General features: G+C 61.8%; 50 protein-coding genes and 5 pseudogenes (1 of these 55 running past the window's edge). 32 read left to right on the top strand and 23 right to left on the bottom strand.

Annotated elements, in window-relative coordinates; all coding sequences use genetic code 11:
• A protein-coding gene (locus IVA95_RS32080; RefSeq protein WP_247514132.1) for a hypothetical protein crosses the window boundary here: on the top strand, window positions 1-485 show its 3' portion. It extends 688 nt beyond the left edge of the window; 485 of the gene's 1,173 nt are visible here — the last part of the coding sequence; the start codon falls outside the window, past its left edge; the stop codon is at window positions 483-485.
• Window positions 486-529: 44 nt separating this feature from the next.
• Here IVA95_RS32080 and IVA95_RS32075 read toward each other — a convergent pair whose 3' ends face one another.
• The 6 genes from IVA95_RS32075 to IVA95_RS32050 form a co-directional block, all read right to left on the bottom strand.
• Complete coding sequence (locus IVA95_RS32075; RefSeq protein ID WP_247514131.1) at window positions 530-1,549, bottom strand: N-acetylmuramoyl-L-alanine amidase; 1,020 nt, start codon at window positions 1,547-1,549, stop codon at window positions 530-532.
• 288 nt (window positions 1,550-1,837) lie between these two features.
• Window positions 1,838-3,349: a DUF459 domain-containing protein gene (locus IVA95_RS32070; RefSeq protein WP_247514130.1), complete on the bottom strand. Its 1,512-nt coding sequence runs from the start codon at window positions 3,347-3,349 to the stop codon at window positions 1,838-1,840.
• 176 nt (window positions 3,350-3,525) lie between these two features.
• Window positions 3,526-4,332, bottom strand: a complete 807-nt coding sequence (locus IVA95_RS32065; protein ID WP_247514129.1) for a transporter substrate-binding domain-containing protein — start codon at window positions 4,330-4,332, stop codon at window positions 3,526-3,528.
• Window positions 4,325-4,534: a cytochrome c gene (locus IVA95_RS32060; RefSeq protein ID WP_247514128.1), complete on the bottom strand. Its 210-nt coding sequence runs from the start codon at window positions 4,532-4,534 to the stop codon at window positions 4,325-4,327. Before IVA95_RS32060 ends, IVA95_RS32065 begins: the two co-directional genes overlap by 8 nt.
• A 219-nt stretch (window positions 4,535-4,753) precedes the next feature.
• Window positions 4,754-6,493, bottom strand: a complete 1,740-nt coding sequence (locus IVA95_RS32055; RefSeq protein ID WP_247514127.1) for a PQQ-dependent dehydrogenase, methanol/ethanol family — start codon at window positions 6,491-6,493, stop codon at window positions 4,754-4,756.
• A gap of 408 nt (window positions 6,494-6,901) precedes the next feature.
• Window positions 6,902-8,335: an extracellular solute-binding protein gene (locus tag IVA95_RS32050; RefSeq protein ID WP_247514126.1), complete on the bottom strand. Its 1,434-nt coding sequence runs from the start codon at window positions 8,333-8,335 to the stop codon at window positions 6,902-6,904.
• Between the two features lie 243 nt (window positions 8,336-8,578).
• On the opposite strand from IVA95_RS32050, the gene IVA95_RS32045 reads away from it, so the two are divergent.
• Both IVA95_RS32045 and IVA95_RS32040 read left to right on the top strand, forming a co-directional pair.
• Window positions 8,579-10,774, top strand: coding sequence for a PAS domain S-box protein (locus IVA95_RS32045; RefSeq protein WP_247514125.1), 2,196 nt, complete (start codon window positions 8,579-8,581; stop codon window positions 10,772-10,774).
• A gap of 135 nt (window positions 10,775-10,909) precedes the next feature.
• Window positions 10,910-12,199, top strand: a complete 1,290-nt coding sequence (locus IVA95_RS32040; protein ID WP_247514124.1) for a serine hydrolase domain-containing protein — start codon at window positions 10,910-10,912, stop codon at window positions 12,197-12,199.
• Between the two features lie 142 nt (window positions 12,200-12,341).
• Here IVA95_RS32040 and IVA95_RS32035 read toward each other — a convergent pair whose 3' ends face one another.
• Complete coding sequence (locus IVA95_RS32035) at window positions 12,342-12,866, bottom strand: universal stress protein (protein WP_247514123.1); 525 nt, start codon at window positions 12,864-12,866, stop codon at window positions 12,342-12,344.
• A gap of 18 nt (window positions 12,867-12,884) precedes the next feature.
• Window positions 12,885-14,147: a putative Na+/H+ antiporter gene (locus IVA95_RS32030; protein ID WP_247514122.1), complete on the bottom strand. Its 1,263-nt coding sequence runs from the start codon at window positions 14,145-14,147 to the stop codon at window positions 12,885-12,887.
• Between the two features lie 158 nt (window positions 14,148-14,305).
• On the opposite strand from IVA95_RS32030, the gene IVA95_RS32025 reads away from it, so the two are divergent.
• The 3 genes from IVA95_RS32025 to IVA95_RS32015 all read left to right on the top strand — a co-directional run bounded on the left by IVA95_RS32025 (window position 14,306) and on the right by IVA95_RS32015 (window position 17,168).
• Window positions 14,306-15,949 (top strand): MASE1 domain-containing protein, encoded by a 1,644-nt coding sequence (locus IVA95_RS32025; protein ID WP_247514121.1) that lies wholly within the window; start codon window positions 14,306-14,308, stop codon window positions 15,947-15,949.
• Entirely contained in the window at window positions 15,946-16,548 is a 603-nt protein-coding gene (locus IVA95_RS32020; protein ID WP_213252924.1) for a response regulator, read from the top strand. The genes IVA95_RS32025 and IVA95_RS32020 overlap by 4 nt, the downstream gene beginning before the upstream one ends.
• Window positions 16,549-16,688: 140 nt before the next feature.
• Window positions 16,689-17,168 (top strand): cyclic nucleotide-binding domain-containing protein, encoded by a 480-nt coding sequence (locus IVA95_RS32015; RefSeq protein ID WP_247514241.1) that lies wholly within the window; start codon window positions 16,689-16,691, stop codon window positions 17,166-17,168.
• Between the two features lie 40 nt (window positions 17,169-17,208).
• Here IVA95_RS32015 and IVA95_RS32010 read toward each other — a convergent pair whose 3' ends face one another.
• Together IVA95_RS32010 and IVA95_RS39195 are read right to left on the bottom strand one after the other, a co-directional pair.
• The gene (locus IVA95_RS32010; RefSeq protein WP_247514240.1) at window positions 17,209-17,826 is read right to left on the bottom strand and encodes a L,D-transpeptidase; all 618 of its coding nucleotides are present in this window, start codon (window positions 17,824-17,826) and stop codon (window positions 17,209-17,211) included.
• Window positions 17,827-17,979: 153 nt separating this feature from the next.
• On the bottom strand, window positions 17,980-19,278 hold the full coding sequence (locus IVA95_RS39195) for a vanadium-dependent haloperoxidase (RefSeq protein WP_247514120.1): 1,299 nt from the start codon (window positions 19,276-19,278) through the stop codon (window positions 17,980-17,982).
• A 210-nt stretch (window positions 19,279-19,488) separates the two neighbouring features.
• Between IVA95_RS39195 and IVA95_RS32000 the strand changes: the two genes are divergently transcribed.
• Complete coding sequence (locus IVA95_RS32000; protein ID WP_247514119.1) at window positions 19,489-20,535, top strand: cyclase family protein; 1,047 nt, start codon at window positions 19,489-19,491, stop codon at window positions 20,533-20,535.
• A gap of 265 nt (window positions 20,536-20,800) precedes the next feature.
• On the opposite strand, the gene IVA95_RS31995 is transcribed toward IVA95_RS32000, so the two are convergent.
• Complete coding sequence (locus IVA95_RS31995; RefSeq protein ID WP_247514118.1) at window positions 20,801-21,337, bottom strand: hypothetical protein; 537 nt, start codon at window positions 21,335-21,337, stop codon at window positions 20,801-20,803.
• Between the two features lie 55 nt (window positions 21,338-21,392).
• A complete protein-coding gene (locus IVA95_RS31990; protein WP_247514117.1) occupies window positions 21,393-22,160 on the bottom strand; it encodes a phosphatase PAP2 family protein in 768 nt (255 codons plus the stop codon).
• Window positions 22,161-22,306: 146 nt separating this feature from the next.
• On the opposite strand from IVA95_RS31990, the gene IVA95_RS31985 reads away from it, so the two are divergent.
• The 5 genes from IVA95_RS31985 to IVA95_RS31965 all read left to right on the top strand — a co-directional run bounded on the left by IVA95_RS31985 (window position 22,307) and on the right by IVA95_RS31965 (window position 26,840).
• Window positions 22,307-23,497, top strand: a complete 1,191-nt coding sequence (locus tag IVA95_RS31985) for an AraC family transcriptional regulator (RefSeq protein WP_247514116.1) — start codon at window positions 22,307-22,309, stop codon at window positions 23,495-23,497.
• Window positions 23,498-23,626: 129 nt separating this feature from the next.
• Window positions 23,627-24,073, top strand: a complete 447-nt coding sequence (locus tag IVA95_RS31980; protein WP_247514115.1) for a GNAT family N-acetyltransferase — start codon at window positions 23,627-23,629, stop codon at window positions 24,071-24,073.
• A gap of 198 nt (window positions 24,074-24,271) precedes the next feature.
• Window positions 24,272-24,550, top strand: coding sequence for a rhodanese-like domain-containing protein (locus IVA95_RS31975; protein WP_051379298.1), 279 nt, complete (start codon window positions 24,272-24,274; stop codon window positions 24,548-24,550).
• Window positions 24,551-24,557: 7 nt separating this feature from the next.
• A complete protein-coding gene (locus IVA95_RS31970; protein WP_247514114.1) occupies window positions 24,558-25,730 on the top strand; it encodes an aminotransferase in 1,173 nt (390 codons plus the stop codon).
• 3 nt (window positions 25,731-25,733) lie between these two features.
• Window positions 25,734-26,840, top strand: coding sequence for a polyamine ABC transporter substrate-binding protein (locus IVA95_RS31965; protein WP_247514113.1), 1,107 nt, complete (start codon window positions 25,734-25,736; stop codon window positions 26,838-26,840).
• Window positions 26,841-27,348: 508 nt separating this feature from the next.
• On the opposite strand, the gene IVA95_RS31960 is transcribed toward IVA95_RS31965, so the two are convergent.
• The 6 genes from IVA95_RS31960 to IVA95_RS31935 form a co-directional block, all read right to left on the bottom strand.
• Complete coding sequence (locus IVA95_RS31960; RefSeq protein WP_247514112.1) at window positions 27,349-28,284, bottom strand: lipid A biosynthesis lauroyl acyltransferase; 936 nt, start codon at window positions 28,282-28,284, stop codon at window positions 27,349-27,351.
• Window positions 28,285-28,304: 20 nt separating this feature from the next.
• Entirely contained in the window at window positions 28,305-29,582 is a 1,278-nt protein-coding gene (locus IVA95_RS31955) for a beta-ketoacyl-ACP synthase (protein ID WP_247514111.1), read from the bottom strand.
• Window positions 29,583-29,662: 80 nt separating this feature from the next.
• Window positions 29,663-30,862 carry a beta-ketoacyl-ACP synthase gene (locus tag IVA95_RS31950; protein WP_247514110.1) on the bottom strand — a complete coding sequence of 400 codons (1,200 nt, stop codon included), beginning with the start codon at window positions 30,860-30,862 and terminating at the stop codon, window positions 29,663-29,665.
• On the bottom strand, window positions 30,859-31,329 hold the full coding sequence (locus tag IVA95_RS31945) for a 3-hydroxyacyl-ACP dehydratase FabZ family protein (protein WP_213252913.1): 471 nt from the start codon (window positions 31,327-31,329) through the stop codon (window positions 30,859-30,861). Before IVA95_RS31945 ends, IVA95_RS31950 begins: the two co-directional genes overlap by 4 nt.
• Before the next feature lie 9 nt (window positions 31,330-31,338).
• Window positions 31,339-31,632, bottom strand: coding sequence for an acyl carrier protein (locus tag IVA95_RS31940; RefSeq protein WP_247514109.1), 294 nt, complete (start codon window positions 31,630-31,632; stop codon window positions 31,339-31,341).
• Window positions 31,633-31,852: 220 nt separating this feature from the next.
• A complete protein-coding gene (locus tag IVA95_RS31935) occupies window positions 31,853-33,775 on the bottom strand; it encodes an FAD-binding monooxygenase (RefSeq protein WP_247514108.1) in 1,923 nt (640 codons plus the stop codon).
• Between the two features lie 183 nt (window positions 33,776-33,958).
• Here IVA95_RS31935 and IVA95_RS31930 point away from each other — a divergent pair, with 183 nt between their 5' ends.
• The 5 genes and pseudogenes from IVA95_RS31930 to IVA95_RS31910 all read left to right on the top strand — a co-directional run bounded on the left by IVA95_RS31930 (window position 33,959) and on the right by IVA95_RS31910 (window position 36,958).
• Entirely contained in the window at window positions 33,959-34,426 is a 468-nt protein-coding gene (locus IVA95_RS31930) for a MarR family transcriptional regulator (RefSeq protein WP_247514239.1), read from the top strand.
• A 211-nt stretch (window positions 34,427-34,637) separates the two neighbouring features.
• Window positions 34,638-35,207 (top strand): septation protein IspZ, encoded by a 570-nt coding sequence (locus tag IVA95_RS31925; RefSeq protein ID WP_247514107.1) that lies wholly within the window; start codon window positions 34,638-34,640, stop codon window positions 35,205-35,207.
• Window positions 35,208-35,315: 108 nt separating this feature from the next.
• A pseudogene (locus IVA95_RS39190) lies at window positions 35,316-35,567 on the top strand (glyoxalase superfamily protein); the annotation flags it as partial.
• Window positions 35,559-35,747, top strand: a pseudogene (locus tag IVA95_RS38615) (ClpX C4-type zinc finger protein); the annotation flags it as partial. The pseudogenes IVA95_RS39190 and IVA95_RS38615, both read left to right, overlap by 9 nt.
• A gap of 573 nt (window positions 35,748-36,320) precedes the next feature.
• Window positions 36,321-36,958 (top strand): annotated as a pseudogene (locus tag IVA95_RS31910) (glutathione S-transferase family protein).
• Window positions 36,959-37,012: 54 nt separating this feature from the next.
• Here IVA95_RS31910 and IVA95_RS31905 read toward each other — a convergent pair.
• The 4 genes from IVA95_RS31905 to IVA95_RS31890 all read right to left on the bottom strand — a co-directional run bounded on the left by IVA95_RS31905 (window position 37,013) and on the right by IVA95_RS31890 (window position 41,246).
• Window positions 37,013-38,053: an alpha/beta fold hydrolase gene (locus IVA95_RS31905; protein WP_247514106.1), complete on the bottom strand. Its 1,041-nt coding sequence runs from the start codon at window positions 38,051-38,053 to the stop codon at window positions 37,013-37,015.
• A 242-nt stretch (window positions 38,054-38,295) separates the two neighbouring features.
• Complete coding sequence (locus tag IVA95_RS31900) at window positions 38,296-38,658, bottom strand: hypothetical protein (RefSeq protein WP_247514105.1); 363 nt, start codon at window positions 38,656-38,658, stop codon at window positions 38,296-38,298.
• A 128-nt stretch (window positions 38,659-38,786) separates the two neighbouring features.
• The gene (locus IVA95_RS31895) at window positions 38,787-39,371 is read right to left on the bottom strand and encodes a peroxidase-related enzyme (RefSeq protein WP_213256181.1); all 585 of its coding nucleotides are present in this window, start codon (window positions 39,369-39,371) and stop codon (window positions 38,787-38,789) included.
• 111 nt (window positions 39,372-39,482) lie between these two features.
• Window positions 39,483-41,246 carry a DUF87 domain-containing protein gene (locus IVA95_RS31890; protein ID WP_213256183.1) on the bottom strand — a complete coding sequence of 588 codons (1,764 nt, stop codon included), beginning with the start codon at window positions 41,244-41,246 and terminating at the stop codon, window positions 39,483-39,485.
• 657 nt (window positions 41,247-41,903) lie between these two features.
• Here IVA95_RS31890 and IVA95_RS31885 point away from each other — a divergent pair.
• A pseudogene (locus tag IVA95_RS31885) lies at window positions 41,904-43,616 on the top strand (EAL domain-containing protein); the annotation flags it as partial.
• A gap of 98 nt (window positions 43,617-43,714) precedes the next feature.
• The gene (locus IVA95_RS31880; RefSeq protein WP_247514238.1) at window positions 43,715-44,974 is read left to right on the top strand and encodes an MFS transporter; all 1,260 of its coding nucleotides are present in this window, start codon (window positions 43,715-43,717) and stop codon (window positions 44,972-44,974) included.
• Window positions 44,975-45,002: 28 nt separating this feature from the next.
• Here IVA95_RS31880 and IVA95_RS31875 read toward each other — a convergent pair whose 3' ends face one another.
• Window positions 45,003-45,980, bottom strand: coding sequence for a tripartite tricarboxylate transporter substrate binding protein (locus IVA95_RS31875; protein WP_247514104.1), 978 nt, complete (start codon window positions 45,978-45,980; stop codon window positions 45,003-45,005).
• 94 nt (window positions 45,981-46,074) lie between these two features.
• On the opposite strand from IVA95_RS31875, the gene IVA95_RS31870 reads away from it, so the two are divergent.
• The 13 genes and pseudogenes from IVA95_RS31870 to fusA form a co-directional block, all read left to right on the top strand.
• Window positions 46,075-46,800 (top strand): TetR/AcrR family transcriptional regulator, encoded by a 726-nt coding sequence (locus tag IVA95_RS31870; protein WP_247514103.1) that lies wholly within the window; start codon window positions 46,075-46,077, stop codon window positions 46,798-46,800.
• Window positions 46,801-46,834: 34 nt separating this feature from the next.
• Window positions 46,835-47,704 carry an amidohydrolase family protein gene (locus IVA95_RS31865; protein WP_247514102.1) on the top strand — a complete coding sequence of 290 codons (870 nt, stop codon included), beginning with the start codon at window positions 46,835-46,837 and terminating at the stop codon, window positions 47,702-47,704.
• A 13-nt stretch (window positions 47,705-47,717) separates the two neighbouring features.
• Window positions 47,718-48,722, top strand: coding sequence for a tripartite tricarboxylate transporter substrate binding protein (locus tag IVA95_RS31860; RefSeq protein WP_247514101.1), 1,005 nt, complete (start codon window positions 47,718-47,720; stop codon window positions 48,720-48,722).
• A 55-nt stretch (window positions 48,723-48,777) separates the two neighbouring features.
• On the top strand, window positions 48,778-49,503 hold the full coding sequence (locus IVA95_RS31855) for a PIG-L deacetylase family protein (protein ID WP_247514100.1): 726 nt from the start codon (window positions 48,778-48,780) through the stop codon (window positions 49,501-49,503).
• Complete coding sequence (locus tag IVA95_RS31850) at window positions 49,500-50,192, top strand: 4-carboxy-4-hydroxy-2-oxoadipate aldolase/oxaloacetate decarboxylase (protein ID WP_247514099.1); 693 nt, start codon at window positions 49,500-49,502, stop codon at window positions 50,190-50,192. The genes IVA95_RS31855 and IVA95_RS31850 overlap by 4 nt, the downstream gene beginning before the upstream one ends.
• A 7-nt stretch (window positions 50,193-50,199) precedes the next feature.
• Complete coding sequence (locus tag IVA95_RS31845) at window positions 50,200-51,045, top strand: hypothetical protein (protein WP_247514237.1); 846 nt, start codon at window positions 50,200-50,202, stop codon at window positions 51,043-51,045.
• Between the two features lie 142 nt (window positions 51,046-51,187).
• Window positions 51,188-52,138 (top strand): catechol 2,3-dioxygenase, encoded by a 951-nt coding sequence (locus IVA95_RS31840; protein WP_247514098.1) that lies wholly within the window; start codon window positions 51,188-51,190, stop codon window positions 52,136-52,138.
• A gap of 121 nt (window positions 52,139-52,259) precedes the next feature.
• A complete protein-coding gene (locus IVA95_RS31835; protein ID WP_247514097.1) occupies window positions 52,260-53,468 on the top strand; it encodes a cytochrome P450 in 1,209 nt (402 codons plus the stop codon).
• Window positions 53,469-53,628: 160 nt separating this feature from the next.
• A complete protein-coding gene (locus tag IVA95_RS31830) occupies window positions 53,629-54,873 on the top strand; it encodes a site-specific integrase (protein WP_247514096.1) in 1,245 nt (414 codons plus the stop codon).
• Window positions 54,874-55,084: 211 nt separating this feature from the next.
• Entirely contained in the window at window positions 55,085-55,297 is a 213-nt protein-coding gene (locus IVA95_RS31825; protein WP_247514095.1) for a DNA-binding protein, read from the top strand.
• 28 nt (window positions 55,298-55,325) lie between these two features.
• Complete coding sequence (locus IVA95_RS31820) at window positions 55,326-55,979, top strand: hypothetical protein (protein ID WP_247514094.1); 654 nt, start codon at window positions 55,326-55,328, stop codon at window positions 55,977-55,979.
• 1 nt (window position 55,980) lies between these two features.
• The gene (locus IVA95_RS31815; protein ID WP_247514093.1) at window positions 55,981-56,220 is read left to right on the top strand and encodes a hypothetical protein; all 240 of its coding nucleotides are present in this window, start codon (window positions 55,981-55,983) and stop codon (window positions 56,218-56,220) included.
• Between the two features lie 418 nt (window positions 56,221-56,638).
• Window positions 56,639-57,505, top strand: a pseudogene (gene fusA / locus IVA95_RS31810) (elongation factor G); the annotation flags it as partial.
• Window positions 57,506-57,671 lie beyond the last annotated feature (166 nt).

Raw genomic sequence — 57,671 nt, 5'->3', positions numbered from 1 at the left:
ACCAAAATGGGCGAAAGAAATGGGCGACGATAAAAAAATCGATAGCAGCGTTTGATCCCGCGCTGAGCATTCGCGACGACAAGGAAGAGGCTCGCGTTGGCAATCTGGATCGTCGGTTCAACCACTGGACCGCCGTGCGGGATGCCCTGATGAACGCGCATGCGGATATTTTCCCGCAAGTTCCGGCGATCGTGAAAACACTGCCGGATCCGATTGATCAAATGAAGCTCTTTGAACTCATCCAGATTATTCCCAGCCCGACCAGGTCCGCACTCGGGTCACGCAACCTGGTCGACTATAGAATTTCCGACCCGAAGATCATGGCATACCTGCGAAACAACAGCATTTTCACGTTTGGACGAGCCGACAGAGCCAAAACATCTGCAACCTTCCGCGAAATTCTTGATGCAATGTGGCTCTTCAACGACAAGTTTGAACGAGCGCTTTCCAAATTCGAAGAGATCAAGATACGATCAAAGGGTTGAAGTCGGCAGGGTCGGAACCGGATGCGAGGGGCCGCACCCCGCCATCAGAGCGGGCCGAGGATGCCCCATCGAGGCTCACAGAATTCCTTCACCGCAGCCGTGACACTGCTGCTGATGATGTCCCGGCGCTCAGGCGAACTCATCATGAGTTCTTCGTCCCGGTTGATGATCGAACCCGCCTCCAGCAGGGCGGCGGCCATCCGGGTCTTTCTCAGCACAATGAGCTTATCGTAGCTATAGACGCCGGTTTCCTTGTTCAGCAGCGGACGCTGGTGCCGACCCATAATCGCCTGGGTATATTGCTTGGCATACTCAAGGCCGTGGGCCTTCATTTCCTTGCCGATCAGTTCGGCGAACGAAAGGCTCGTCTTGAAGTCCGGATTGTTGCGGGAGACGAAAACGGAATAACCGCTGAAGCGGTCGCTGAAATGGCTTTTCTTTCCCTCGAACTCCCAGTCCTCGAGGAATTTGTTGGGCACGGAGTCATGGTGGATCGACAGGAAGAGATCCGCCCGCAGATTGTTGGCGGCGGCCACGCGTTTGAGCAGGCTGTGCTTAGCCTTGCCCTCAGTCAGCAGCAACTTTGTCTCGGCAAAGCCTTCGGCCTTCAACTTCTCCTCGATCCGCTTCGCAAGGTGCAGATTGAAGACGAACTCGGGAACGTTGCGGGCGCTGATCGCGCCTTCTGATTCGACGGTGTGTCCCACATCCAGAACGATCCGGAACGTGGAGGGATCGCACAGGCGTGCGGCCGGCTTGAAAGCGGCAGAGGGCAAGGTGACCGGCCCCAGGGCGGCAAGCCTTACAGTGCGGCGCTTTGGCGAGGCGGCTCGCTTCGCCAAGGTGGCTGGCTTGCGCGAAGCGACGTGCTTTGACGGCTTGCCTTGTTTTGGCGCTCTGGCTTGTTTTGACGAGCCTTTGAAGACGTCCGACAGCCAGCCCGCGTCGCTGACCTCGATCGGCAGAAGAACCATTGCGGCCATCGCGGCAATGATGATGCGGCCGCGGCGCCAAAATCGCGAAGCGATACCGCCGAGAACAGAAATGAACGCGCGGCGCTTCATGCTCGCCCAGAGATCGAACCCGAAGGCGCGCTAACGCGAATGAGGCTTGCTTTGATGTCGACGAACGAAGTCCTGGCACAGCCGATGGAAAACATATCGTACCCCACCTACCGAATTCGACACGCAAGGGTCGCAATCCAATGAGGGCGGATACAAGTCGGATGAGAGCGATTACTGCATCCAATCGCGCGATTTCACGTCAGTGTTGTCATTGAGCCACATAGCTATGCACTGAAACAGGCTTGCGGCCGTTTCCTGGAAACCGTCAAAAACGATTGTTGGTCTCACTTAGCGGCGTTGCTTTTTCGGCTTTAGCGATGCCGCCGGCGCCCGTGCGTTGGCATCGAGCGATGTTGATGCCACTGGCGTCTCACCCTTGGCCCCTTCGATTTCACGTCGTGGCCAGGCAAAATCGTCGGCGCGACCGGCTGGCGCCGACAAAGGCTCCCCTGTGATCAAGACCCGCGCCGCCTGCGCATCCATCGTCACCGCCCCCGCCCCCGGACCGCCGAGCAATTGATTCGTGGCGACGGAGGACGCCGTCAAGGGCACGATCGGCCCGGCCAGCGGACGCGGCGACGGCTTATCCGGCTGCGCACTGGCATCGGGCGTTGCCGGTTCGGTCGGCAGCACAATCGGCGCGGAACGCGCAGCCAACAGCCGATTGATTTCGCGCTCGGCATAATGCGCAAGCTTGAGCGCGCCGGCCTTGGTGAAGTACACGCCATCGGAGGAGCGCAGCCGGCGGATCTGCCCCTCGAAATCGGGGCCTTGCTGCAGAAAGCGGCCGGCCTCATCGACAAATCCGTCCCAGACATCGACATAGGTGATGCCGGCCTTGCCGGCCGCATCGCGATAAAGCGTATTCAGAAACGCCGTGTCGGCGGTCGATTTGGGGCCACGTACCACCGGCAGACCGACCCACAGCACAGGCACACCCTTGGACTTGAGTACGCCGATCATCTCCTCGATCTTTTCCATGTAGAGTTCGACCCAGCGTTTCTCGCGAAACTCATGGATGCCGTTCGGCGAGCGCGCGCTCTTCTCCGGTTCAATGACCGCCCGCGCGCCACTGCTTTCGGCGGCATCGTCCGGCGGCAATTCGGGATCCGGCACTGCGCCATCGGGCTTCGCCCCGGGTTTTACGCTCGAAGCCTTGCCATCAGGTTTGGCCTTGGCGTCCTTCTTGTCCCCGGTTTTACTGTCGGATTTATCGACCGCCGGCTCGCGGATTGCGACGCGATCATCGAGCCCGAGCATGACGACGATGGCGTCCGCTTTTTCGGTGGCGAGAATGCCTTTGGCGGCGGCGGCCCAGTCGGCTGGATCGCCTTTGGGCTGGTACTTGATCAGGCCGGAGACTGTCTTGTGTTTGCGGATCACACCCATCTCAGGCTGATCGGCATAGATGTTCTCAAGCCCATAGGCGAGCCAGTCCGCCATGGCGTCACCGAGCACAAGAATGTGGCGCTCCGGTACACCATTGCGTTTTTCAGGCGGCGGCGCCTTTGAAAAATCCTCGCGCACCGGCGGAGGCGCTTGCCGCCCACTCCAACGGGGCTGCGGCGCGTGCTCCTGGTAGGGCGCAAACGTATCGTTACCATACCAGCCGCCACCGCGTTCGTTACCAAACCAACCGCCGCCGCGTTGCGGTTGTGGCCGCTGCTGATATCCGCCGAAATTAAAGAACTGTGCAGAGGTGGGGCCGGCCAGGCCGAGCAATGTTCCCACCACGACGGCCAGCGCAATCAGCCAACCACGCTCGGTAAGGATGCATTGCCTTTTTGGTTCCCTTGGCATGCTTCTGGACCGCACACACGCAGAACCTGCGTTGCCAGACTAGCACAAAGGCCCTGTGGCGGGTCTCAGTTTACCGTGAAGCGCGTCATCTCGGTGCGGAGTATGCAAGCAACGGCCCCTGTGCGTGGTGCGCACGCTGAGCGTCCCATAACAATACACCAGTCTGATACCCCGCCTCACTGCGGAGGCCGCAGCTCGATGCCATAGCGAGCGTAGATCCGCGCGATGGTGCCGTCGGCCAGTAGGGCCTCGATCGCCGCATCGACACGCTGTTGCAGCTTGTCGTCGGGGCGGAGCAGCCCCGCCGCAATGTTCCAGTTCAAATCCTGATCGTTGTCGAAGGCTGGAATCAGGCGCAACGGCTTGTCGGCATGCTGCAGGTTGAACCAGCCAACCGTCATCGGTGTGACGGCGGCCGCCTCGATCTCGCGATTGGCCAACGCCGCAACAATATCGTCCTCGTACACGAACGGGGAGGTAGCGGTGCCGCCCTTGGCGAGCGTCATCGAGACCAGCGAGCCGACCGGTACGCCGACCCGCTGATCGGAACCGAGACTTGCCAGCGACGACGCCTTCGAATCGCTGCGCACCGCGAGCACGACGCCGCTGCGATGATAAGGACGCGAAACCCGCACGCCGCCCGGAGGCTGCGCATCCTTGCGGGCGATGACGTCGAGCACGAGGTCGCAATCGGCGCGGCGATACTGGATCGCACTGACTACCCACTCCCGCGTCAGCTTGACGCCGAGTTTCTGGGCAATTTTCTCGCCGAGTTCGATCTGAAAGCCCGGGACCGGTCCGGACTTGCTTGCAAACGGCAGCGCGTTGGGGCTGGCGCAGAGCGTCAACGTGCCGCGCTCGATCACGGTTTCCAGCGAGCGGGCATCCGCCGACACATTCCCGAGCATCAACAGCGCGAGGCTGGCCGCGTATCGGGCGAGGCGATATCGCGGTTTCCACGCCGCAGAAGACGCCCTAATCATCCAGCCCTCGAATATAGGCCAGCAGCGCGCCGATCTGGGCGTCATTGAACACTTCACCATACGCGGGCATGGAGCCCGTCTTGCCCTTCTTGATGCGCTCGATGATGTATTCATCGCTGCGCTCGGACTTCGACAGTTTTGGACCCCGGCCGGGATGGCGGCCGCCATCCTGGTGACAAAAGCCGCAATTGCTTGTGAACATTGTCCGGGCATCGCTGTCGTTCGGGGAGGATTCAGCTTGCGCCGGCGGACTCGCAGAGTCCGCTGGGGTAGACTGTTGGGCAAACGAGGCGGTCGACAGCCATGGCCAGACAATGGCCAAGGAAGTAACGACTACAAACGGTATTCGCATTCCAGCATCCGTATTCACCGCAAGGGCAGGGCGGCAGGGAGAGATCGATCCCTGCCGCCCAAGCCATTCTCATTGTCTGAGCGCGAAGACCACCAAGGCACCGGTGTTCTTCGACATGCTCTTGAAGGGCTCGCCATAGAGCGCGACAAACTCGTCGCCCACCAGGCTGCCCCAGCCCGCCGGTACGGCGATGTACTGCTTGCCACCGGCCATGTAGCTGATGATGCCGCCATTATGCCCGATGCCGTTGTTGCGCGACCAGAGCTCTTCGCCGGTGTCCGCATTGTAGGCGTGCACGACGCCTTCGGAGTCCGGCACGAATACCAGATTGCCCGCAGTGGCGAGAACGCTGGCGAGCGGCGGGTACTTGTAGTTGACCTCCCACTTCTTCTCGCCGGTGACCGGATCGCGGGCGCTCAGATGACCACGGGCCGGTCCGTCCGGCGGCGGCACAAACTTGAACGTGGCGCCCAGGTTGAGCTGGGCCATCGGCTCCAGTACCGGCGTGGTCTTCTCGACGGTCAGCTCCATGCACCACTCTTGCCCGATCCGGTAGAAGAGCCCGTTCTTGGGGCTGTAGGCGCCAGAGTTCCAGCTAATGCCGCCAGCGATGGCCGGGCACAATGGCGGGTCCGCCTTGCCTTCCGAGAGGTCGCGGCGACCGACCAATGCGCCGGTCTTCGGGTCAATGCTCTTGACGAAATTGATGTTCTTCACCAGCGGCCAGACGTTCTCGACCTTGGCGTTGGAACGATCATAGACGAAGACGTATCCGCTCTTGTTGGCGTGCACCACGAGCTTCTTGCCGCCACGCTCGATCATGACGAACTCGCCCACGGAAGAGTCGAAATCCCAGGCATCGTGCGGCAGCTCCTGATGGTAGAATTTGAGCTTGCCGGTATCGGGATCGAGCGCGATGACCGATGTCGTATAGAGATTGTCGCCCGGCCGCGGTCCGCTCTTCTTCCAGTCCGCGCCCGCCCAGTCGTAGAGCGGCGCCGGGTTGGCGGTGCCCCACCACACCGTATTGGTTTCCGGGTCATAGGTTCCGGGCATCCAGCCGCCGCCGCCGCCGGTCCGCCAGGAATCGCCACCCCATGTCGCCTTGGCCTCTTCGGTACCGGCGACCGTGAAGAACTCCCATTTCTTTTGTCCGCTCTTGCCGTCCACGGCGAAGATCGGTCCGCGGCCGGGCCATTCGCCGCCCTGGGCGCCAATGATCACCATGTCCTTCACCACCAGCGGCGCGCCGGTGAAGCCGACGGTCACCTTCTTGGAATCCAGCAGCTTCGTGTCCCACACCGGCTTGCCGTCCTTCAGACTGAGCGCGATCAGGCGCCCGTCGACCGTGCCGACATAGAGATTGCCGTGTCCGATGGCGATGCCGCGGTTGTAGGGCGAGTGCGTCTGCTTGGAGACCAGGTCCTCGTCGAGCTCCGGCGCATAGGCCCAGATTGTCTTGCCGGTCGCGCCGTCCAGCGCGTAAACACGGCTGTAGGAGCCCGAATAGTACAGCACGCCGTCGATCGCGAGCGGCGTCGACTGAACGCCACGGGTGGCGCGCTCGGGGAAATGCATCCACGCGACTTCGAGATTCTTGACGTTGCCGGTATTGATCTGGTCGAGGCCGCTATAATGGTAGGACTTGTAGGTGCCGTGATACGTTAACCAGTTGTTCTGGGCCGCCTCGGCATTCAGGGCCGCCTCTTGCGGCTGCGTCGGCGCTTGAGCGTGCGTCGGCGAGACAGCGACCAGGGCAGCCACCGCCAGCGCGGCGCAGCCGACCGCATATCGTTCATGGAAAGTCATCTGTATCCTCCCTCTGTACTTTATTTGTTGGGCCGAATTTTCTCGCGACCCTTGCAAGGGAAATTCTGGTGTCAGAGCCTCATAGGGTCAGGAGTTCGAGATAGATGGCATGGGCCGGCGGAACTGCCGTCGAGAGGCGACGGCAGCATTTCTTGTCGCCTGCGTGAGAAGCTATTTTCGAGAAGGGCACCATTCAGTGCAGGGCGGCATAGACCGTCATCGTCAGGATTTGCCTGCTCCGTATTGCGCCCGGCGATGTCGGTGCGGTGCACCATGACATGTTCCTCAATGCACGCCCATTAGTTGACCGGATTGTTGTTTTTTTGTGGAGCGCCCGTCGGCAGTGGCAAGCTTGAGCTGATGTCCCAGTTCACGCGGTCACGACGTGCGGGATTGCCGGCGGCTCCGCTATCCGCGGATTGTCGCATTGGCCTTCTCGGCGGCATTTGTCATCGCAATCTTTGCCGGTCGTGCACCCGTGACCACTTCATTCACGCCGATCATGAAGGCGTCCAGTATCGGTCGGGATTGCGGATGGAAAAGGATCGCCTTGGCGCGATCGACATCGGCATTTTGCAAGTTGGTCAACGCCGCCTCCGCGGCTTGGACGCCGAACGCCTTCTTGAAAGCCTCGCTAGACCAGGCCGATGTACGGGTTGTTGCCAGCCCCGCTGCGGCTGTCCGCAGCGAGGTCGGCTTGCTTGTCGCCCATAACAGAAACAAAAAAGCCGCCCGCTTGTTTCGTGACCTGGAATTGATGCACGCCTGCCAGTGCGACATGAAGGGTACGGACATGCGACCGGCGACGTGTGGAAAGGCGGCAAACACGGCCTGGCCGGCGACGTGGCTTCTTGCCGGATTGGAGATGTCGGTCGCGAAATTGCTGCTGTCGATCGCTATCGCCGTTCTGCGCTGAAGGAAGTCGTCCAGCACATGGTACCATTCGTAGCCGCTCACGCCGCCAGGGCCGGCTTGACTGAGCAACTGACCGTAAATCTCGATGGCCGCGATTGCCTCGGGACTCCCGAAAGCGGCCTTGTTGTCCTCGACCATCGCCCCGCCATAGGAGAACACGAAGCTCATGGCTGGCGGGGACGAATTGCCGCCGGCCTGGGCCCGCATGGCGATCCCGGACATCTCATCGGTCTTCACCGCGTTCGCGGTCAGCAGCAGCTCGTCGAAAGTTCGGGGAACCGGCAGGTTCTTGGCTGCCAGCACATCGCCGTTGATGAACAGGGTCACCGCCTCGGAAGTGATTGGCACGGCGTAGCGTTCACCGCCCCGCCACAACGGAAAGGCGCGGGCGGTCTTGAGAAGATCGTTCTCATCATACCAGCCGGGATCGGTCAGCGACCTGTCGGAATAATAGGCGTTCAGCGGCTCGAGCCATCCTGCCGAGATGCCCTGGCCATAGGTCGTGAACATGAATACGTCCGGTGTGCTGTTGCCACGGTTGAGCTGGACCGGCAGTGCGCCCAGGTAGGTGGTCTCCAGCCGGAAGTCAGGAACGACGTTGATACCGGTGAGCTTGGTGAAGTCGGGCAACAGCGGAGTGATCGCGTTTGACCAGGGGTGGATCGCACCCGCGAGTGTGATCGTTTGCCCCGCAAATTGTTTCCAGCCTATCGCAGCGTTGGCATAGAGCGCGGTGACGTCCTCTGCGAAACCCCACCGCGGCAGCATGAGGAGGGCCGGCAAGGCCGTCCCGGCTGCGCCCAATCCTTTGACGAAGCTGCGCCGGCTGGCCGATCTGGAACTGCTCGGCAATTTTTCAGGCAACTTTTCACTTGGAGCTAAGTTTTTTGGAGCCAAGTCTTTTGGAGCCGAGTCTTTTGGAGCCATGTCGTCGCTCCTGTGGTCCCTCCGGCCGAGGGATCGGACTTTACAGCACGCGCGGGACATTCCCGTGACGTTCTGGCCCCTTGCGAGGGGGCTGACGGGCTTCTAAGCCGGTATAATCTGCGCGGTTGAGCGTGCCGGTTCCCGCTCATCTACGCGGACCATGGCTGTATTTACATTATACTAGCAATACTCTGCGTCGGCATCAGAAAACAGCCGCGCACGCAGCATCGAAGACTAAGGCCAATGTCAGTCTCTCTGAGCCAGTCCTTTCGGTGGTTTGCTCGTCCGCTGGCGCTGGTGGTCGCGGCGCTTCTGGCTGTGGTTGTCGCGACCGGGCTTCTCGGCTTCCGATATTGGCAGGAACGAAAGGCGGTCGATCTCTTGCTCGAGCGCGGCCGTCAGGTGCTTGAGACGCTGGATCGGCTGCGGGCGATCATCGGCGACGTGGAGGCCCAAAGGCGCGGCTATCTGCTGACTCTCGATCCGCAATATCTCAAGGCCTACGGCGTCTCCGACGACAGCGTACGACGGGACGCGCAGGCGCTCCAGGCGCTGGTTGCCGGCGATCCATTGCAGAGCCACCGTGCCGAACACCTGGCGCTGACCGTTGCAGCAAAGCTGCGCGAGATCGATGAAATCGTCAAAACGGTCCGCACCTACTCCGGGCCGGCCGCGCTGGCGATGATCCGCAGCCTGGACGAGATAAGGGCGCAGATCGACCAAATGGTGGACCACGAGCGCTTCCTGCGCGTGGATCAGGAGAAGCGCGCCGAGGCACTCGAACGACGTAAAGCCTGGCTGATCACAACCGCCGTCGTCATTGTCGCAGTCCTGGCAGGGGTGGCGCTGGCGCTTGCACGGCTCGAAGCGATCCGGCGGCGTAAGGCGATCGCAGAGAACATCGTGCTCCACGGCGATCTCCTGGCGCGTGACAAAAAGATCCGGCGACTGTTCGACGCCAACATCGTCGGCATCATCATTTGGGAGCTCGACGGTCGCATTATCGAGGCCAATGATGCATTTCTCCACATGTTGGGTTACGACCGCGATGATCTTGCCTCGGGACGAGTGAACCGGACGGACCTGACGCCGCCGGAATGGCGCCATCGCGACGCACGCACCGTGGAAGAGCTGAAGCGGATAGGGACCGTCCAACCATTCGAGAAAGAGTATTTTCGGAAAGACGGCAGCCGCGTGCCTGTGTTACTAGGCGGGACCATGCTCGAACAAAATCCAAATCAAGGTGTCAGCTTTGTTCTCGATCTGACCGAGCGCAAGCGGGCAGAAGAGGCGCTGCGGCAGAGCGAGGAGCGCTTTCGCACACTCGTGCAGTTCTCCTTCGACGTGTACTGGGAAACCGATGCGCAGCATCGCTTTATTCACCAGGAGTTCGCGGAGGACCTTTCCGAAGCGCCGGCGCCCGGCTCCGAAATCGGCAAGACACGTTGGGAAGTGCCTTATCTGGAGCCGGATGAAGAGGGTTGGCGCAAGCACCGGGAGACGCTCGATGCTCACCTGCCATTTCGAGATTTTGAGCTCGCGCGGCCTGGCCCCGACGGCAGCAAGCGTTACGTGTCTGTCTCCGGGCTGCCCGTGTTCGACGAGACGGGACGCTTCGTCGGCTACCGCGGCGTCGGGCGGCATATCACCGAACGCAGGCGGGCCGAAGAAGCCTTGCGCACCATGCAGGCGGAGCTGGCGCACGCCAATCGCGTCACCACGATGGGACAACTGACGGCCTCGATCGCCCACGAGGTCAACCAGCCGATTGCTGCGACGGTTACCAACGCCCAGGCAGCCTTGCGCTGGCTCGGCGCTCAACCGCCCGATCTCGGCGAGGTTCGCGATTCCCTTCGCCGAATTGTTGAGGACGGCATGCGCGCCGGCAACGTCATCAACGGCATCCGGGCCCTCATCAACAAGGTGCCGCCGCGAAAGGATCGGTTCGACCTCAATGAAGCCATTCTCGAAATGGTCGCGCTAACTCGGAGCGAAATGCTCAAACATGACATCTTGCTGCAGACTGAGCTCGCGCCGGGCTTGCAATTGGTGAAAGGCGATCGCACTCAGCTGCAGCAGGTAGTTCTTAACCTGATCCTCAATGCCATTGAAGCCATGGGCGGCATCGACGAGGGGACCCGCGAGCTCCGGATCAACACCGACACGGATCCCGCGGGCCGGGTGCTCGTTACGGTTCGCGACTCCGGTCCGGGCCTGGGCCTGGGAGATGTGGAGCGCGTCTTCAAGGCGTTCTACACCACCAAGGACAAGGGCATGGGCATGGGCCTCGCTATCTGCCGGTCGATGGTCGAGGCTCACGGCGGACGGATGTGGGCGAGCGCGAACGAACCTCAGGGCGCGGTGTTTCAATTTTCCCTGCCGCTGGAACAAGACGAGAGCGTTCAAGCCCGGCAGATCCGGTCCAATCCAGCCGCATGAGACGGCAGATGGTGAGAAGCAACTGAGATCCGTTCGCGGCTGGAGCAGGTGTTCCTAGGCGATGTCCGAGGCATTGCCTCCGATCTCAACTAGCTGCAGAATGGTGCGTCAGAACAGGTCTGCGGGAGGGATATCATGATCTCACGTCGTCTTGTCATCCGACTGCTTGGGGCCGCAGTAATAGCTTTCGCGCTCAGCCCCATTCCGGTGGCCCTGGCTTTTTCGCCCGAGGCGCGCAACGCCAAGCTCGATGAAGTCCTTCGGGGACTGGTTGAAGGCCGCAGCACTCCGGGTATCGTGGTGCTGATCCTCCAAGACGGCCGCCCGATCTACAGCCGCAGTGTCGGTGTTCGCGAGGTCGGGAGTACGGCGCCGATCGGCGCAAACGACATGTTCCGAGTTGCCTCAATGACCAAGGCTGTCACCTCGGTGGCGGCGATGATCCTTGTCGAGCAGGGCAAGATTGGCCTGGATGATCCGGTCAGCCGCTTCCTTCCCGAGTTCAGCAAGCTGAGGGTGCGGGGACCCGACGGCGCCGAGGGGCCGGCGAACAGGCCCCCGACAATCCGCGAACTACTGACCCATACGGCCGGGCTCTCTTATAACTTCATCAATAATGCTCGGCTCGTGGATGCATATCGCGACGCGCGCGTCACCGACGGGCTAGATCAGCCCGAAGTAACCACGGCTGAAGCAATGCGGCGTCTCGCCTCCGTTCCGCTTGGCTATCAGCCTGGTACTGGCTGGGAATACTCGCTTGCGACGGACGTGCTCGGGGCCGTCATCGAGAAGGTGACGGGAAACAGCCTGGAATCTTTTGTCAACGAGCGCATTGCAAAGCCGTTGCGCATCGAGAGCTTTGTGTTCAACGCACCTGAGACCGTTCGCTCACGCTTCGTGCAGGTGACTAGACCCGCACAGGTCACGGGCGCACTCGGCACAGGCTACGTTCCCGTGATGGGACCTGAGGCAGTGCCGTTCCCACCCACCAAGGGCACTGCCAGCCTCGATCCGAACCGCGCCTTCTCTCCGACTGCCTATAATTCCGGCGGCGCGGGCATGAGTGCCACTATCGGTGACTATGCGCGCTTCTTGCAGATGCTGCTGAACGAGGGCGAGCTTGACGGCGTGCGGGTGCTCCGCGCTGAGACGGTCCGGCAGATGACGCAGAACGCGACCGGCGATATGCGGACGATTCGCGGGCCGGGCTGGGGCTTCACGCTGGGCTTTGGGATCCTGACTGATCCCGCCGCAGCTAAGAGCCGTCTTCCGGCCGGTAGCTATGGATGGGGCGGCATCTATGGCACGCAGTTTTGGATCGATCCGACAAACCGCGTCATCGGCGTAGTCATGACCCAGACGGCGATTATTGGCTCCGGTCCCATTTCGAATCCCGTCCGGGAGGCGTTCTATGCGGCCGACTGAAGGTTCGATACCAAGTTAGGGTTCGGTCTGTTCCCGCGAACTGGTGACGTCCGATTTGGGTCCGAGGGCACGGCCCTGATGCCGATCGAGTTCCGCTAGGAGACGTCGCGGTGGGCCCTGTTAACGCGGCAAGTGTGGACTTCTATTTCACAATCACGACCGGAACCAAGGCGGCCGTGATGACGCGCGATATCATAGAAGATACCAGCGGCAAGCCCATGGCGCGTACCCAGCGCCGCACGTATTGCGGCTGCGGATCTGCCAGTACGATAACGTCGCATTTGTCTTCGGCCGCACACCGGAGAATTATCGGCAGCGGATCGCCAATTTTGACCTTCGACAGGCAAACGACGCCCACCTTGCCCAATCGCTTGCTCACAGCATTGACGATAGGCAATCCGACATCGTTGATCAGACGGTCCTCGATTTCGTCCTTCTTGAAACTCTGATAGCCGCGCAGGCGAGCCTCATAATGTCGATCCTGCACGTTCAGAATGATGGCCTCTACACTGTCCTTGCCTTGGGCTATGGAGGCCACGAAATCGACAATGCGATTGGTGCGTTCGCTGCCATCGACGACGGCGAGAAAGCGCATGCCTCTTGTTGCCGAACTGGCGACATCATGCCCGATGCCGCCGGGTGCAGTTGTTGTCGCCTGGTTTGTCATGCACATCTCCGTCTGGATTCACGGGAGCAACTGAAACGCCGCAGCGGCGACGAGGGTTGGAACGAGCGCTGCCAAGGCAAGACCGCCTGCGCTGATCGTCCCGTCTTCGAAACTGTTCTTCAGGATTGCGAATCCCGCCGGATTCGGTGCGTTTGCAATTACCGTGAGCCCACCGCCCGTCACCGCTCCCGCGACCAGGGAGTATTTGAACTCGTCGGAGACGCCGTCCACGAGCGAGCCAAGATATGTCAGGGCTGCGTTGTCAGTTACTGCAGTCAGCAGGGTGGCGCCCGTGAACAGCATGGTGGGCCCCATGTCGCTGAGAAGCGGTTGCAGCCACCATTTCTGCTGACCGCCGATCACCACCAAGCCGGCCAGGAAAAACGCAACCAGCAGGCCTTCCCGCAGGATGAGCGGCGACTGATAGCGCTTGTACGCCTCGGCGAAGCCGAGAAAGAACATGAAGAGCGCGAGAAACACGATCGGGTGATGATTGAAGGCGACCACCGCGCCGAGAAAGGCGAGATGAACTGCGGAACTCCAGGGCGGGACATCCAGCTTTGCTGGCGACACTGCGAGCTTCCGCAGATGTTCTCGAAACAGAAACGTCACTCCTGCAGCATTGACCGCCACTGCGAGTGCCGCCTTCCATCCGAACGCCCGCAACATGAATGGAAGGTCAAAGCCCCACTGCTCTGCAACCATGAGCACGGGAGGCGCGGCGTAGGGCGTCAGCGTGCCGCCGATGGACACATTGACAAACAGGACTCCGACCGTGGCGTACATGAACTTTCTCGGCGCTCCGCCAGCAAAATACTGATCGCGGAGCAGTAGCGCCGTGAGTGTCATTGCGGCAGGTTCCGTGATGAAGGAGCCGAGCAATGGGCCCACCGAGAGCAGCGAAAGGTAGTACGCGGTGGGTTGCGACAGGGGAATCAGGTGCGAGACGAGGCGAAGCAGCGCCGCCGCCATCTGGATGATCGGTCGGCTCGCGGCAATGACCATAACCACGAAGACGAACGCCGGCTCTGTAAAATTGCGACTTTCAAGATAGGCGAGCGCGCCGGTGCTGCCCACCTTCACCACCATGAAGGCAATCAGAATCGCCGCCCAGAACCCGAATACCACCTCGACTTCTGCGAGCAGATGCCAAAGCCCGGCATGGCGCGGTTGAATATGCGCCATGCGTTCGAACGACCGCGTCGAGAACGTGTGCAGCACAGCTATGGCAAAGATTGCCGCCGCCACCACCGCGACTTCGAAGGGCGTTTCATCCGGCACCGAGTCTCGCCTTTTGTGCGCATTCCGATCGGGCTAGACTGACGACCAAGCCGCCTCCGAACAATTCGGTGCGAAACCGTCGGGGCTTTTGCGGTGTGGTTGTTCCCAGAGTAAAATTACCTAATCGCGCACATCATGCGCCGCGGAGTAATGTGATCATGCGGCAACTGGGGTTCGAAAACACGGACTCAGGCGGGCCGCTGGTGCTTCGGATGTCGCGCTGGTATCCTGCGATCGGCTTGGGCTATCTAGTCAGTTACGTGCTGCTCGACTGGATCAGCTACGTCCATCCGTTCGCCACGTTCGGCATCACACCCTGGAATCCACAAACCGGCCTCAGCTTCGCATTGGTCCTGCTGTTCGGCGGCGCGTACATGCCTTGGCTGTTTGCGGCGCCGCTGATTGCCGATCTGATCGTTCGCGACATGCCTCTTCCGCCCGGGGTCGAGCTGCTTGTCGTGGCGATTACCGGCCTCGGATATGGTTCGGCTGCGCTTCTGCTGCTGCAGCGTCGCTTCGGCTTTGATCGTTCATTGTCGTCCCGCAGCTCCCTACTATGGCTGGTGACGATAGCTGCCGCGAGCATTGCGCTCGTGTCGATTGGACACGCATTTGTTCTTGTACTGCATGGGATCATTGCATCACATGATTTCGCACAGGTGTCGCTACGAGCTTTCATCGGCGACTTGATCGGGGTGATCGTCTTCACGCCGTTTGTTCTCATCGTATTCACGCGGCGGAGCTTTCCCGTGGTCTCGTGGGAAGCCGCGGCCATTCTTCTCCTGGTTCTTGTCGGGCTCTGGGGCCTATTCGGCTTCACTGAGGCGCTCCGATTCCAGCTTTTCTATATGTTTTTCGTTCCGGTCGTCTGGATCGCAGTGCGGTTCGGTCTGGAAGGCGTGACGCTCGGCCTCGCCGTCATTCAGATTGGATTGATCGCTGCGATCGAGCTGTCACATGAAAGCGCAGCTGATGTCGTTGCCTATCAGGCGCTTATGACTGTTCTATCGGCGACCGGCCTTGCCATCGGAGTACTGGTTTCGGAGCAGCGGCGCACACAACATCAGCTCCGAATACACCAGGACGCCCTTCATCGAGCATGGCGGCTCGCAACCATGGGGGAATTTGCTGCCGCAGTCGCGCACGAGATCAATCAACCGCTCACCGCGATCGGCAACTATGCCCGGCTTGCCAAGCGGGCCGTCGAGAAAACGCCTCCTGATACTGCAGCCGCCGCAACAGCATCAGCGGAGGCGATCGTGCAAGTTGATCGAGCGGGAGCCGTCGTGAATCGCTTGCGCGATTTTATCCGGCTTGGAAGAATCGAGACGAGCGCCGTCAGTGTCACAACGCTCGTAGCAGAGGCAGTCGCGGTGTTCGGGCCTGAGCTGGAGCGGAGGGGCATCGGGTGTCAAACGTCGGTTGGACGCGATGTTCCGCCGGTGCTCGCGGATGGCTTGCAGATTGAGCAGGTCATTCTAAATCTTGTCCGCAATGCCGCCGAAGCGTTGGCCGGCGCGGGCCGGTATGATGGCAAGATCGTTATCGAGGGTCTGACAGGCCCGAATGGAAAGGTCACGATCCGCGTGAGTGACAATGGTCCGGGGATTGATCCCGATCTCGGTGACGACGCAATCGCTGCATTTGCCACGACGAAGCCGGATGGATTGGGACTAGGTCTCTCGCTTTCACGATCGGTCATCGAAGCTCATGGCGGGGAGCTTCGGATTGAAAGCACAAAGCACGGCACGACAGCATTGTTTACGCTGCCAGCCGTGCCCAGTTCGGGCTCGGGTGCATGACAATAGCTCTGATCGACGATGACGACGCAATTCTGCACTCTTTGAGCATGCTCCTTGAAGGGCGGGGAATCCCGGTGCGAGCATATTCGTCAGCGGAGAGCTTTTTGAACGCGCTGGTCACCGAGCCGCCCCAATGCGTCGTTTCGGACATTCGCATGCCGGGCATGTCAGGTATCGAGCTGCAACAGAAGCTGAAAGAGCACGAGGGAGCGATACCGCTCATTTTCATTACCGGGCACGGTGATGTCACGATGGCTGTGCAGGCGATCAAGCAAGGCGCTTTCGATTTCATCGAGAAGCCGTTGGACGATGAACGGCTGATCGCCAGCATCTCGCAGGCGATCGAAAGCGGAAACCGCCTTAGAAGCGAGCACAGAGAACGCGCGGCCCTTCAGGCGCGTGTGGCCGAGCTTTCACCGCGCCAGGTCGAAGTCATGCAACTTGTGGCGGAGGGTTTGTCAAATAAGGAGATCGCGCACAAGCTGGGGATCAGCACTCGGACGGTGGAGAATTATCGTGCCTGGGTGATGGAAAGGATGGGCGCGAACAGCCTCGCCGATCTTGTTCGAAAGGTAATTGCCCTGACATCCCGGGCCTGAATGAAACGCGCCGCTTTGGATGCCGGAAGGCCGGTCTGGCTGCTCGATCGGCAGCCCGACACTCCCGCGAGCATTTGTCGCAGATCATGCCGTCGGGTTGGCAGACTTGCCGCCGCTTGGAGCGGGAGTATATTTTGTCGATGGCTGTCAGCTCCCCCGATCTGAAAGCGTTCTTGCTCACCACACCTTTCTTCGGTGGCCTTTCAGATGCAAGCCTCGATCTCTTGATCTCGATGCTGGTCGAGCGCCGCTTCAACGCCGGTGCCACTGTCGTAGCGGAAGGAGAACCGGGGCGCTCCATGTTCATTGTTCACTCTGGCCAGCTCGTGGTGAGCAAGCTGGCGGATGCCGGACGCGTCATTCGCATGGCGGATCTCGAGCCCGGTGATTTCTTCGGCGAAATGACGCTTATCGAAATGCAGAACCGATCAGCAACCGTCATCGCGGAGAGCCCAACGGTGCTGTATGAGCTCACGGCACAAAAACTCTACGCGTGCTACAAGAGCGACATCCATGCGTATGTGATCGTAATGCAGAATATCAACCGCGAGCTGTGCCGGCGGCTCCGACGCGCCGACAATCGCATTGCCGAGCTGCAGATGCTTAACGCGAGACCATGACGCAGATTTCACGCACCGGCTTGTGGGATTACGCAACTCGCTACGCTCTCCGGCCCGGCGGGAGGACGACGACGATCGCGCCCAGCTTCACCCGGTTCACGAGATCGATGATGTCTTCGTTGGTCATGCGAATGCAGCCGGAGGAGATGGCCTGACCGATATATTCCGGCTGGTTGGTGCCATGGATGCGGTACAGCGTGTCCTTATTGCCCTCGTAAAGATAGATCGCCCGCGCGCCTAGCGGATTGGCCGGACCTCCGGCAACGCGCTTCGGGTAGGGGCCGAGCCGGGCTTGGATTTCCGGCGTCGGAATCCAGTCCGGCCATTCGGCCATGCGACCAACGGTTGCAATACCGGACCAGGCCAGCGCTTCCTCGCCCACCGTCACGCCGTATCGGATCGCCTTGCCTCCCGGCAGGACGTAATAGAGATAGCGCGCGTTGGTATCGACCAGGATCGTGCCCGGTTGCTCCTTGCGCGTGTAATCGACAATATGTCGGCGGTAGGTCTCCGGAATGCTCGCTTGCGCATAAGGCGCGTGGGCGAGTAACTGCCGGTCCCTAGGGGTCAAACTGGCGTTCGATGACGGCGCAAGCGTCGTTTGCACGCAGCCGCCGAGCAGCCCCACCAGTAACAACGCGAGCCCACGCCCCATCATCGCGTGTCCTCCAAGAGTCACATGGACGCAATTTGTTTGCTCAAAAAGTGCAGAAATCAAGGCGGAGGTCCCAGACAGGTGGGAACGCAAGTCAAATCCGGGACGAGACCCCGGATTTGCATCCGGGGCTTCGCACGCGGCCGGCTCAAGAGCTCAACGCGTGGGCTTGAGCGTATTCTCGATCATGTAAGCCGCGACCTTTCGGCCCACTTCCTCACTGGTGCGGATCGCGAATCTGTAGTGCACGCCGCCCCAGACGCGGACATTCTTCTGCTCCTCGGCCATATCAGCCAAGCTGGCGAACTGCCGCGTCCGCTTCGCATCCCGCACATCGGTTGCCGTGAAAGGAACGGCGTTCACGGGACCGAACACCGATTCCAGAACTGCCGACGCGATCGTTGCGTTGATCGTCGCCTGCGAGGGATATTCGGGATGCATCGGGGTCGGGTTGAATGAGGTCCAGCCGGCATCTCGCTCAGTGGCATCGTTGCCATCCTGGTCGCCATTACGGATCGCCGTGACCGGGCGCCAGAGATTGTAGGTGTACTTCGCGTCCCAATTGACGATGTAGGCGTTCGCCAGACTCACGTTGAGCAGCGCGAATAGTCGGGCACATTCGGCGAGCGGCATCTCGTGCTTCATCGCGAGCTCGCGTGCCGCCGCCTGCCATGCCGGGCCAAAATTAATGTTATCCCAGAACTTGACTGCCTCGGTTTGCTCAGCGGTACGCGCGGTGCTCTTGGTGCCGCCGAGGCTTTTGACCTCGTTGTAGTCCCGGGCCCACTCGGCGCTCGACAGTGCCGGCGGCGGGCCGGGCCGGAACTGATCGGCACGCTTGAATACCCATGGCTTCGCATGAGCATATTGCTCCCACATCGGCAGCGTGGTCGGCACATATAGCCCTGGGGCCGTGTGTGGCCGGTAAGTGTCGGGAGCGGTGGTGCCGTCGTTTGCGCGGTCGGCCTGGACCGCGTCGGCGACCGCCATACCCAGCTTGATGCCTTCGGCCTTGGCAGACCCGTCCGGGATCGCCTTGAGCGATGCCGCGTAGGCCTCTTCGATCTTGTCTTTCTTTGCCGGGTAGATCTGAACAAGGATCTGCCGCGCGGCCGTCGAGGCCGCGGCTTCGGCCGACGCGCTGGGCGTAGCCGGATGCGTCGCGACCACGCGGGCGTAGCGGTTATGCACGGTATTGATCGCATCCGACATCGCAACATGCACCATGGCCAAGGTGCGCAGTCGGGGGTTGTTGCCGATGTCGGTGGACACCAGGGCACTGGTGGTCACGTTCCAGTCAGTGACGACATCGGCGCGCGCTGGCGCGCCCAACAGCGCGGCAGCGATGCCCGTCAGCAAAGTAGCTGCCGACATTCCTAAAATGGATTTCATCGGAAGACTCCTTTTTGCCGCCCACGCGATGGGTGTTGTTTCACGCCAGGTGGGCGTGGGCACCTTAGTCCTCCGCATTTCATCTTGGTGTGAACCACTTCACCTGTGGCGCAAGACATCCGAGCGGGCCTATCGGCTTTTGCGGCACTAGCGATCGCGTCTCCCTGGACTTTTGCTGAGGCGGGCGCTGACCGACAATCTCGTTGATCCCACAGTCAGCTCAGGCCTAGACTGGCCAAAGCTGAGCTATCCATGTCGTTCCAGGAGGATTCCATGAAGGTAGTTTCGCGATTCCTGCTCGCCGTGATCGTTCTCGCATTCGCCGCCGGCGGCGGCTACGCACAGGACGGTGGCATGAAGAAGTGGACAAAAGGAAAAGGGTGGGGCTGGGTCTGGGGGCCTCAGGACGAGGTCGGAAATCTCAACGAGATGACCGACGCATCACGTTTGGCCGCCTTGAAGCTTGTGACACAAGGTAAGGTCTACGATCTCGGTCTTCCGTACGACCGCTATTCATACAAGTGGCCCGGCCACAGCCCGGGAGAAATCATGAGCTTCCGCTCGCCCGCCGGCGTGAGGAGCCAGAAGGATCTGCCGTTCACCACGCCGGAGGGCGGCAATACGGGCATCACCGCCTGGCATAGCAACGCGATCTTCATGAACGATAACGTGGCGACCCAGATTGATGGGCTCGGCCACATCACGCACGGACCGAAGAACGAGTTTTACAACGGCTTCACGTCCGACGAGTGGGGCGGCGACTTCGGCGTTCGCAAAGCCGACGTGACCACGATCCCGCCGATCGTTGCGCGGGGCGTGTTAGTCGACGTTGCGGGCTTCAAGAACGTGGAGGCCCTTCCGTCTTTCTATGAAATCACTGTCGCTGATATCGAGGGCGCGTTGAAGGCGCAGAACGTCGACGTCACCCCGGGCACGGTCGTTCTGTTGCGCACCGGAACCGCGCGCTACTGGGGCGAGAACGGCCGCGACCACGCCAAGATCGGCCAGCACGACTCGGCGGGCATTGGCCTGACAGCCGCGAAGTGGCTCGTCGAGGAGAAGGGCGCGCTTATGCTCGGTTCCGATACTTCCGGGCTCGAATATGGGCCGCCGAAGCCGGCCGACTCTCAGGCCGTTGGCGGCAGCTTCATCCCGGTCCACGTCTATCTGCTGGTCCAGCAGGGCGTCCACATCCTGGAGTTCAATAATCTTGAGCAGCTCGCCGCCGATCGTGTCTACGAGTTCGCCTATATCCTGACCACAAACGCCATCCGCGGTACCGTGGCCGGCACGACGCTGCGGCCGCTCGCCCTCCGCTGAGAAGTTGCGTCCGTTAAGCGCCACATTCGAACATCAGTGAAAGCCCCGGATTTTCATCCGGGGCTTTCGCGCGATCAACTCAAGAGCTCAACGCGCGTGGGCTTGAGCGTGTTCTCGATCATGTAGGGCGTCCGCAGGATACGCCGGCACGTCTCAAAGGTGGCCAGGGACAGACCTCGACGATGATCAGGTCTTGAACGCGGTCAGCTCGACCGACGTGATGCGGCCGGCGGAGATGCCGTCGATCATGTTCTGCGCCTTCTGGTCAGGTCCATTTCCTTGGGAGCTGGGCCTGCTCATGGTGTTCGATCGACAAACGCCCGCTCCAAAGTCTTCTCTGCGACCTTCCGGCCAATCGCCTGGCCCGAATCGATGTCGAACCGATAGTGGATGCCGGCCCATATGCGCGCCTCAGCCGCTTCCTTCCCGTGAGCCAGCAGGGGAAAATGCCGGCCAGCACGGTCGCGGCCGCGGTTGACAGGCAGCCGTGCGCGGCCGGGTAGCTCGGATGATTGGGGGACGGAAAGAGCGGCTTGAAGTCAGGGTCAAGCTGGGATGGCCGGATGTACCAGTAGGCGTACTTGGCATCCCAGCAGGCGATGGCGGCATCGAGGAAGGCGATGTTGAGCGCTGCAAGAGCACGCGCGGCCGCTTGTGGTGACAGGGCCTCGCCGTACTCGAGCAGTTTCAGGCGGGCCGTTTCGTTCCAAAGTGCATGAGCGCGCGCGCCACCATAGACCTCCCAGTAGATCGCGCGATGGTTCGATTTCGGCGTTCGCGCGAACGCCTTCAGCTCGGCCAAGGCGGCCTTCACCTCATCCGAGTCGAATGCCGGCGGCGGCGATGGACGGAACTCGTCAGCACGCGCCAGGACCCAGGGTTTCCACGTCCCGGCGAGCGGTGCGATCGGATTTGCAGCGTTCCAGCGGCCTGGTCCACTTGGCCTCAGATTGATCGGATTTGCCCTGGGCGATGGCAAGGGCCGCGATCCTCTGTCCGATCGCGCGTCCGGCGACCACATCGCTGGGGTACTCGACTCCAGCCAGCAGGCGCGCTTGCATTGCCTCCTCGGCTATCGCGGCAAAAGCACTGGCGCGAGCTGGGAAGATGTACCCAAGCACCTCGGCTGCAGCCGTCGCAGCGGCCGCGTAGTCGGAAGGGAAGGATGACCCAGCCGCAGCCTTGATGGGTGTCTTGACCGATGGATCGGCCGCGACCGGGGGAGGCCGGGTTGCGGATTTCCTATGGTACCAAGAAGCCGCCACGGCGTCGTCCAAGGCGGCGTGGAAGAGCGCGAGATGACGCGCTGCCAGAGGAAGGGTAACGAAGTTGTCGAGCAATTCGTCCAGAATGATCTCGTTCCAGCGATAGACCGGGCCCCCGGCCGCCCACCAGTGAAAGCGGGCAACATCCTCGGGCGTACGCTTCGCCACGATCACTTCGAGTTCCCCGAGCTCGGCCGCCGCATCTTTCGGCGGGGCGGGCACGTCAATCTCACCATATGACTTCACGAGCCACCCCTCGGCGCGAGGTACCAGATGCGCAACCGTAGCGGCGGAACGAGCCGGTTGTGAGAGGAGGAGCGCCGCCGTTGCGGCGAACGCAGCGACCATCAGTTTCTGCATCGTCAAACTCCGATAGAAGAGATCCAATACATCGGGAAGACGTGGCCCACGTTGCCGGTTTAGGCTATCCACTTCTCGCCGACCTGTTCAGAAATCGCAGAATTTGTTAGGCTCGCCTTGCGCGGCGCAGCGAAGCACCACCGAACATGGCGAAACGAGAACCATCCCGTGAAGCGCCGATCGACCGGCCCGACCCGCCGGATCGGCTGCTTCCCGCGGACTTGATGTGCGCTCTCGACTGGCTGCGCCGCAATCCGGATGGCGATGTGTCCCTCGGTGCATTGTCCGTCGTTGCGGGCACACGGCCACGAACGCTCGAAGCGCACTTCAAGGAATTCCTGGGGACGACGCCGCTCGCCTGGATTCGCAATGCTCGTCTCGCCAGGGCGAGACGCGAGCTGCTGGATGCGAATGATCGCACGACGGTGACAAGTGTGGCCCTCGATGCCGGCTTCAGCCAGCTCGGCCGTTTCGCCGGCGCATATCGGCGCCGGTTCGGAGAGCTGCCGTCGCAGACACTGCGCGCGGGGCGACGCGTCGCAGCCAGCGCTGCCGAGATCGACGATGAAGCCCTGCGCCTAACCTGGCGCGCAATTCCAGAGGCCTTCGCCGTAGCGCCGGATTCGAACTGCATTGCCTTGGAGCTCCTTGAGCAGGCCCAGCAGCAGGCCCAGCAGCGGGCACCGGAGTTTGCGCTTGCGAGGGCGATGGCGGCCTGGTGCTGGGCGCAGCGTTCAGCCCAACACTTCGGATCGGACCCAGCCGAGGACATCGACCGCGCGCGGCGGCTGGCCGATCGCGCGCTCGCCCTGTCGCCGAACGACGCCATGGTGCTCTCGCTTTCGGCCGGTGCGCTGACCTTGGCCCACCGTGTCACGGAGGCGGACCGGCTGGTTGAGCGGGCGGTGGCGATTGAACCGACTTCCGCCGTCGCGTGGGTTCGCCGTGGATGGTCGTCTGCCTATCTCGGAGACAGCGAAAGCGCGCTGCGCGAACTCAGAATGACGCTCCATCTCGCACCCTTTGAGCCCATCCGGCATCTCGCACTCATCGGCATTGGCTGCGCTCACTTCGCTGCCGGCCGCTACGAGCGCGCAGCGGCATGGGCCAAAACCGGCGTCGAGGCGTTTCCCCAATCGTTCTGGGCCGAGCGCGTGGTCATTGCTGCTGCCGCATCCTCAGGAGCGCTGGCGGAGGCGCGTCGGCGCACCCGGACGCTCCTGCGTCAGGATCGTAATCTGACGATTTCAGTCGCGAGACGGGCATGGCCATTCAGGCCGGATTTCATGGACCGGCTGTGCCATGGGCTTGAGATCGCGGGAGTGCCGCGTGCCTGAGGCTCGTCGACCGAGATTCGACGCGAGCCCTTGAATGTCTATTCCGGGGCCTCAGGCGTCGAAGTACGCAGCCATCAAGTCCAATAGCGGACATTGCCACGGGCCCGGTGTAACCAGCGGCAGGTGAACATGGGGACCATCTACCGCCCGGCGATGTTCAACGACGCGGACCGTCTCCACGACATTCGACGGCGATCTATCCTTAGACTCGCGCCGCCAAAAATGCCCGTTGCCGAAGCGCAGGCGTGGTCTGCGAAGCTCACGCGCGCCGGAATGGAGCAAAAGCTGCGTGAGCTAGAAATATGGGTGGCCAAGCTGGACGGCATCGTAGCCGGGTGGGGGGCCATTCGCGGCGACTCGCTGGAAGGACTCTATACCGACCCGGAATTTGCCGGCCGGCGTGTTGGCGCGGGGTTACTTGAGATGTTCGAGCGGCTGATGCGCGAGCGCGGCATTCGGGCGGTGCGGGCCGAAGCCAGTTCGAACGCGATGGCATTCTACCTTCGTCGAGGTTACCGGGCGAACGGCCCTCAAACCCCGAATGGGGCTTGGCCCATTGCGAAGGAGCTTCTATAGCCGCCTCCGCCGAAGCTGAGACCGGAAGTTCGAACGGCGCTTTAAACCGTTCGCGGCGCTTGATTTTCACCGCGCGAGGGGCGACTTTGGCGCCCGCTTGGCCGGGCCTGTCGGAGCCCGTGCGGCGGGTTGTCAGGAGGATATTGCGTGGCGGACCATCAGGTGCACGATTTGACGCCGGAAGACGTTTCCAAGGGGATGGCGGAAGGGCGCTACCTTCTGGTCGATGTCCGCGAGCCCAATGAGGTGGCGGTGGAGGCCTATCCGGATGGGGTGGTCGTTCCGCTCCAGAGCTTCGATCCGGCAGCCATTCCAGAGCCGCAGGGAAAGCAGGTGGTTTTCGCCTGCCGCTCGGGCAAGCGCTCGGTGACGGCTTCGCTCGCGGCGCAGGCGGCGGGGCTGCCTTACGACAAGCATCTGGCAGGGGGCATCATCGGCTGGAAGGCCGCGGGATTGCCGACCAAAACCGGCGGCTGATCTGCCAATGACCTCCATGAACAAGGTCTTTGCCGACCTTCCCGTCACCGTGTTCGAGGCGATGTCGCAGGCGGCACGCGACAACAACGCCATCAATCTCGGCCAGGGCTTTCCCGATGATCCCGGACCGGAGGACATCCGCCGCGCGGCGGCCGACGCCACGGTGAACGGCTATAACCAGTACCCGTCAATGATGGGCATTCCGGAACTCCGGCAGGCGATCGCCGCTCACTACGGCCGCTGGCACAAGCTCTCGCTTGATCCGATGACGGAAGTGATGGTGACCTCGGGCGGCACCGAGGCGCTGACCGCGTCCATTCTCGCCGTGGTCGAACCCGGCGATGAGGTCGTCGTATTCCAGCCGGTCTATGACAGCTATTTGCCGATCATCCGCCAGGCCGGCGGTATTCCGCGCCTGTTGCGGCTCGAGCCGCCGGGCTGGCGCCTGACGGAAGAGATGCTGACGAGCGCCTTCAATCCCAAGACGAAGGCGGTGCTGTTCAACAATCCGCTCAACCCGGCGGCCGTCGTCTATCCCCGCGAAGACCTCGAACTGCTGGCGCGCTTCTGCCAGAAGTTCGACACCATTGCGATCTGCGACGAGGTCTGGGAGCACGTCATCTTTGATGGCCGCGAGCATATCCCGCTGATCACGATCCCGGGCATGCGCGACCGCACCATCAAGGTCGGCAGCGCCGGCAAGATTTTTTCGCTGACGGGATGGAAGGTCGGCTTTGTCTGCGCCGCGCCGCCGCTGCTCAGGGTGGCGGCCAAAGTGCACCAGTTCCTGACCTTCACCACCGCGCCGAACCTGCAGGCTGCGGTGGCTTATGGCCTCGGCAAATCAGACGAATATTTTTACGACATGCGCAAGGACCTGGCGCGGAGCAGGGACCGCCTGACGAAAGGGCTGGAGAGCATCGGCTTTCCCGTGCTGAAATCGCAGGGAACCTATTTTCTCACCGTCGACTTGTCGCCGCTGGGCTTGAATGAGACCGATGTCGAGTTCTGCAAGCGCATTGTGAGCGACTACAAGGTCGCCGCGATCCCGGTGTCGGCTTTTTATGAACAGGACGCGGTGACGTCGGTGGTGCGGTTCTGTTTTTCCAAGAAGGACGAAACGCTGGACACCGCGCTGGAACGCTTGTCGGACGCGGTGCACGGCCGCCGCAAGAGGTAGAGGATGCGCGATCAGATTCGAAGTTCGCTGCGCCTGATCGGCGCAATGGCTGTGGCGCTGTCTCTCTCGCCCGCCTGGGCGCAGGAGCGCACCGTGAACTTCTACAACTGGTCGAACTATATGGCTCCGGGGGTGCTGGAGGACTTTACCAAGCAAACCGGCATCAAGGTGGTTTACGACACGTTCGATGCCAACGAGACGCTGGAGACGCGTCTCTTGGCAGGAAAGTCCGGTTACGATGTCGTGGTGCCGACCGGATATTTCCTGCAGCGCCAGATCACCGCAAAAGTTTTCACAAAGCTCGACAAGTCGAAGCTGCCCAACCTCGCCAACGCCTGGCCGGTGGTGACCAGCCAGCTTGCGACCTATGATCCCGGCAACAATTACGCCGCCAACTACATGTGGGGCACCACGGGCATCGGCTACAACGTCAAGACGGCCGAGAGGATTCTCGGGCCCGGCGCGAAGATCGACAGTTGGGATATCGTCTTCAAGCCGGAGAACCTCGCAAAATTCAAAGATTGCGGCATCCATATGCTGGACTCCGCCGACGACATTTTACCGGCGGCGCTGAGTTATCTCGGCCTCGATCCGAACTCCACCAAGCAGGCCGATCTGGAAAAGGCCGCCGATCTCGTTAGCAAGATCAGGCCCAATGTCCGGAAGTTTCACTCTTCTGAATATCTGGGCGCGCTCGCCTCCGGCGAAATCTGCTTCGTGGTGGGCTGGTCGGGCGATGTGATGCAGGCGCGCAGCCGCGCGGCGGAAGCCAAGAACGGCGTCGAGATCGGCTACACAATCCCGAAAGAGGGCGCGCAGATGTTCTTCGACAATCTCGCGATCCCCGCGGATGCCAAGAACGTCGCGGAAGCCTATGAGCTGATCAACTATCTCTACCGCCCCGATGTCGCGGCGAAGAATTCGGACTTTTTGTCCTACGCCAACGGCAATCTCGCGAGCCAGAAGCTGATCGATCCGAAGATTTTGAACGACAAGAACATCTATCCGGACGAGGCGATGCAGAAGAAGCTGTTCGTGATCCGGGCGCGCGATCCAGCGACGCAACGCGTGATCAACCGGCTGTGGACGCGGGTGAAGACGGGGAGGTGACGGCGTCCGGCGTTTTCTCCGTCATTGCGAGGAGCGAAGCGACGAAGCAATCCATGCTTCAGCAAGCGGAGGGATGGATTGCTTCGCTTCGCTCGCAATGACGGCCCCGTAGCCCAGATGAGCGAAACGACATCCGGGAGCCGTGCCATGATACCCCAGATATCGCTGTGCTCACCGAGCCTCCGCTCGCTTCCGACAAACTTCCGTTGCCGGAACGCGAAGGAGACTCTATAGCTCGCTTCCGGGAGCATCACATGACCAACATTCTCACCTTCTTTTCAACGCGCACGCTGCTGCAGATCATCTTCGTTCTGGGATCGACGGTTGCGATGAAGGCGTGGAGCCTCGGCCTGTTCGGCGGATAAAGAAAGCGGCTGTTGCGTAGCCCGGATGGAGCCAACGGGTCCGCGAATGCGCGCCCGATGACGGGCTCCGCGCAATCCGGGACTTCAGCCGGTTACGAGAGTGCTCCCGGGTTGCGCTGCGCTTCACCCGGGCTACATGGGCACTACCGCCATCTCCTGTGCAGCCACAGCCACTGGTCCGGATATTCGCGCACCCAGCCTTCGACCACGTCAGTCACCGCCTGCATCGTGCCCTGGATGTCGATTTGCCCGGAGGCGTCGCGCACCGGCTTGATCTCTTCGGACAGTTCGGCGCGGAAGCGGTGGTTGGGCAGGCGGATGATGCGCACGCCATGCACGGGGCATTCGACCTGCCGCAATAGCCGCGCCAGCGTCGGGTTGGCCTTGGTCTTGCGGCCGAAGAACGTCACCTCGACGCCGTTGCCCATATATTGATCGACCAGCATCGCGACGTGCTGGCCCCGCTGCAGGGCCTCCGCCAGCTTGAGCGGCGCCTCGCGGCCGGCCGGCACCAGCGTGCCCATCTTGACGGCGCGAATTTTTTGGATGGCGCGGTCGGCGGCCTCGATGTTCGGCCGGCGGAACAGGATGGCGCAATCGAGCCCGTGCGCGACGGCGCCGAGCGCAGGGATCTCCCAATTGCCGAGATGGCTCGCAAAAATGATCGCCGGCTTGCCGTCGTCGCGCAAAGAGTCGAAGATTTCCTTGGTCCGCGGGGGAAACTCGACGCGGCTCGGCTTCTCCGGATGTTCGAGGTCGTAATCCCAGATGTGATCGAGATGGGCGAACTCGGCGCCGATGCGGCCGAGATTGTCCCACACGCCGGACAAAATAGTTTCGATCTCTTCCGCCGATTTCTCAGGAAAGGCGGCCTTGAGATTTTCGCGCCCGATGCGGTCCTCGCGCAGCCGCCGCCCGATAAAGCGGGTGACGCGGCCGAAGAAATCGGCGGTCTTGTCCGGATCGAAATAGCGGGTGGTGCGGAGCAGCGCGATCGTCAGCGCGCCGACGGCTATTTCCGCCACCGGCTTGGCGGCGTCGCGCAGGCGCGCCTTGGTGCGTAGGAGCAGGCGGTTCATTTTTTTTGAAGCAGCTAGCTCTACACCGGTTCGCGCGTCAGGATCAGCGAGGCGTTCTGCCCGCCGAAACCGAACGAGTTCGACATCACGGCGGTGACCTTGGCGTCGCGCGCCTTGTTGCCGACCACGTCGAACAGGATCGCCGGATCCGGAATCTCGTAATTGATGGTCGGCGGAATCCGCTGATGCTCCAGCGTCAGCAGCGAGAACACGGCTTCCACCGCGCCGGCCGCGGAAATCGTATGCCCGACCATCGACTTGTTCGAAGACACCGGAATCTTCGGCAGATGATCGCCGAACACCACCGCGGTCGTGTTGTACTCCATCTTGTCATTTTCCGGCGTCGCGGTGCCGTGCGCGTTGATGTGATCGATCTGCTCCGGCTCGAGGCCGGCATCGGCCAGTGTCTTGCGCATGCAGCCGATGATCGGCTTGCCGTCCGGGCTGGAGCGGGTGCGGTGGAACGAGTCGGTCAGCTCACCGCAGCCGGCCACTACGCCCAGAATTTTGGCGCCGCGCGCGATTGCGGATTCATAGCTCTCCAGCACCATCGCGCCGGCGCCTTCAGCCATCACAAAACCGTCGCGGTTCTTGGAGAACGGCTTTGAGGCAGCCTGCGGCGGATCGTTCTGCGTCGATAGCGCCGACAACAGCGAGAACCGCACCAAAGCTTCCGGGTTCACCGAGCCGTCGGTGCCGACGCACAGCGCGGCATCGGCTTCGCCGCGGCGGATCGCCTCGACGCCGAGCTGGATCGCGGTGGCACCGGAGGCGCAGGCGGTCGACAGCGAGATCGGCGATCCCTTGGTGCCGAACGTTTCGGCCAGGTGGCTCGCTATCGAACCGAACATGAAGCGGCGATGGTAGGCCGTGAACCGGCCGCCGCCGCTGACGCGCAGCATATCCTCGTAGCCGAATTCGGTGCTGCCGACGGCGCGTCCGAGCTCAAGCCGCTGCGGCCATTCGACCTCGACCGGCGCCACGGCAAGAAACAGCGGTCCGGGAAAGTCGGCCTTGCCGCCGATCGCGGCCTGTTCGAGCGCTTCCCCGGTCGCCATCTCGGCGAGACGTTCGCTGAGGCCGGTCGACGAGAAGGGATCGATGGTGACGAAATCGACGGTGCCAGCCATCGTCGTCTTCAGGCCGTCGATCGGAAAGCGCGTCACGGTCCGGATGCCGGATTCACCCGCGGTCAGCTTTGCCCAATTGTCCTTTTTGCCGGCGCCGAGCGACGTCACCACGCCCATTCCGGTGACGACGACGATCGGCCTGCCGAGTTTATCGCGTGGTGCTGACATGGTTCCCCCGATGTTGCGCCGTAACTGAAAGTGCGCTCGCCTCATTACTGGCCGTGCCGAAAGCGGTCTCCGGCCACGCTCTACTTGATGGCCTCGACCAGGGCCATGCCTTCGCCCTGCCAGTGACCGGCCCCCACGACGACAATCTGATCCGGGCTGCCCGCCTTTTCAACCTCGAGGCCGGTCGGATCGTTGGGCGGGAACAGCGCGCCACGGGAGATCGACAGCGCGGCAAGCGCCAGCCCCAGCGGAAACTGCGTCTCCAGTGTGTGACCGAACATCGTGCCGGTGGCGCGCACCACAAAGCCGGGATGCTGGCGCAAAAAGGCCTTTTCGTCCGACGTCACCGGCTCGACGCCGGTGGCTCCCGTGATCAGCGCGCCACTATCGCCCACGCCGAGCTTCGGCCACAGCGCCTCCAGCGATTTGGTCACCGCGCCCGGCTGCTTGCGCTGCGCAAGATCGGCAACGACTTTGGTCAGTTTGGCGTAAGGCTTGGCACCGCGGGCTTCGGCGTGCCCGCGGGCTTCCAGCACCAGGAAGCAGCCGGCGGAGCCGAGCGCGAAGCCGCTTCGGCCTTCGCGTTGCCACACCGGCGAAAACTTTTCGGTCAGGTTGAAATCGCCGAATTCATAGAGCACCAGGAGGTCGGACCGTTCGCCATTATGCGCCGCGCCGACCAGCGCGATATCGCTTTGGCCGGCTTCGATCCGCGCCAGCGCAATCCGCGCCGCATCAATGCCGGCGGCCTCCTCGCCCATGAAGGTGCGCGACGTGCCGCAGACGCCGTGGACAATGGCGATATTGCCGGCGAGCAGGTTGGAGAGCTGGGCCAGGAACAGCGTCGGCCGCAGATCGTTCATCAGCCGTTCGTTGAGAAAGCCGGGGCTCGAATTGCCCCTGGCATCGGCGCTCAGGATCGCCGCGTCAACCGCGATGTCGCGCTCGCCACCGCCGGCGGCGACGATCATGTCCATCCGTCCGAGGATTTCCTTGTCGCCTTTGACGCCGGCCGAATCCAGCGCCAGCCCGGCGGCATAGGTGCCGATGCGCTGCCAGGCCTCCATCTGGCGCTGGTCGCCCTTCTTCGGAATCTGCGCGTCAAAGGTAACCGGCGCCAGCGGATGCACGATGTAGGGCGCAAACCGCTTGTCGTCGACGTTGATCTTCTTCTCGTTCAGCGCATCCCAATGCGCGTCCAGCCCCTCGCCGAGCGATGAGACGATGCCGATGCCGGTGATCCAGACTTCCTTGGCGCCCGCGGATTTTGGCTCAGTCATTGCGTGATTGCCTGCAGTGGGAAGCCGATCTTGTTGGCCAACGCGTCCATGTGCACGCGCAAAGCCGGATCGGGGAAGGGGGAGAGGCCGAAGGTGAGCTCGGCGCTGCACTTCAATTCCTTGCCGACGCGCCCCTTGGCCTTGGTGACGGCAAAGCCGGAACCTTCGTGCTCGAGCTTCGCCTCGATCGTCAGCAACTGGCCGGGACTGACGAAGCCCCGCATCTTGGCTTCCTTCACGATGGCCAGGAACGGCATGCGCTCGAACTTCAGGGCGCCGAGTATCAGCCAGCCGGAGCTCTGCGCCATCGCCTCGGTCAGCAAAACCCCGGGCATGATCGGGAAACCGGGAAAATGCCCTTCGAAGATGGTGTGAACAGCCGGAACCTGCGCCTCGACCGTGATCCTCTTTTCGTCGAGGTTCAACTCGACGACGCGGTCGATGAGCTTAAAGTAATCAAGGTCCATGGCGGGCGACTAGGCGCCCGGGGCTGCATTCTTGGCGGCGACCAGGTCGTCGATGCGATCGGCGAGATTTTGCAGCACGAAGTACTGCTCGGTCGTGGCCTTGCCGTCGTTGACCTCCTGGGTCCATTTTTCGAGCGGCATCTTGATCCCGAACGCCTTGTCGATGGCAAAGGCGATGTCCAGGAAGTCCAGGCTGTCGATGCCCAGATCGTCGATGGCGTGGCTCTCCGGCTTGATCGTGTCGCGCGGAATGTCGCAGGTCTCCGCGATAATGTTGGCGATCTGATCGAATGTGGAAGACATCATTAAGCCTTTGATATACTGGAGAAAATCCGGAACGGCTTGGAGGAGGCGGGTGCACGGCCCCGGAAGGCCCATTCCCTCGGCCGGAGTCGAGTGCCCGTATATCGGAGCGGGCCGCTGAGTTCAATGGAGGGGCGGTCGGGGTGGAGAGCGACTTGCGGGCAAAGATGGCCGATTTCGGTTCCACGGAAGCTGCCACAGAAATCCCCGTGATTAGCTCTCACGCCGCCCGCAACATGAAGCCATCAAAATATGCCGCAAGCTCCGCATGGCCATCGAGCGGGAGCACATGCGCGACGTACTGGTCCGGGCGCACCACGACCATGCAGCCGGCGGACCGATCGATACCGCGCATCGCGAAGATGTCGTGGCCGCTCTTGAGATCGGGGCAGAACATCTTTTCGTAGTCGATCAGCCCATAGCGGCCTTTGCGCGGGAGAAGGAGCGGGGGCATCGCCTCGATGGGAAGCTCCGTATGCGCCTGCTGGAACACGGCACGGACATCGATCACCGAATCGATATCGGCGCCCGTAGGCGTATGCCTTCTGACGGGAGATTTAGGGCTCTCGCTCAGGAAATGGCACAGCGAGCGCAGAGGGGAGTTGGCGGCGGGGTCGCCCGCGCCGGCAAAGATGAAAATCCGGAAGCGGCCATCCGCCTTGGCGACGTGGCCGAGATGAACCGGCTTGGCATCCGAAAGCCGCACGACCGGCGCGGAATGAAAGCGCGTGCCGATCACAAATCCCTTCGCGAGATGCTGGTGATCGGGTTCGGCGGTGATGACGGACGGGTGATAGCGCGTCGCCGTGCCCGCGGTATAGCGGCCGTGACGGACGAAATAGTTTTGCGTTTGTGCCGCGTCCGCGCCCTTGTTGTCGCCTTTGGCAGATGCAAGAATCTCGGCCCATTCGCGGTCGAAGTCGATCAACTCCTTCGCGACCGCCTGCCGCTCCGCCGAATAGCTGTGCAGAAGCTGCGGCGTGCTGCGCCGGCGCAGCACGGAGGCGAGCTTCCATCCGAGATTGAAGGCGTCCTGCATCGAGACGTTCATGCCCTGGCCCGCTTTCGGGCTGTGCGTGTGGCAGGCATCGCCGGCGATGAACACGCGGGGCAGGCGGGTTGCGATTTCTTCTTCCGGCACGTCGTCGAACTTGTCGGTCAACCGCTGGCCGATCTCGTAGACCGACCACCAGGCGATCTCTTTCACGTCAAGCGTATAGGGGTGGAGAATCCGGCGCGCCTTCGCAATCAGATCGTCCGATGTGATGTTGCGGTTGGCGACCCGCTCGCCGGCGCCGAGGTTTGTGAGCTCGACATAGAGGCGGACGAGATAGCCGCCTTCGCGCGGGATCACGATGATGCTGCCGTCGCCGGCCGACTGGATCAGCGACTTGAAGCGGATGTCGGGGAAGTCGGTGACGGCCAGGACGTCCATCACGCCCCAGGCGTGGTTGGCGGAATCGCCGCGCAGCTCGCGCCCGATCGATTGGCGCACCGTGCTGCGCGCGCCGTCGCAGCCGACGACATAGCGCGCCTCGATGGTCTCGATCTCGCCCGCGTGCCCGGCATCGAGCCGTTCGAGGGTCATGGTCACCGCGTGGGCTTCGAAGCGCGAAGCAGGTACGATCCGAAGGTCGCGCAGGCGCCGCGCATAGTAAGGCTCGAGCTTCGCGGGCGATCTGCGCATGACATCGAGATAACAATCATGCACGCGCGCCTGGTTCAGGATGACATGCGGCATTTCCGATAGCCCGTCCTCGACGTCCTGAACCCGGCCGCTCCGGACGATGTGTTCAGGCTTGGCGTCATCCGGCTTCCAGAACGTGGTTTCATTGACCCAATAGGCCTCCTTCAGCACGCGCTCGCTGAAACCAAAGGCGTGGAACATCTCCATGGTGCGGCAGGCGACGCCGTCGGCCTGGCCGCGCAAGAGCCGGCTCGGCTTCTGCTCGACGATGCAGGTCTTGATGTCAGGAAACGCCGCAAGCTGGGCCGCCAGCGTCAAGCCGGCCGGCCCGCAGCCGACGATCAGCACGTCGACTTGCGCCGGAACCGGTCCTGACGTGCCGGAAGGCAAAACCCGCTCGACGGGGTCGGCGATTTCGGGGTCGCCCGGCTCGAATCCATTCAGATGAAACTGCATGAGACCTGTTCCTCCCGTCTGCGGCCGCCTCCCGATTTTGACCTAAGGCGTTGCCTTCATCGAGGCACTGCTCGCTGGAATACCGGGCAGGCGGCAGGTGCAGGACCGATATTGATCAGCATGCTGATTATCAGTATGCCTGTCAATTCCAGACCTGCCTTGCAACCCGCCTTGGAGTGTTCGGTGAAAGATAACAATGAGATGCCCGGACATCTGGCGCGCCGCTTCCAGCAAATCGCGGTGGCGGTGTTCCTCGCCGAGGTCGAAGAAGCAGGCTTCGACCTCACGCCCGTTCAGTACGCTGCGTTGGCAGCCATCAAGATGAACCCGGGGATCGATCAGGTGACGCTGGCTGGCCTCATCGCCTATGACCGCACCACCATCACCGGCGTGGTCGACCGTCTCGTGCAGAAAGGCTTGCTGGTGCGTCACCCAAGCCCCCGCGACCGCCGCGCCCGCGAACTGCAGATCACGGAAGCGGGAAAGCGAACCCTGCGCGCCATCACGCCGGCCGTCGAGGCAGCCCAACGCCTCATGCTGCGCGGCCTCACCGAAAAGGAGGGCGCGGAGTTGATGCGGCTGCTGCGCAAAGCCATCGCCGCCGGCAACGAACTCAGCCGCGCGCCGTTGCGGGATGCGGAGTTAAAGTGAGGTAGAGGGGCAGGGAAAAGGAGGGCGGATTAGCGACAGCATAATCCGCCGTGCCGCATCAATGCTGCGCAACGTCGTGAATTCAGCCGTTGTCAAACGGCGGATGATGCCTGTCGCCATCCGCTCTACGTGCTATAAGTGCACAGTAACCATAACGCAACTTCAACGGCATAGGCTACTTCAAGAGTCGAAAAGCCGGAGACCACGAAAAATGCAGGTCGTGTTGAAGCATTTGCTTCTGGACTTTCTTTCGACGTTTGCTTTCTTTGTCATAGTACTCTTGACCAATGATGTAATGCTGGCGCTTTGTTTCGGAATTGGCTTCTGCTTTTTGCAGATCGCGGTTCAGAGATATTTACGCAGTCCCATTCCTCCGATTCAATTGATGGCGCTCGCTCTGGTGCTGGTGTTTGGCGCTTCTGCGTTTATCACCAGCGACAGCCGATTTCTGATGGCAAAACCGAGCATCAGCAGAGCGGCGATCGGCATAATTATGCTTCGCCGTGGCTGGCTCGTGCGATATCTTCCAAAGATCGCCCGCGACGCATTACCTGCGGCTCTGGTTGAACGTGTGGGTTATGTGTGGGCTGCTTTGATGTTTGGTCTGGCGGCCCTGAACCTGCTCGTTGCTACCACAGCGAGTATACGCATTTGGGCGTTATATTCACTGATGGTTCCGACGACAACCAAGGCTGTAGCCCTAATCATCACTTATCTCGTCTTCAGAAATAAGGTGAACCGTGTGTTAGCACCGGTGCGATCCGATAAGCTTGCTCGTTAGCCTGTAGGGCGGAGCTGCGCCACAGCGTTCATCGCCCGGGTTGACAACAACCACGCCCGAGCCAACTATAATGACCGGTTGATACACCTGCCGCCTGCGCCCTCTGGGATGGTGAACGTATCTGATATCTCGGCCCTCGCTATTGGCGAACGGGTCGGCAAGGCAGGTACCGATCTCCCTCCGTTCGCCGATACGGGTGCTCTCATGCGCGATTTCCGCGATGCGAAAGCCATGGCGCGTTCCCTGCGCGATGCCTTAACTGCCAAGGCTGTGCAAACCACGCACAGCGAGTCCTTGGAGCTGATCGCGAAAGCGTTCGGCTACGAAAACTGGAATATCCTGTCGGCCAAGATCGAAGCAGCCCGGCCACAGTCCGGCTGGCCGGGCAGGCCGAGGAATCCGGCATCACAAGCCAAACTCCTCTACTGCTCGTTCTGCGGCAAGAACCAGGACGAGGTGAACAAGCTGGTCGCCGGCCCCGCCGTGTTCATCTGCGACGAATGTATCGATCTGTGCACCGACATCGTCGACGAGCAACTGCTTCGCCTGATCGAAGGCGACGAGGAGGGCGCTCGCGCCCTGTCGACCGAAAGGCTGCAGCACTACGTCGTACACGCAGAGAAGGGAGCGCAGCGCAACCGGCTCGCATTGCAGCGGATCGAGAGCGTGCTTGCACTTCGTGAGAAAGGACCGGCAGCGGATGGCGGGATATCGCTATCGCCCAGCCTCGCCCAGTTGAAGAACAAGACACCGGACGAACTGCGAACCATGCAGGCGTATGCGCAGGCCCAGTTGAAGAGCTATGAGCAGGCGCTACGAACCGCGACGGCGATCGTTGGCGAACGGACCCGGTAAACACCCTCGTGGCAACGTAGCCCGGATGGAGCCAACGGGGTCGCGCGGATGCGCGCCACGCGACGAGCGCAATTGCGCTCGCGCAGTGAGGCTCCGCGAAAACCCGGGCCCAGCGATGCCGCATATCGCATGCGCTCATGCGGGCTACTTGCTGTAATTCATCCCGCTTTCTGCGGTGACGAAAAAAGTTGTCAGCGATGTCGGCGCGCGAGCCGTTCGCTCGTCCTTTGCTGTGAACCAGGAAAATGGAGATGCAAAATGGTCGACCTGATCCTCACCACGTTCGATTGGGTTCCCGAGATGCCGCGGGGCTATGTGCGTGACATACGCGTGCGCTGGGCGCTGGAAGAGGCCGCCTTGCCCTATCGCGTCGAAAACGTGCCATTTCGCGCTCGCAGTGCCGAGCATTTCACGCACCAACCGTTCGGCCAGGTGCCGTGGTTGACGGATGGAGACATCTCGATCTTCGAGAGCGGCGCGATCCTGCTTCATCTGACCGAGCGAAGTGCCGCGCTGATGCCGGCCGATCCGCGCGGTCGCAGCGAGGCTTTGCAATGGCTGTTCGCGGCGCTCAATTCAGTCGAGATGGCAAGCCTGCCCTGGTCGATATTGGCGTTCTCTGGCGACACCGGTGATACGCCGGCATGGAAGCGTTTGGACAGGTTCCTCAAGGCACGGCTCGGGCACATGGAGCCGGTCCTGGCGGGGCGCGAATGGCTGGCCGGGACCTTCTCCGTCGCCGACATACTCATGGCGGATGTGCTGCGCCTTGTCGATCGGTTCGACGGCCTGGGCGATATCCCGCCTGTCGTCACTATGTCGCGCGCGCCACGGCCCGCCCGTGTTTCGCGAAGGCACACGCAGACCAGATGGCGCATTTTGCTGCGGCAGACTGAGCCAACGGCGGATTACGCTGTCGCTAATCCGCCCTACCTTCACGACTTCTACTTTCACGACCGCTTCGCCTCATCGAGAAACGCCTGCACCGCCTCGAACAGCTTGAGGCGGTTTCGCTCCATGATGATGCTGTGCGTGCCCTCGGCCAGCGCGACGTAGCGTTTGCCCGGCGAGTTCACCAGCAGCGGAAACAGCGTCTGCGCCATGTAAGGCGGCGTGTCGCGGTCCCATTCGGCGCCGACCAGCAGCGTCGGCACCGTGATCTTGGCGGGATCGTAATAGGGTTTGCCGGCGCCGAAGAATTCGGCGCCGTCCTGCACGACGCCGTTGGGGGCACGGACGACCGGCGGATTCATCTGCGCGCCGACCGGATCGGTTGCGAAGGTGGCGTCGGCCCAGGCATCGAACCAGCCGGCGGGGATGAGGCTGGCCTTCTTGTCCTCGGGCACGCCGGTGTACCAGCGCTCCTTCGCCTGCTCGCGCGTGACCATTCGGTATGCGCCAAGCTTGCCGGGACCGGCCTGGACGAGCGAGGGCGTTTGCCGGATCCAGACAGGTGCATAGAGGACAAGACGTTCGACTTTCGAGGCGTTTTGCGTGGTGTAGGTCGCCATCAGGGTCGTGCCCCACGACCAGCCGAGCAGGTTGAGGCGCGGGATGTTGCGGCGTTGCAGGATGAAGTCGACGGCGGTGCCGATGTCCTTGACTGCCGTCTGTCCGGTTACGATGGGCGGATTGGCTTCGGGCTTGTCGGCCATCTCGGGAGGACGCGTCGACTTGCCGTAGCCGCGCAGATCGAGCAGCCACACGTCATAACCGCGCGCGGCGATGTATTCCATCCAGGACAAGCCATCCAGCTTGAGGTCGAACGCCGTCTCCGAAGGATAGGTCGCGCCGTGAACGTAAAGCACGGTCTGTTCGGGGCGGAACGAGGTCATGTCCGCGGGCCGCTTGTTGCGGACGTAGATCTCGATGCCGGGATCTGAAGTTTTGACCATCATCTCTTCGGTCACCAGAGCCCTCGTCTGTGCCAGCGCCGGAATGGAAAGGAGCATTGCGAGAACAAAGCCTGCGGTTGCGATTGACAGTTTCACCATAGCCTCCCTCGTACTTTTTTGTGCTTATCTAACGTAACGGCAATTGCGCCGAAGGTGCATCTAATTCTCGCCTAGCTCGACGCAGGAGCGAGGAGCCTTGTAGCCCGGATCGAGCGCAGCGAAATCCGGGGCGGTGTCAATGCGGGTGAACGGTCCCGGATTGCGCGTAGCCTGTCATCGGGCGCGCATTCGCGCGACCCGTTGGCTCCATCTGGGCTACGTGGCTACGGGCTGAGCCGCTACCCCTGCGGCGCCACCGAAATCCTCGCGCAGTCGCGCCGGCCCATCAGGACGCAGTCCTGGGTCTTGCGGAGATCGGCGATGCTCACCGCGAGCCAGATGCCGATCGCGGTCAGGGCCACGGTGAATGCGAGCGCTGCGATGTTGGCGAGCATGCGATGACGAAAGTCGTCAACCTCATCGCGCGGCCGTTCGTAACGGGACAGATCGTTCGCCGCTTGCGGGCTCTTGACTTGACGAGTGGCTTGACGAGTGGCTTGGCTGGGTTCTTCCCGCCCGCCCGGCGGGTGCGCCGAGGTACGCGGCCGGAACTTGAGCACGACGTGCTCATCGTCCGTGGTAATGGGCCGCTGGGTTTTCACTGCGTTCGTCCGACGAAAAGTCCTGCTGCCGTTTTAGCACGGCGGCAGCGCTTCCAACATGAAATCTTGCCAACTGCAGGACAGCCATCCATCTCCGCACGTCTGATGGAACCGTAACGACGCCGGGCTCAGTCCTGTTTCGGCAGCCGTCCCATCATGTAGAACTCGTCGTTCGGGCGCATCGCGGTGACGTTGGCCAGCCGGTTCGACAGCGCGAAGAAGGCCGAAATGGCCGCGATGTCCCAGATGTCGTCCTCGGAAAAGCCGTGGCTTGCGACCTCGGCAAAATCGGCCTCGGAGACTTCATTGGCCGCCCGGCTTACCTTCATGGCGAAGTCGAGCATGGCGCGCTGCCGCGGCGTGATGTCGGCCTTGCGGTAGTTGACCGCGATCTGGTCGGCGATCACGGGGTTTTTTGCCCGGATGCGCAGGATCGCGCCGTGGGCGATCACGCAGTAATGGCACTGGTTGGCGGCGGACGTCGCCACCACGATCATTTCGCGTTCGGCCTTGGTCAGCCCGCTGTCCTTCTCCATCAACGCGTCGTGATAGGCAAAGAAGGCGCGAAACTCGTCGGGCCGGTAGGCCAGCGTCAGGAACACGTTCGGCACGAAGCCGGACTTTTCCTGCACCGCGAGAATTCGCGTGCGGATATCCTCCGGCAGCTTGTCGATAGCGGGCGGCTGAAATCGCTTGGCGGCAGGCTTGGTCATGAAAGGGTTCCAGCTGATGGCCGCAGGATGCGGCGCTGCCGGAATCATATAGCGTTTTGCGACGAAGTGGATAGCGCCGCGTGCGCGGAAATCGCGCGAAGCTGTTGCGCCTCAGCGCAGCGGCTTTTTCAGCAGCGAGAAGCGGTCGGGATCGAGCCCCATCGAGGGCTGCAGCATCGGCGCTTCGACCGGCGTCATGACGCGGGCGGCGGGGCGATCGCTGATCGAGGGGTCGTTCGGCACGTCGCGGTGCGAGGTGGCGCCGCGCCAGCGTTCCAGCACGGCGGAGACGAAATGCATGTCGTGGCCGGCGGAAACCGACGGCACTGTCGCAATGGTAGCTTCGCTGCGCGGCAATTGATGGACCGGAACCTCCTTGAAGCGCAACCGCGTCGGCAGCGCCACGCCTTCGCCGAAGGCCAGCACTTCGCGGGTGCCGAGCGAGGGCACGAACGACAACAGGTTGGCGGCGGCGTCCGAGACGGCCGAGCGCAGCAGCGCCTGGTCACGGTCGTTGGCAAGGCGCATCGCAAACAGCGTATTGCACTGGGAAATGATGGTGGCGTCGAGTTCGGCCGGGCGCTGGGTGACGAGGCCGAGATAGACGCCGTATTTGCGCCCCTCTTTGGCAATGCGCGAGACCGCCTTGCGCGTCGGGCCGAAGCCGATGTTGCGGTCGGCGGAAGCGTAACGGTGCGCTTCCTCGCACACGAACAGCAGCGGCGACACGCCGTCGCTCCACAGGCCGAAATCGAACGCCATGCGGCACAGCACCGACACCACGGAATCAACGACTTCGGCGGGGAAGCCGGCGAGCTGCATGATGGTCATCGGCCGGCCGTTGGCAGGCAGCCGGAACAGATGGCTGATGACTTCCGCCATGGTGTCGCCGCCGACATTGGCGTTGTCGAACATGAAGGCGTAGCGCGGATCGTTGCGTACGGTCTCGATGCGCGAGATCAGCTTGTGATAGATGATGCGCGAGGAGCGGTTCTCCAGCTTGCCCATCCGCTCGTCGATCAGCGAGATCAGGTCGACGAGGCGATACGGCACCGGCGTATCGACGGTGTAGCCGACGGACTTGGGATCCATGCGCTTGAGTCCGAGCCGGTCGGAGTTCTGATACTGGGTATAGATACCCTTCGCCATCGGAATGACTTCGGCGAGGACGTCGAGCTCTTCCGGCACGCCGGGGCGGCCGCCGAACAGCACGTCGACGATCTCTTCGAAATTGAACAGCCAGAACGGCAGTTTCAAATTGCGCGGGTTCATTACCAGCGCGCGGTCGCCGAAGCAGCGGCCATATTCGTTGTGCACGTCGAGCAGGAAAATCCGCAGGTTCGGCCGCGCCTTGAGAATCTCGTTGAGCAGCAACGACACGCTGGTCGATTTGCCGACGCCGGTGGAACCGAGGACCGCGAAGTGCTTGGAGAGCATCTCCTCGACGTCGACATAGGCGATCACCGAGCGGTCCTGCTGCAGGGTGCCGACATTGATCTGGTCCGACCCGCTCGGCGCATAGACGGTGCGAAGGTCCTGGGCTGTGACGAGGTCGACGGCGTCGCCGATCGTCGGATAATTGGTGACGCCGCGTTGGAATTTCGGGCGGTCGCCGCCGAGAATTTCGCCGAGCAGGTCGACCGATGCGGTCGCGATGTATTCATCCGAACTTGGCTGATTCTCGCACGACACCTCGGTAATCATGGCGATGATAGTGGTGGATGTCGCACAGCGAATACTGATGAAGCGGCCGACGGTGGCGCGCACTTCGGAAAGGGGCATCTGGCCCGTTGCCAGAAGTCCGACCCGGGCGAGGGAGCCGCGCACGGAAATCACACGTCCGAAGGATGTCACGGTGTTGAACCTGGATCTCATGAATTGGGGTCTGGCCAGCATTATGGGCGGCTCCGACTAGCGAAACGGTTAAGCCGGAGAGGTTTCGTATCAGCTAAATCTGCGGCATCTCGGTCAGGATTCGTATTTGCAGCAACGGTCCGTCGGCGCGATCGAGCGCAACTTGCGCTGGAAAATAAGGGCTTTCTTGCGTTTCCGACCCGGCGCGACGCCGGCTGCGGATTAATCATTCATTTACCACTTCGAACGAGAGGAGCCTCCCGATGACCTCCTCTCGGTAACCTCCCATTCCAGATTGCGGATCGGACCCGGGCCGTGTGCAGGGTAAGAGATTGCTAACTGCAAGTTCCTTCCATCAGTGCTGCGCCAATATCGCCAACGCGCGATCGGAAAACCAAGTTTTGGAGTCCGATAGCACGCCAACTTTTCATCTGGCGCATGCCGCTCGCCAAATCGGGGCATCTTGGCGGGGCATGCGCGGGGAGGCATCTGGGGTGGACATCGACGGCGGCCCGCAAATGTCGAGCGGTTCGGCCGGCCCTGCGCAAAGGGCCGGAACGATCACGCGGCTTGCCGCTGGCGGCGGCGATTATCGGCGGCATCGCGACCTTCGGATGGGGCCTGCGCGAACGCGTCCTGCTGGCGCTCGTCGCCGTTCTGGCCGTCGTTGCCGGACTGTTGCTGCGGCGCGACCGACTGACTGATCAGCGGCTGGTGGCCGAGCGGCGCCAGCTCTCGATCGCCGTGAACAATATCCCGCAGGGCCTTGTTCTGTATGATGCATCCGCACGGATCATCATTTGCAACCAGCCCTATCTCGACATGTTCAGATTGTCGCCCGACGTGGCGAAGCCCGGCTGCACCATGCAACGGCTGATCGCCCACCGGAAGGAAACCGGATCCTTCGATGGCGACGTCGATGAATTCTGTAACGCGATCATCCAGAAAGTGTCGCTCGGTAAGGCGACGCGTCAGCTCACGCAGGCTCCGGGCGGCAGGGCGATCGAAATCATCAATCGGCCGCTGAAGGACGGCGGCTGGGTCGCCACGATCGAAGACATCACCGAGCGGACGCGCGCTGACGAGAGGATCGCGCATCTTGCGCATTTCGATGGCTTGACGGACCTGCCGAACCGGATCCTGTTCCGCGCGCGGCTCGAACAGGCGCTTGCAGCGCTTCAGCCGACCGAGCAACTGGCGGTGCTCTATATCGACATCGACGAATTCAAGAGCGTCAACGACGCGCTCGGTCATGCGATCGGCGATGAGTTGCTCAAAGGCGTCGCCGATCGCCTGCGCGGTTGCTTGAGTGAAACCGACGTGGCGGCCCGACTCGGCGGCGATGAGTTTGCCGTCATTCAAATGCCTATCAAGGATCGCTCGGAAACCACTCGGCTCGTTGATGAAATCCATTCGGCGATCAGGCAGCCCTTTGAATGCATGGGGCACCTGATCACCACCGATGCCAGCATCGGAATAGCGCTTGCCCCCGGCGACGGGGTGGACCTCGACCATCTGTTGAGAAATGCAGACCTGGCACTCTACGGCGCCAAGGGCGACGGACGGCGGACCTATCGCTTCTTCGAGGCCGGCATGGATCAGCGCGCCAAGACGCGGCGAAGCCTGGAGCTCGAGCTGCGGCAGGCGATCAACGACGGCAGCCTCGAAACCTACTATCAGCCGGTGGTCAACATCGAGGACGGCAAGATCTCATCCTGCGAGGCGCTGTTACGGTGGCGGCACGCCGAGCGCGGCATGATCTCGCCGGCGGAATTCATCCCGATCGCGGAAGACAGCGGTCTGATCAATCAGCTCGGGCTATGGGTGCTCAATGCCGCCTGCGCCGAGGCCGCGACCTGGCCGGACCATGTTCGCGTCGCCGTCAACGTCTCGCCGGTGCAGTTCAGGAGCCAATCGTTGGCGTTGAACGTAGCCGCGGCGCTTGCGGCGTGCGGCCTTCCCGCGAGCAGGCTGGAGCTCGAAATCACCGAAGCCGTCCTCATTCGCGACGACGAGGCGGCACTCGACATGCTGCATCAGTTGCGCAAGCTGGGTGTCCGGATCGCGCTGGACGATTTCGGCACCGGCTACTCCTCGCTCCGCTACCTGCAGCGTTTCCCGTTCGACAAGATCAAGATCGATCGCTCCTTCATCAGGGATATCGCAGGCCCCGGCGCATCCTCGTCCATCGTCCAGGCGGTAGTGAACATCGCAGCCGCCAGCGACATGACGACGACAGCGGAGGGTGTCGAAACCGAGCAGCAACGGAACTTGCTGTACATCCTCGGCTGCACCGAGATGCAGGGCTATTTGTTCAGCCCCGCAATATCGGCCGCCGAGGTGAGGCGGCTGTTGCTCTCGCACCGCGCCAGGGCCATGTCGGCTGCTTGAAACGCGGCTGCTTGAAACGCAGGGCTCGGCTTGCTATCCAGTTCTTCATAACAAGAAACAGGGCAGGGGTGGACCGCGATGAATCGCGCCAACGCACTTTGAGCGAGCCTGCGCAATCCTCCGCGCTCGCACCATTCCGCGTCAGGAACTACCGTTTTCAGTGGCCGGCTGATCTGCTCACCTCGTGGGCGTTCGAGATGGAGACGCTGATTCTCGGCTGGTACGTACTGGTCGAGACCGGATCGGTCCTGCTGCTTACCCTGTTCGCCTCGCTCGGCTATGTCGGTACGTTGGTAGCGCCGATGTTCGGCGTCGTCGGCGACCGCATCGGTCATCGCGATCTGCTGGCGATGATGCGCGCGGCCTACGCGATGCTGGCGGCCGTGCTGATGACGCTGGCGCTATCCGGCCAGCTAGCGCCGATCTATGTCTTTGTCATCGCGGCCGTGATGGGCATCGTCCGCCCATCGGATCTTGGCGTGCGCGGCGCGTTAGTTGCGACCATCATGCCGCATGGACAGTTGATTGGTGCAATCAGCATCTCGCGCACCACGATGGATACCGCGCGCATCGCCGGCGCGCTGAGCGGTGCCGGCTTGTTTGCCTCGCTCGGCATGGGCCCGGCCTATGTGGCGATCGTCGCCCTCTATACTGTCGCGACCGCGCTGACGCTGTGCATCGTCGCGCCGGCAAAGCCGGATGCGGCGGGCGAGGCTTTTAGCGGGGCATTGCAGCGCTCGCCGCTGCGCGATCTCAAGGAGGGGGTCGCCTATGTCTGGACCACGCCGCGGATGCAGGCCGCGCTCTGGGTGGCGTTCCTCGCCAACTTGACGGCTTATCCGCTTTCCAACGGCCTGCTGCCCTATATCGCCAAGACGATTTACGGCACCAACCAGACCGGGCTTGGCTATCTGTCGGCGAGTTTTGCGATCGGCTCGCTGGCCGGTTCGATCGTATTGAGCCTGATCCGCGATATCCGAGTGGCGCGGCTGATGATCGGCGCGACCGTCGTCTGGTACGCGACCTTGCTGGTGTTTGCGCAGATGCAGACGGTGCCGACCGCGATCGTGTGTCTGGTGGTAGCAGGCTTTTCGCAAAGCCTCGCCATGATTTCGATCGCCGTCATCCTGATGCGGACCGCGAGCGAGAATTTCCGCGGCCGGGTGATGGGCGTGCGCATGATGGTGATCTACGGCCTGCCGATCGGCCTGTTGGCCGCCGGCAGCCTGATCGACGAGATCGGATTTGCGGCGACCGGCACAGTCTACGCGGCGGCCGGTCTCGCGCTAATGCTCGCGATCGTGCTGCACTGGCGCGCCGATCTCTGGCACGTGCACGCGCCGGCGAATGCGCGGTGACCTGACCGCGCCAGCCGGCTCGGCCATCTCACTGCACCTTGATATTCGCCTCCTTCAGCACCGGCTCCCACTTCGCAGCTTCGGCGCGCATGAAGGCGTCGAAATCCTTGGGCGAATTGCCGACCGGCGTGGCGCCCATCTTTTCCAGCGCGGTGAGCACCACCGGATCCTTCAGGGCGGCGGTAAGGTCGGCGTGGATCTTGGCGACCAGCTCAGGCGCCATGCCGGCCGGACCGAGAAAACCCCACCAGACCGAGGCGTCATAGCCGGGCAGGCCGGCTTCCGCGACCGTTGGAACATCGGGCAACACTTTCGAGCGCTGGGCCGTTGTCACGGCAAGAGCGCGCACCGCATTGCCTTCGAGTTGGCCGACCACCTCGGGCAGCTGGTTGACGCTCATGGGAATCTCACCTGCGATCACGGCCGTGAGGGCAGGTGCGCCGCCTTTGTAGGGGATCGCCTGGACTTTCACCTTCGCCATGTGGTTGAGGAGTTCACCGGCCAGATGCGCCGAGGTGCCGTTGCCGGACATGCCGTACGACAATGCCTCAGGCTTTGCACGCGCTGTCGCCAGTAACTCCTGCAAATTCTTCACTGAGTTGGCTTTGGACACCACGATTGCGAGCGGCGAGTAAGCGATCTCGCTGATGGCGGTGAAGTCCTTGAAGGTGTCGTAGGGCAGCTTTGGATAGAAGAACCGGTTCAGCGGATGGCCGCTGGCGACCAGGATCAGCGTGTAGCCGTCCGGCGCCGATTGCGTGAGCGCCTGCGAGGCGATGATTCCGCCAGCGCCCGGCCGATTTTCGATGACGGGCTGCTGCCCCCAGGTCTTCGACAGCGATTGCCCGAGCGTGCGCGCCAGCCCGTCGACGGCGCCGCCGGCAGCGTAGGGCACCAGGATGCGCACGGGCCGGGTCGGGAATTGCTCAGAGTAGGCGTGTGTGGCCGCCAGCGAAAGCGTGGCGGCTGCGAGTACGGTGCGCAGGATATTGCAGAAAACGGACATGCGGGGGCGCCGCCTCTCTGGAATAGGATTTTTTGTTGACTAGACCTTATCATTTGTACAAACGTACAAAACTCGAGAACGGAAAGCAAATGCCATGACGCGAAACCCGAACATGCGGGAAGCCATCCTGAGCGCGGCCGAGCTGCTGTTCTCGACGCGCGGTTTCAATGCCGTGTCGATCCGCGACATTGCGCTGGAGGCGGGCGCCAACCCCGGCAGCATCACCTATCACTTCAAGAGCAAGGACGGGCTGCTGCTCGAAATCTACAAGCGCCATTGCGGGCCGATGAACAAACGCCGCATCGAGCTGCTGGTCGCGGCACGGCGCGTGCGCGACGTTCAGGATCGGCTGGAGGCGATCGTGCGCGCCTATGTGCAGCCCGCGTTTTCGTCGAGCAGCGATCTTGCCGGCGGTGGGGCGCGGTTCACGCGGCTGCGCGCGGTGATGTCGGCCGAAGGCAACGCGGTGGTGGGCCGCATCATTGCGGAAATCTTCGACGACACCACCAACGCCTTCATCGATGCCATCGCGGAAAGCCTGCCGCATCTGCCGCGGACGACGATCGTGTGGCGGTCGCAATTCCTGCTCGGCGCGCTCTACTATACCCTCGTCAATCCGGAGCGGGTCACGCGGCTCTCCCGCGGTGAAGCCGACGGCGCCGATATGGCGGAAGCGATCGAGCAACTCGTCTCGGCGACGGTCGCCTCACTGCAGGCGTCCGACATCAATCACATCGACGGCGCGTCGCGCTGGACCAAGCCAATACAACCGCACGCGGTGGGTGCCGCTCGTAAGCGGAAAGAAAGTTCAGCCGATTAAATATCGCGCGAAACCAAGCACTGCAGAAGGCACCATGAACAAGCCGACCATCCCCGGACCCGATCCCAACACGCGAACGCCGAAATTCAGGCTTCCGGAGCTGGCGTGTGATGCGCATACCCACATCTTTGGCCCCGGCGACAAATACCCTTACGCGCCCGGACGGCCTTATACGCCGCCCGACGCGCCGCTGGAGGATTTCCGGGCGTTGCACAGGAAGCTCGGGATCGGCCGCGCCGTCATCGTCAACGCCAGCGTGCACGGTACCGACAACCGCGTGGCGTTGGATGCGATCGCTGTCAGCAACGGCACCTTTCGCGCCGTCGCCAATATCGACGACACCATCACCGAGCGCGGCCTTCGCGACTTGCATGAGGGCGGTTTCCGCGGCTGCCGCTTCAATTTCGTGCGGCATCTCGGCGGGGTGCCCGACATGGCGGCATTCCACCGTATCGTCGCGATGGTCGCGCCGCTCGGCTGGCACATCGACCTGCATTTCGACGCGATCGATTTGCCTGAATATGCCGAGATGCTGGCAAAATTGCCGGTGCGCTACACCATCGATCACATGGGGCGCGTCAAGGCATCAGACGGTCTCGACCAGCTTCCGTTCCGGACGCTGATCGACCTGATGAAGCGGGACGAGAAATGCTGGGTCAAGGTGTGCGGCTGCGAGCGGATATCGTCCGGCGGGCCGCTATTCCACGACGCGGTGCCGTTCGCGCGGCATATTGTCGAGACGGCGCCGGACCGCGTGATCTGGGGAACCGACTGGCCGCACCCCAATGTGAAGGTGATGCCCAATGACGGCGATCTGGTCGATCTCATTCCGCTGTTTGCACCGGAGCCGGAACTGCAGCAGAAGATTCTGGTCGATAATCCGGCGCGGCTGTTCGAGTTCTGAAGGCGCGCGAGCGATGGCGGAAAAACGCGAGCGATATACCTCGAGCCGGCGCGGCGTGTTGTTCGCCGCGATCGCTGCGCTGGCGGCGGCATTGTTCCTGCCGCAAATCGCCGACGCACAAAATTATCCAAACAAGCCGGTGCGGCTGATCCTGCCGTTCGGCGCAGGCGGCGTCGCCGATGTCACGGCGCGGCTAGTTACCGAAAAACTCGGCGAAAAGCTCGGCCAGCGCTTCGTCATCGAAAACATGCCGGGCGCCGGAGGCATCAATGCGGCGCGCGCCGTGCTGTCCGCCCCCGCTGACGGCTATACGCTGGCGCTGTTCAGCAACGGCACCGCGATTTCCGTATCGCTGTTCAAGGACCTGGCGTTCAAGCCCATGACCGATTTCGTGCCGGTTTCGAGCATGGGCTATTTCGACTTCATCTTTGTCACCCAGGCTGGTTCGCCATTTCCGACGCTGGCTGACTTCATCAAGGCGGCGAAGCAAAAGCCCGGCGCGCTCAATGTCGGCACCATCAATGTCGGCTCGACGCAGAACCTCGCCGCGCAATTGTTCAAATCGACCGCCGGCGTCGATGTTACGATCGTGCCTTTCCGCAGTTCGCCCGAGGTGCTGATCGCGCTGTTGCGTGGCGATATCCAGATAGCGATTGAAAACTATAGCGCGGTGCAGTCGCACATTGCCGACAAGGCGGCGATTGCCGTGTCGACTTCAGGACCCGTGCGCACCACGTTCATGCCCGACGTGCCGACCGTGAAGGAAGCCGGCGGCAGGGACTTCGAAGCGCGGTCCTGGAACGCGATCTTTGCGCCGAAGGGCACGCCGCCGGAGGTGATCAGGACGCTCAACGCCGCGCTGCGCGAAGTGCTCGAGATGCCCGACTTGAAGAAGCGCGCGCTCGATCTCGGCATCGAGGCTAAGGCCAGCTCGCCCGAGGAAATCCTCGACCGGCTGAAGGCCGATATCGACAAATGGGCTGGCGTGATCGAGCGGGCAGGAATTGCCAAACAGTAGTCATGCTGCCGGTGCGGCCGGCGGCGTGCAACAAGCGAAGGAGGAAATCCCGATCATGAGCAATGCTGGCAAAACGGGCCTCGTGGTTACCGCGCATCCCGGCGATTTCGTCTGGCGCGCGGGCGGCGCGATCGCGCTGCACGCCAAGAAAGGCTATCGTATCAAGATTGCGTGTCTCTCGTTCGGTGAGCGCGGCGAGAGCCAGTTCGCCTGGAAGGAAGCCGGCGCGACCATGGAGAAGGTGAAGGCCGGTAGGCGCGACGAGGCGCAGCGCGCGGCGGAAATGCTGGGCGCGGAAATCGAGTTCTTCGACGCCGGCGATTATCCGCTGCGGCTGACGGAGGCGCATTTCGACCGCATGGTCGATATCTACCGCGAGCTCAATCCGTCCTTCGTGCTGACCCATGCGCTGGAGGATCCCTATAATTTCGATCATCCGAACGCGGCGCACTTCGCGCAGGAAACCCGCGTGGTCGCGCAGGCGATGGGCCACAAGCCCGGGGCCAAATATACCTATTCAGCGCCGCCGGTATTTTTGTTTGAGCCGCATCAGCCGGAGATGTGCAATTTCAAGCCGCAGGTGATCCTCAACATCGACGAGGTCTGGGAGATCAAGCGCAAGACGTTCGAAATTCTCGCAGCCCAGAAGCACCTGTGGGCCTATTATGAACGGGTCGCGTTGCAGCGGGGTGTGCAGGGCGGCCGCAATACGGGCAAGCCGATGACCTATGGTGAGGCCTATCAGCGGCTGTTCCCGATGGCGATGGAGGAATTGGCATGAAGACGGTCGTCGTCCGCAACATCAAGCGCACAGAGGCCGAGCTCGTGACGCGGCTGGGCGCCCTCGGCGTCGCCACCGCGCACGAGGCCTATGGCCGTTTCGGATTGATGAAGCCCTATATGCGCCCGGTGTGGAGCGGGGCCGAGACGGCAGGCACCGCCGTGACGGTGCTGGCGCAGCCCGGCGACAACTGGATGATCCATGTCGCGGTCGAGCAGTGCCAGCCCGGCGACATCCTGGTGGTCGGCTGCACGACGGATAATACCGACGGCATGTTCGGCGATCTGCTGGCGACCTCGCTGATGGCGCGCGGCGTCAAGGGTCTCGTCATCGATGCCGGCGTTCGCGACGCCAAGTCGCTTCGCGAAATGGGCTTTCCGGTGTGGTCGAAGGCGATCTCGGCCAAGGGCACGGTGAAGGCGACGCTGGGCGCGGTCAACGTGCCCGTGGTCTGCGCCGGCATCAACGTGGTGCCGGGCGACGCGGTCGTTGCCGATGATGATGGCGTCGTGGTGATCCGGCGCAAGGACGCCGCCGATGTCGTCGCCAAGGGCGAGAAGCGCGTTGCGGATGAGGACGGCAAGCGAAAACAGTTGGCGGCGGGCGTGCTTGGGCTCGACATGTACAAGATGCGCGAGCCGCTGGCGAAGGCCGGACTCGTCTATGTCGACGAACTCGAGGAGGACTGAGGTGGCAATGCGCCTGCGCACCTTGCTCGGCGACCATCCAGGCACAGCCGCGCTGAAGAACGGCTCGATCGGATCGGATCTGGTCGCGTTCGATTTTGCGCCGTATTCGCCGACCAACAAAGGTTTCAAGCCGATGGTCCGCGAAGCGGCGTTCGACGTCTCGGAGATGGCGATCGTCACCTATCTGATGGCAAAATCGTTCGGCAAGCCGATGGTGCTGCTGCCCGATGTCGTGTTGGCGCGGTTCCAGCATGGGCATGCGCTTTACAATGCGAAGGCAGGCAAGCTCACGCCCCACGACCTCAGGGGCAAGCGGGTCGGCATTCGGTCCTTCACCACCACGACCGGCGCATGGCTACGCGGCATCCTTGCCAATGACTACGGCGTCGATCTCGATTCGATCGAGTGGGTGACGTTCGAGGATGCCCATGTCGCCGAGTTCGTGGATATGACCAAGCGAGCCCCTGCCGGCAAGCAGATCGTGCAGATGCTGATCGACGGCGAACTCGATGCGGTGCTCGGCGAGAAATCGGATCATCCGGATTTGAAGCCGCTGTTTGCCGATGTTGGCACGGAGGAGAAAGTCTGGTTCGAAAAGCACGGGGTGGTGCCGATCAATCATATGATGGTGGTGAGCCGGAGATTGTCGGAGGAACATCCGGATGCTGTGCGGGAGGTGCATCGGCTGCTTGCCGAGTCCGCGACCGCTTCGCCAGCAGCGCCGCGTTTCAGCCGGGACGAAACGCAGCGTTCGCTGCAACTGATTATAGATTATTCCGCGCAGCAGAAGCTCATTCCGCGCGCGTTCGGCGTTGACGAACTGTTCGACGACGTGACGCGGGCGCTTTGGTAGCCTTTACAGGTGTCGTCACCCGCGAACGCGGGTGACCCAGTATTCCAGAGACAGCAGTGATTGAGCCGAGAAGCCGCGGCGTACTGGACACCCGCCTTCGCGGGTATGACGATCCGAAGAACTTGCGACCAGGAGCGACACAATGACCCCCGAGCCGATCTTCGATCTCGCCCATCTCGGCCACATGGAATTGCTGACGCCGAAGCCGGACGAGAGCCTGAAATTCTTTGTCGACGTCATGGGCATGACCGTCAGCGGCCAGAACGGCGATTCAGTCTACCTGCGCGGCTGGGACGATTACGAGCGCTATTCGCTGAAGCTGACGGCCTCGAAAACATCCGGCATGGAGCACATGGCGTTGCGCGCGCGTAGCCCGCAGGCGCTGGAGCGTCGCGTCGCCGCGCTGAAGGGCTCCGGCTTCGACATCGGCTGGATCGACGGCGACATGGGGCAGGGGCCGACATTCCGCTGCCGCGACCCCGATGGTCATATCGTCGAGCTCTATTACGAGACCGAATGGTATCAGGTGCCGCCCGAACTCAAGCCGGCGCTAAAGAACCAGGCGCAGCGGTTTCCGGCGCGCGGCATCAACGTCCGCCGACTCGATCATCTCAATTGTCTGGCCGTCGACATCAAGGCGAACCGGCTCTTCTTCGAAAACTATCTGGGCTTGCGTACCACCGAGCAGATCGTGCTGAACGACGGTACGGAAGCCGCGATGTGGATGACGATGTCGAACAAGAGCTATGACTTCGCCTATACCCGCGATCACTATGGCAAGGCCGGCCGCTTCCATCACGTCACCTATGCGCTCGACAGCCGGGAGGAGATTTTGCGGGCCGCCGATATCTTTCTCGAAAACGGCGTGCACATCGAGACTGGTCCGCACAAGCATGCGATCCAGCAGACCTTCTTCCTCTATGTCTATGAACCGGGTGGCAACCGCGTCGAAGTCGCCAATGCCGGGGCCCGGCTCATTCTGGCGCCCGACTGGAAGCCGATTGTCTGGACCGAAGAGGAGCGCAAGAAGGGGCAGGCCTGGGGGCTGAAGACGATCGAGTCGTTTCATACCCACGGCACGCCGCCAGTGTGAGGCGACGTTTGCCCGCCCTCGGTCAGCGGAAGTCTAAAAAATGGGGAAGATGACCGGCCTTGCGGCCGCGATGTAACGCACCATTTTGAAGCGAACGTGCGAGTGACATCGTGGGTGGTCGATGGCTGAGCTTGTGGATTTCTCCAGCGAGGCTTTTCTTCGTGATCCCCAGAAAGGCGTGGCCCTGTTGCGGTCATCCGGACCTGTCGTCGCGACCAAGTTTCCCATTCTGGGCCGGCTCTGGGTCACCACGACCTACGACGCGACGGCGCGCGTGCTGAAGGACAGCACGACGTTCACGCTGCGCAAGGAGGGTGGCTCGCTCGTCGGCTTGCCCTGGTGGATGCCGAAGCTAATCGGGGCACTCGCCAACAACATGCTCACAATGGACGAACCGGATCACACGCGGCTGCGCGATATCGTCGACGAAGCGTTCCGTCGCCGAGCAGTGATGGACATGGAACCACACATCCGCGCCATCGCCGATCGCCTCGCCGATGAATTGTTTCTGGCGGGCAGCCCTGCCGATCTGGTGCAACGTTATGCGCGGATGTTGCCGCTCGCGGTGATCTGCGAGCTGCTTGGCCTGCCGTCGGCCGACCGGCCGAAATTCATCGCCTGGGCCAATTCAATCGGGAATCTCACCAACGCGTTCGGCTTTCTGCGGTTGATCAGCGGAATGATGAGGATGCGGCACTATCTGAAGGCGCGTCTGCAGGTCGCCCGGGAACAGGGCGGCGAAGGATTGATTGCCGAGCTTGTGCGGGTCGAGAAGGAAGGCGGACGCATCACGCCGGACGAAATGGTCTCGATGGTGTTTCTCTTGCTGGGGGCGGGCTCCGAAACCACCACCCATCTGATCAGCGGATCGGTGTTCGAGTTGCTGAAAAATCCAGAGCGACGCGATTGGCTGGCAGCGGACTGGATCCGCGCTGGCCTTGCGGTGGAAGAATTTTTGCGCTTCGTCTCGCCGGTGCAATTTTCAAAGCCGCGCTATGTGCGCCATGACGTCGATCTCGACGGCGTGAAATTGAAGAGGGGTGATCGGGTGATGGCGATGATTGTCGCGGCCAATCTCGACCCGCAGGCGAACGAGGATCCTGAACGTCTCGATCTCGAGCGGCGGCCGAACCGGCATCTGTCGTTCGGGACGGGAATACATTTCTGCCTCGGCCACCAGCTTGCGCGGATCGAAGGAATTTGCGCGCTGCAGGCGCTGTTCACGCGCTGGCCCACACTCAAGCTGGCGGTCGAACCATCACAAATTCATTGGCGGAGACGGCCGGGCATTCGCATGATCGCGGAGCTGCCGGTGGTGGCCGCCGGCTGAGGAGAGCGCGGCTGGCTGGGGAACTAGGATTCGAACCTAGACAAACAGAGTCAGAGTCTTCGATCGCGCATTGTATTTGTTAGTAAAATAGCGGCTGTGTTGCGCCTTTGTCGCGCCTCCTGTATACCCCCGGTTATTCCAATCGGGTCGGGGCGCAACAATGTCGGTCAGGAAACGGGTTTGGACAACGCAGAGCGGCGAGACGCGGGAAGCTTATGTCGTCCAATACTCGATTGCCGAACTGGACAAGCGCAACAAACGCAAGCGCGTAATCAAGACCTTTGATCGAAAGAAAGAGGCCGACGCTTTCCACGCGCAGGTCCGCGTCGATCTGGGAAAGGGCACACACGTTCCGGCTTCGAAAAGTCCCACCGTGGAAGTGGCTGGCCGCAACTGGATTGATGCATGCGTTGATTTAGAGCGCACAACGGTAGACGGTTACGAGCAACATCTTCGGGACCACATCAACCCCTATCTCGGGAGCCTAAAGCTTTCGGCCCTCACGGTCGGACTTGTACGGGATTGGCAGGACAAGCTCCGCAAGGGCGTACCGGCGCCCGGCCAGGACATGTCAGGGCAGCGGTCGGCCGACATGGTAAAACGCGTCACGGGTACACTGGGCTCTGTCCTATCCGATGCGCAAGAGCGCGGCCACGTTGGTCAAAACGTTGTGCGAAGCCTCCGCGCCAATCGCAAGCGTGGAAAGGAACGCAAGGCCGAACGGCGGGCCAAGGGAAGGCTCAAAGTCGGCGTCGACATTCCGGCTCCAGACGAAATTGACGCCATTCTGAAAGCCGCAGACGGGCGCTGGAAACCGTTTCTGCTGGTGGCGATACGGTGCGGGCTCCGCGCGTCGGAACTGCGCGGACTTCGCTGGCAAGACGTCGACGTCAAGAAAGGCGAACTGCACGTTCACCAACGCGCGGACGCCTACAACGAAATCGGGCCCCCGAAGTCGGAAGCCGGCGAGAGGACAGTTCCGGTACCGCCGACAACCTTGAACGCGCTACGCGAATGGAAGTTGGTATGTCCAAAGCAGAAGTCGACGGGACGCCTGCATTACGTCTTTCCTAACGGGGAGGGGAATGTTGAGGCGCATGCGAACATCATCACGCGCGGCTTGATTCCAAGTTTGACCAAGGCCGGGGTGACCGGGTCAAAACTTGACGAAGACGACAAGCCGGTGCTCACCGCAAAATACACCGGTCTGCATTCCCTTCGTCATTTCTTCGCGTCGTGGTGCATCAATCGAAAGGTAGACGGCGGACTTGAATTGCCGCTGAAAGTCGTGAGCGAACGTCTTGGACATTCGAACATCGCGATCACCGCCGACTTGTACGGCCACCTGTTTCCGCGCGCTGATGACTCTGCGGAATTGGCGGCAGCGGAGGGGCAATTTGGTTGATAACTAATCATTAACTAGTACTCGTGTAGGTTATACGGCAATCTAAGCCAGTAGCGATATCGTCTGCCGGGATGGCAGCGATGAGCGTGATGCTCTAGCGATATCGTGAAATCTGAACGACCGGGATGGTCGAGAGCGAACAGCACTCAACAGTGCTCGCTTCTCGGCCTTTTTTTGTGCCCGAAGATGCGAGCCTCATGGAGACTCGCGCGTGGCAGATAATCAACGCGACAATGAAATCGTTTGGGGCGCCGCCGCAATCGCGAAAGTGATCGGCCGGACCGAGAAGGGCGCGTTCCACGCGCTTGAGAGCGGACGCGTGCCAGGCGCGAAGAAAGTCGCCGGGCGCTGGGCGCTGCATCTTCCAACCTTCTTCGGGCATTTCGCCAGTCCCGACGCGCGCACACAATCCGTCGCGGCCTGATTCCCAACCACCCTAGAAAGTTCTGACCATGAATGAGATGCACGATCTGATCGTTACCAGAGGCGTGAAGTTTTCCGGCTTCGAGCGCCTCGAAAACGTTTCTCTACACGGCGCTCAAGCTCGCAGACGCTCAAGACGCGCTTCGCGCAAATGCCCGCAATGTCCCCGAAAACGTCAATCTTACCGCCGACGGAAAGCGAGAGGAAATACGCAAGCACATTGGGTCGGTGACGGTGAAGCACCTATCAAATGCGACCAAGCTTGCGGCGAAGTTTCGGGAGGATTTGGCGACGTGGGAGAAACGATTGATTCCGCCACCGGCCGAACCAGCCGACGCCGCGTCGGCTGCCGTCCGATCGCAGATCCGCGACCGAGTAGCTGCTATGTCAGCGCCCGAAGAATGAAATTTCTGTCGGCGCCCGATCTTCCGCGAGAAGTGTTTGCTGCTCTGCTTGAGGGGCCGGCGTTTCTCACAGGCGTCACTAGCGACCAGCGCGCCGCGCTGGTGCAGAGCTATCGCGCAACCTATCACGCCGAGGACATTGCGCAGATCGCTCAAGCCCAAGAAGCGCTTGAACTGCTCGATGCCGTGCACACGACTGTCGCCAATGAAGCGGCTCGCGTTGGCGGGTTCATGTCCCACGAGTTCGGCGAGTTCGCCAAGGCAAACGGAGACAAGTGACATGGCAACGTTCAAGGAAAAGCACGACGCGGCAGGCGCCAGGTACGCCGCAGCCGTTGCCGAATTGCGCGCCGCCTATGGCGAGCTTGCTGCATTGCACCGCAAGGCCAGCATGCCGGGCTTTGGTTATCCGCCGGAAATTGTCCCGCTGCGTCATACGAGGTTCGCGCCAGATGTTTCTGGATCCTTCGCCGACGACGTGCGTGCGGCGTTGGACAACATGCAATCGAGCGCCGCATGACGGGGCACGATCGCATGACCGAAGTTTCGGACAAGCAGATTGAGGGTTTCGTACCTGAACGCAGCTTAGTTTCGGCACGCAGGTGATTCCCCTGCAGGCTTGGGACAGGAAGCTGCGCCGGATGCAGGCCAGCTTGGTCTCTCCGAATTTGCCCGGACGTTCGTGATTTGGAGCTTAGCGTGTCTCTGACAGCGGCGTTTTGGCAGTTTCCGTAACGGGCTTGCTAACGATGTCGGTTCATTAGGGTAAAGCGGATATCACACAGGACTCCACCCGACGTCCGGAACTGACCCTTAGGGGCCTCGGCCTCGTGATTTCTTTCTCGATTTACCGGCCCAACCTTGGCTAGAATGAAGCTTCGCTGCTACCATAGACTTAGGATTGAGCAATGCCGGATGCCATCCACCCGCCGCCGTTGTTGGTTGAAATGGCCATCGAGCCGAAGTCGAAGGCTGAGCAGCAGAAGCTCAGCACTGCGCTCGCGAAGCTCTCTGCCGATGACCCATTGTTTAGGGTGTCGCTCGATCCCGAATCCGGTCAGACCATCATGAGAGGACAGAGCGAAGACCATCTTGATGACAAAGTCGATATGCTGAAGGGCACCTACAAGATCGACGCCAATATCGGCGCGCCCCAGGTGGCATTCCGTGAGCGCGTGACTCAGCGGGTCGAGCACTCCTACACCCACAAGAGGCAGACCGGCGGTACCGGTCAGTTCGCGGCCGTGACGCTCGTCGTCGAGCCGAACGAACCCGGCAAGAGCTACGAGTTCGAATCCAAGATCGTCGGCGGCGCGGTGCCGAACGAATACATCCCCGGCGTCGAAAAAGGTCTCGAGAGCGTGCTTTCCTCGGGCGTGGTCGCCGGCTTCCCGGTGGTGGACGTCAAGGTCCAACTGATCGACGGCAAGTATCACGATGTCGACTCCTCGGCGCTGGCATTCGAGATCGCGACGCGCGCCTGCTTCCGCGAAGCGCTGCAGATGGGCAAGTCCGTCCTGCTCGAGCCGATCATGAAGGTCGAGGTGGTGACGCCGGACGAATATGCTCAGGCTGTGATCGATGATATTCGATTACGGCGTGGAGAGATCGAGCGCAGGGGCCCCAACGTCGCGACTGTCAACGCGGTGGTGCCGCTTATCAACATGTTCGGCTATGCCAGCACCTTGCAAAGAATGTCGAGGGGCCGCGCCGCGTTCACAATGCAATTCGATCGCTATGCTCCGGCACCTCCTTTGCCTGAAGACGATCCGCCATTTCGGCCCGCTATCGGGATGCGCGCGTAGCGACCGCAGCGGGCCGATGATTTTGCGAGAATCTGCGCATTTCGACAGCTCCAGCCAGTTCCGCTCCTGGCACAAAGCGTCAGTTTGCGCGGTGCAAGGCTATGTCCGAAGTTGGGGGTAAAGCCGACCTGCCGGTTGCACGTCCGGACTTCTCAGTTTGACCCAA

The sequence above is a fragment of the Bradyrhizobium sp. 157 genome (assembly GCF_023073815.1).
GTDB lineage: Bacteria > Pseudomonadota > Alphaproteobacteria > Rhizobiales > Xanthobacteraceae > Bradyrhizobium.
This window is presented reverse-complemented; position numbering and strand designations above follow the sequence as displayed.

Coding starts and splice junctions, on each gene's coding strand:
- IVA95_RS31940 (WP_247514109.1), bottom strand. CDS start 31,632: ATGTCTTCCACATTCGATCAGATCGCCAACATTATCGCGGAGACCTGC.
- IVA95_RS31840 (WP_247514098.1), top strand. CDS start 51,188: ATGACCCCCGAGCCGATCTTCGATCTCGCCCATCTCGGCCACATGGAA.
- IVA95_RS32000 (WP_247514119.1), top strand. CDS start 19,489: ATGAAGGTAGTTTCGCGATTCCTGCTCGCCGTGATCGTTCTCGCATTC.
- IVA95_RS31980 (WP_247514115.1), top strand. CDS start 23,627: ATGGGGACCATCTACCGCCCGGCGATGTTCAACGACGCGGACCGTCTC.
- IVA95_RS31970 (WP_247514114.1), top strand. CDS start 24,558: ATGACCTCCATGAACAAGGTCTTTGCCGACCTTCCCGTCACCGTGTTC.
- IVA95_RS31855 (WP_247514100.1), top strand. CDS start 48,778: ATGAGCAATGCTGGCAAAACGGGCCTCGTGGTTACCGCGCATCCCGGC.
- IVA95_RS32035 (WP_247514123.1), bottom strand. CDS start 12,866: ATGACAAACCAGGCGACAACAACTGCACCCGGCGGCATCGGGCATGAT.
- IVA95_RS31925 (WP_247514107.1), top strand. CDS start 34,638: ATGCAGGTCGTGTTGAAGCATTTGCTTCTGGACTTTCTTTCGACGTTT.
- IVA95_RS31950 (WP_247514110.1), bottom strand. CDS start 30,862: ATGACTGAGCCAAAATCCGCGGGCGCCAAGGAAGTCTGGATCACCGGC.
- IVA95_RS31835 (WP_247514097.1), top strand. CDS start 52,260: ATGGCTGAGCTTGTGGATTTCTCCAGCGAGGCTTTTCTTCGTGATCCC.
- IVA95_RS32075 (WP_247514131.1), bottom strand. CDS start 1,549: ATGAAGCGCCGCGCGTTCATTTCTGTTCTCGGCGGTATCGCTTCGCGA.
- IVA95_RS31890 (WP_213256183.1), bottom strand. CDS start 41,246: ATGAGATCCAGGTTCAACACCGTGACATCCTTCGGACGTGTGATTTCC.
- IVA95_RS31960 (WP_247514112.1), bottom strand. CDS start 28,284: ATGAACCGCCTGCTCCTACGCACCAAGGCGCGCCTGCGCGACGCCGCC.
- IVA95_RS31830 (WP_247514096.1), top strand. CDS start 53,629: ATGTCGGTCAGGAAACGGGTTTGGACAACGCAGAGCGGCGAGACGCGG.
- IVA95_RS32025 (WP_247514121.1), top strand. CDS start 14,306: ATGCGGCAACTGGGGTTCGAAAACACGGACTCAGGCGGGCCGCTGGTG.
- IVA95_RS31985 (WP_247514116.1), top strand. CDS start 22,307: ATGGCGAAACGAGAACCATCCCGTGAAGCGCCGATCGACCGGCCCGAC.
- IVA95_RS31935 (WP_247514108.1), bottom strand. CDS start 33,775: ATGCAGTTTCATCTGAATGGATTCGAGCCGGGCGACCCCGAAATCGCC.
- IVA95_RS32010 (WP_247514240.1), bottom strand. CDS start 17,826: ATGATGGGGCGTGGGCTCGCGTTGTTACTGGTGGGGCTGCTCGGCGGC.
- IVA95_RS31870 (WP_247514103.1), top strand. CDS start 46,075: ATGACGCGAAACCCGAACATGCGGGAAGCCATCCTGAGCGCGGCCGAG.
- IVA95_RS31895 (WP_213256181.1), bottom strand. CDS start 39,371: ATGACCAAGCCTGCCGCCAAGCGATTTCAGCCGCCCGCTATCGACAAG.
- IVA95_RS31965 (WP_247514113.1), top strand. CDS start 25,734: ATGCGCGATCAGATTCGAAGTTCGCTGCGCCTGATCGGCGCAATGGCT.
- IVA95_RS31820 (WP_247514094.1), top strand. CDS start 55,326: ATGAATGAGATGCACGATCTGATCGTTACCAGAGGCGTGAAGTTTTCC.
- IVA95_RS31865 (WP_247514102.1), top strand. CDS start 46,835: ATGAACAAGCCGACCATCCCCGGACCCGATCCCAACACGCGAACGCCG.
- IVA95_RS31990 (WP_247514117.1), bottom strand. CDS start 22,160: ATGCAGAAACTGATGGTCGCTGCGTTCGCCGCAACGGCGGCGCTCCTC.
- IVA95_RS32045 (WP_247514125.1), top strand. CDS start 8,579: ATGTCAGTCTCTCTGAGCCAGTCCTTTCGGTGGTTTGCTCGTCCGCTG.
- IVA95_RS32015 (WP_247514241.1), top strand. CDS start 16,689: ATGGCTGTCAGCTCCCCCGATCTGAAAGCGTTCTTGCTCACCACACCT.
- IVA95_RS31945 (WP_213252913.1), bottom strand. CDS start 31,329: ATGGACCTTGATTACTTTAAGCTCATCGACCGCGTCGTCGAGTTGAAC.
- IVA95_RS32040 (WP_247514124.1), top strand. CDS start 10,910: ATGATCTCACGTCGTCTTGTCATCCGACTGCTTGGGGCCGCAGTAATA.
- IVA95_RS32020 (WP_213252924.1), top strand. CDS start 15,946: ATGACAATAGCTCTGATCGACGATGACGACGCAATTCTGCACTCTTTG.
- IVA95_RS31860 (WP_247514101.1), top strand. CDS start 47,718: ATGGCGGAAAAACGCGAGCGATATACCTCGAGCCGGCGCGGCGTGTTG.
- IVA95_RS32055 (WP_247514127.1), bottom strand. CDS start 6,493: ATGACTTTCCATGAACGATATGCGGTCGGCTGCGCCGCGCTGGCGGTG.
- IVA95_RS32065 (WP_247514129.1), bottom strand. CDS start 4,332: ATGATTAGGGCGTCTTCTGCGGCGTGGAAACCGCGATATCGCCTCGCC.
- IVA95_RS31815 (WP_247514093.1), top strand. CDS start 55,981: ATGGCAACGTTCAAGGAAAAGCACGACGCGGCAGGCGCCAGGTACGCC.
- IVA95_RS32050 (WP_247514126.1), bottom strand. CDS start 8,335: ATGGCTCCAAAAGACTCGGCTCCAAAAGACTTGGCTCCAAAAAACTTA.
- IVA95_RS31875 (WP_247514104.1), bottom strand. CDS start 45,980: ATGTCCGTTTTCTGCAATATCCTGCGCACCGTACTCGCAGCCGCCACG.
- IVA95_RS31955 (WP_247514111.1), bottom strand. CDS start 29,582: ATGTCAGCACCACGCGATAAACTCGGCAGGCCGATCGTCGTCGTCACC.
- IVA95_RS31850 (WP_247514099.1), top strand. CDS start 49,500: ATGAAGACGGTCGTCGTCCGCAACATCAAGCGCACAGAGGCCGAGCTC.
- IVA95_RS31975 (WP_051379298.1), top strand. CDS start 24,272: ATGGCGGAAGGGCGCTACCTTCTGGTCGATGTCCGCGAGCCCAATGAG.
- IVA95_RS32060 (WP_247514128.1), bottom strand. CDS start 4,534: ATGTTCACAAGCAATTGCGGCTTTTGTCACCAGGATGGCGGCCGCCAT.
- IVA95_RS32070 (WP_247514130.1), bottom strand. CDS start 3,349: ATGCCAAGGGAACCAAAAAGGCAATGCATCCTTACCGAGCGTGGTTGG.
- IVA95_RS31845 (WP_247514237.1), top strand. CDS start 50,200: ATGCGCCTGCGCACCTTGCTCGGCGACCATCCAGGCACAGCCGCGCTG.